Genomic DNA, 57,671 nt, shown 5'->3' on the forward strand with positions numbered 1-57,671 from the left:
GTCCTCGGCGGCCCCCCGCTTGCGGACGCGCACCCCGCGTACGCGTTCCGCGTCCCCCACGAGCCCGGCCGCCTCGGTCCCCGCGAGCAACTCCACGCCGCCTTCCGCGAGCACCCGTTCCCGTACGACCGTATCGAGCAACCCCCTTGTGCAGGAAAGAAATCGCGTGCTCGCGGCGAAGCGTTCGTACCAGCGCCCCGACTGGTGCTGGACGAGGTCGTACGGCATCCCGACGGGCAGCGCGCCGTGCGCGGACAGTTCACCGAGGATGCCGGGCAGCAGCGACTCCATCGCCAACTGGCCGCCCTCGACGAAGACATGCGTGTGCCGCGCCTGCGGAATGCCGGGGCGTGGCCCGCCTTTGGAGGCGTCGTCGAGCCGGTCGCGTTCCACGATGGTCACGCGCGCGTGCGCGCTCAGCACCAGTGCCGTGAGCACCCCCGCGAGACTGCCGCCGACGACGACGGCATGGCGTTCACCGGTACCGGTCATGAGGTTCCTCCGTGGTGCGTGGGTCTCGTCCCCGAAGCTCGCGACGAGTTTAACTGTCAGTCCTGGGGCCGGAGTTGACTTCCAGCAGGCGCCGCAGCGAGGCGTCGGGGTGCGGTACGCCGGCGGGGACGCCGTACTCGGGATCGACGGCCGGCACCTGCGGCAGCCGGTTCACGAGGCTCTCCAGCGCGGCGGGCAGGGAGGGCGTACGGCGCGCGTGGCACTGCGCGAGGAGTCGGTGCCGTACGGCGGCCGTCAGCGGCGGCGGGCCACCCCCGGATTCTCCGCCCGTCGACGGCACATCCTCGGGTCCAATGCCCGTCGGCGGCTTCGGCGTCCGCCGCCCCCGCGCCCGCCACCGCTCCGCGTCCCTGAACTCCCCGCGCGCGCTGTGCAGCAGGTACAGCAGGAACGCCGCGGTCCGGTTCCCGCCCTCAGCCGCGTGCCGCCACCACCACCCGGCCGCCTCCTCGGCGCGCGTCAGGTGCAGCAACGCCCCGAAGACCAGGGCCCCGTGGGGATCGCCCCCGCCCTCGTCGACGGGTTCGGCGACGAGCCGCGCGAGACTCGCGGCGGCGGGCGGCGCGTCCACGACGAGCGCCACGGCCAGGTCGAGGTCCCGCGCGGCCTGCTCGTGCGGCGCGGGCGCGAGCGGCGCCGCTACGGGCCTCATTCGCCCGCCGTCCGCCGCTACGGGCCTCACTCGCCCGCCGTCTCCCGGTACGGGCCTCACTCGCCCACCCCCGAAAGCCCCTTCACCCGTCCTCGCGCGTAGCGCGCCTGCGCGCCCACCGCCGCCTGCTCGATCCCCAGGTAGTCCGCGATCTCCGCGTCCCCCACCCCCAGCTCGTACCGCAGCACCACCAAGTCGTACAGCCGCTCGGGGAGTTCGGCCAGCGCGGCCCCGGACACCTCGCCCCCGGGCCGTACGCCCCGCTCCGTCGCGCACGCGTGCACCTCCGCCTTCAACACCCGCCACGCGTACCGCGCCACCGAGTCCGAGCCCAGCACCCGCCGCCAGTTCCCGCGCAGCCACCCGCACGCGCGTGCCACGACCTCGTCGCTGTGCGCCGCGCCCACCTGCGTCTCGGCGTACCGCGTCCACAGCCTCATGTGCGAGTCCGCGAAGGCGTCGAAGGTCAGATCCGGTCGCCGGGGCGCGATCAACGCCGGATCGAGCACCGCCCGCCCGCTCCCGACCGCACGCGCACCCCCGACCGCACCCGCACCCGCACTCGTCCCCGAATCCGGTCCCGGTCCCGGTCCCGCTCCCGTACCCACACCCGCGTCCGCCGTATCCGCCCCGCTCCTCGCACCCCGACCCCCCTCGTCCCCCACCCCTCGATCGCACCGCACAGGCGCCGCTCCTTAGCCCTGATCAGCCCGCACCACCAGGAGCCACCGCGCGCGTCCCCGCGCAACCCCCGGCAACCCAGCAACCCTGGCCCCCCTTTGTCTCGCGTCCACCTGCTCCTCCATAACCCCTTTGTCTGCGAACGGACGACACCTCGGATTTCTGTTCGCACATCCGATCCAGGACGTGTAGGCCCCTGGGCGCCGGGGGCAGAAGACCCCACGACGAAGGGGCTGATGGACGATGGACGAGTACGCGGTGGACCTCGAACTGGATCGCGCGCACTCGGCCCGCGTGTACGACTGGTTCCTCGGCGGTACGACGAACTTCCCCGCCGACCGCGAAGCCGCCGCGGCCGCCCTCGCGGCCTATCCCGTCATCCTCACGACGGCCCGCGTCAACCGCGCCTTCATGCACCGCTCCGTCCGTCTCCTGGCGGGCGCGGGACTCGACCAGTTCCTGGACGTCGGTACGGGCATCCCGACGAGCCCCAACCTCCACGAGGTCGCCCAGTCCGTCCGCCCCGCCGCCCGCGTCGTCTACGCCGACCACGACCCGATCGTCCTCGCCCACGCCCGCGCGCTCTTGCACAGCAGCCCGCAGGGCCGTACGGCGTACGTGCAGGCCGAGGCCCGCGACCCCGCCGCCCTCCTCACCGCCCCCGAGCTCCTCGCGACGCTCGACCTCTCCCGCCCGGTCGCCCTCTCCCTCAACGCCCTCCTCCACTTCGTCCCGGACGACGACGAGGCGTACCCGCTCGTCGAAGCCCTCAAGTCCGCGCTGGCGCCCGGCAGTACGCTCGCGATCAGCCATGTCACGCCGGAGTTCGACCCGGCGGGCATAGCACGCCTCACCCAGGCGTACGAGTCCTCGGGCACCCCAGGAAAGGCCCGTACCCGCGAGGCGATCGCCCGCTTCTTCGAGGGCTGGGACCTCCTGGACCCCGGCCTCGTCCCGAGCCACGCGTGGCGCCCCGAAGCCCCGGACCCCACGACCCCGGCGGAGTCCGCCTGCTACGCGGCGGTGGCCCGCAAACCCGCGAGCTGAACCCTGAAGCCCCTCCTCCCGATCCCCGACGTGGTGGCGGGGCGGGTAAGGTCACGCCATTCTGATCATGTGAACGAGTGATGAGGGTGGGGTGGTTGGCGTGTGGGAGCCGACGGAGGCGGAGGGCGGCCGGCTCGCGGTGCGGTGGTGGAAGTGGGCGTGGTCGGCGCCCGCGGACCGCGACCCGGTGACGGACGAGACGGGGGAGCACGCGGACTGGAACCAGCCGGACGACGTGTGGTTCCTGGCGGGCACGTACGGGGGCACGGTCGTGCGCAAGTGCGAGATCCCGGCGGGGCGCCGGGTGTTCCTGCCGGTCGTGAACACGGTGGGCCCGGGCAACCTGCTGGCCCCCGTCCCCGTGGAGATGGGCATGACACGGGCGGAAGCGACCCTGAACGGCAAGAGCCTCCCCCTGCGCGAGTACACGTCGAAGCCCTTCCGCGCCAAGGGCCTGACCCGCCACGTCGCCTGGGGCCTGTGGTCCGCGCTCGACCCGCTCCCCCCGGGCCCGTACGTCCTCGAGATCAGGGCCCGCTCGACCGGCGGCTTCGAGGTCGACACGACGTACCACCTGACAGCGGTGGCGTGACCTTCTCGCGCCGCAAAGCGAGCCCGCCGCTCTCGCCGGGCTCACGCCGGGAACCGGGCCCGCCGCTCTCCCCGGGCGCACGCCGGGGGAGAATGCGCGGGGCGAGGCCTCGGGCGGGCCGGACGCGCCCGCGGGGACGGGCGAGCGAAGGGACTTCGTGTGAGCGGCTTCGTGGTGCGCAGGGGAGCGCCGTGGTCGCGGTGGAGGGTCGCGGCGATCAAGCCCCAGGTCTGGGCCTGGTGCGAGACACCACTCGGTGAGGCGACCCTGGTCAGGGAGCGCGGCCCCAGGGAGACCCCGGAGGACCACGCCAACGGCGGCGAGACCTGGACGGTGTCCCTGCGGGGCGGGGCGGCGACACTGAGCGTGGAACGACTCCTGCCGGAGCCCGTGCACTCGCTGCCTCGTATGGGCAAGGGCCTGGAGGGCACGGTGGACGGCGAACCCTTCCGCCTCACCGGCAGGCCGGCGCTCCGCCCCGCGCGCCGCACGGTCGCGTTCGAGGGCCCGACGATCGACGTCCGTATGACCCGCCGACGTCTCCGCAACCGCCTCGTGGAGCACGGCAACGAGATCGGCTTCCGCGCGGCCGATGAGCGGTGGCACCTCCCTGACCCCACGGACCGCGCGGTTCTGGCCCTCTGCCTCTTCGAATGGGCCCGCCTCGAAGATGCCCTCGCCAACCCCCTGCTCAGCAACCTGTGACGGCGGTCGGCCGCGACGCCGAGAGCGGCTGAGCCGAAGGAGACGCTAGGTTGACCTGAGTCGGATCGGTTCCGCGTGTCAGTGGTCCGGGAGGTGCGTCATGACTGCCGAGCAGGCGGCCCGAGCACGGAGGCACGGGCAGATCACGGCGGAGCGGTACGACTCCTGGACCGAGGAGCAGTGCCGGGGGGTCGAGATCGTGGACGGATCGGTCGCCGCGCGTCCCCGTGCCTCCAAGCGGCACAACCGTCTCGCCCGCCTCCTGGCGAACGCGCTGGAGGCAGCGGCCGGTCCGGAGTGGAACGCCGACACGGACTTCGACGTCCGGCTCCAGGACGTCCCCCTCACCAACCGGCGCCCGGATGTCGTGGTCTACCGCGCGGACACGATCGACGTCACCCCGACCCGCCCGGAACACGTCCTCCTCGTGGCGGAGGTCGTCTCCCCCGGCTCGGAGACCACTGACCGGATCGTGAAGACGAACCAGTACGCCATGGCGGGCATCGCCTTCTACTGGCGGGTCGAGCAGGCGGCGACCGGCCTCCCGCTCGTCCACACGTATGTCCTCGACCCCGCGACCAGGACCTACCGCGAAGCCGGCCTCTTCACCGGCACCATCGAGACCACGACACCCTTCCCGGTCGAGATCGACCTCAGCCGCGTCTGACCGCGCGGCGAAGGGCCGGGGCGGGTCGGTTGGGGCGTTCGGGCTCTCGACGCGAGTAGGCCCCACCGGTCGCGGCCGGTGGGGCCTACTCGCGTATGCAGCGGTTGCGTGGGCCGTTCAGTCAGGCTCCGGTGCCGTCCCGCTGCCCCGGGACGCCCGCCGTGGCGCGTTCCCCCGCCAGCGCGTTCACCCTGTCCCGTACCAGGTACCAGCCTCCCCACAACCCCAGCGCGATCAACGGTGTGCAGGCGACCGTCCAACTGCCTATATCTCCGTCGCAGGCCATCAGGACGACCACCAGGAGGAGGAAGGCCAGGGTCAGGTAGGAGGTGAAGGGGGCGCCGGGGAGGTGGAAGCCGGGGTCGGCGGCGCGGCCGGTGCGGACGCGGCGGCGGAGGGCGAGTTGGCAGAGGATGATCATGGCCCAGGTGCCGATCATCGTGATCGCCGAGAAGTTGAGGACGATCGAGAAGGCGCGGTCCGGGACCAGGTAGTTGAGGACGATTCCGGCCAGGTAGCAGGAGGCCGTGAGGAGGATGCCGCCGAAGGGGACGTGGCGGCGGTTCATCTTCGTCGTGAAGCGCGGGGCCGAGCCCGCGAGGCCCATCGAGCGCAGGGTGCGGCCCGTCGAGTACAGGCCCGAGTTGCACGAGGAGAGCGCGGCCGTCAGGACCACGAAGTTCATGATGCCGTCCGCGCCCGGGATGCCGACCTTGCTCATCAGCGTCACGAACGGCGACTCCGCGCCGCTGTACGACGTCCACGGCAGGAGGAGGACCAGGAGGAGTACCGAGCACACGTAGAAGACCACGATCCGCCAGGAGACGGAGTTGATCGCCTTCGGGATGACCTTGCGCGGGTCGTGCGTCTCGCCCGCCGTGATGCCGACCATCTCGATCGCCGCGTACGAGAAGACCACGCCCTGGGTGATGACGATCGCCGCGACGAAGCCGTGCGGCAGCATCCCGCCGTGGTCCGTGATGAGCTGCGGGCCCCCGGCCTCGCCCTGGATCGGGTGGCGGCTCGCGAGCAGCCAGCAGCCGATCGCGAGGAACGCGATGATCGCCGCGACCTTGATCACCGAGAACCAGAACTCGAACTCCCCGAACCACCGCACCGAGATCATGTTGGCGCCCAGCACGACGAGCAGCGCGACCAGTGCGAGCGTCCACTGCGGTATGTCGCGGAAGGCGCTCCAGTAGTGGAGGTAGACGGCCACCGCCGTGATCTCCGCGATCCCCGAGCAGATCCAGTGCAGGAAGTAGATCCAGCCCGCCAGGTACGCCGCCTTCTCCCCGCCGAGCAGCTCGCGCGAGTACGAGACGAACGAGCCCGAGCTCGGGCGGTGCATGACCAGCTCGCCCATCGCCCGCGCGATGAAGAACGCGAACAGCCCCGTCACCGCGAAGACGACGACGAGGGACGGGCCGGCCTTGTGCAGGCGTTCGCCCGCGCCGAGGAAGAGCCCCGTACCGATCGCGCCGCCCACGGCGATCATCTGCACCTGGCGGCGGCGCAGGCCCGGCGCGTAGCCGTCCTCGGCGACGACAGGGGACGGGGCGGGCGGGGTGGTGCCAAGGGACGCGGTCGCTCGGGTGCTTCCTTGTTGCATGGGGGTTTCGCTCCGTACTGCCAAGAGGCACTGCCGCGCGCCCGCCCGCACCGCGCGACGCCGTGGGGGACGGCGGCGCACGGGTGACGGGGGGCTGGGGACGGCGGCGGGGTGCCGGTCGTTCTCCGGGTGGGGGGCGGGTCAGGGACGCACGGGGGTGCGCACCGGACCCGCAGCACCCTACCGATTGGTAGGTGCGGAATACACTTGTGGGGGATCGGTGCAGGTCAGCGCCGTAGGCGGGGCTGAGTTAAGCACCGTGCGCGCGTCTCGTTCAGCGCCGTACGCGCGTCTCGTTCAGCGCCGTACGCGCGTCTCGCTCAGCGTCGTACGCGCGTCTCGCTCAGCGTCGTACCAGCGCCGGTTCGCCCGCCCCCTTCAGCGCCCCCGACTCCGCCGCGCCGCTCTCCGCCAGCAGCTCCGCCAGGGACTGGGCCCGGCGGATCGGCGCGAAGCGCGTGCGGCCGTCGTCGTCCGTCCAGAAGCCGTGGACCGCCGGGCGCGGGAGGCTGTTGTAGGCGAAGTGCGTCGAGAAGTAGTACGCGCCCGTGTCCCACAGCGCGATCAGGTCGCCGGGGGACAGCTCCGGGAGCGTACGGCCGCGCGCCACGAGGTCGCCCGCGAAGCAGCAGGGGCCCGCGACGTCCTGGACCAGGTCGGGGGACTCCTTCAGCGTGCCGTCGGGGGCGAAGGCCGCGACGCGCAGCGGCCAGGAGTCGGGGACGAAGACCGTACGGGTCGCGACCTGCGCGCCCGCGTGCGTCACCGCGATGCGGCGGCCTCCCGAGGTCTTCGTGTACTCGACGAGCGCCGCGACGAAGCCCTGCTTCGCGAGCAGCGAGCGGCCGAACTCCGTGACGATCGTGTAGCGCCCGTCGAAGAGTCCGGGGACCTTCTCGCGCAGCAGGTTCGCGTAGTCGGCGAAGCGCGGGGTGATCTCCTCGCCCTCGAAGTTGACGGGGAGGCCGCCGCCGATGTCGATCGTGTCGACCTGCCGCCGCCCCGCCTCGCGGTTGACGCGCTCGGCCAGCTCGTACACGATCCGTACCGACTCCGCCATCAGCTCCAGGGCGACGCCCTGCGAGCCCGTGTGCGTGTGCAGGCGCGTGAGCCAGGGGCGTTCGGCGTACTGCCGGACGAGCCAGTCCTCGGCGCCCGCGTCGCGCAGCGCGACGCCGAACTTCGACGTCGCCGTGGCCGTCGACATGGCCCCGATCGAGCCCGTACCGACCTGCGGGTTGACGCGCACGCCGAGCGGCGATCCGGTCGGGCCCTCGGCGACGAGCGCGTCGATACGGGCCAGCTCCTGCGGGTTGTCCGCGTTCACCGCGATGCCGTGGGCGAGCGCGTCGCGCAGCTCGGCGACCGTCTTGGCGGGCGAGTCGAAGACGATACGGGAGGCGGGAACACCGGCCGCGCGGGCGAGTTCCAGCTCGCCGGGGCTCGCCACCTCGCAGCCCACGCCCTCCTCGTTCAGCACCTCCAGGACCGGGACCAGCGAGGCCGCCTTCACGGCGAACGTGTGCAGGACGGGCGCGGGCCCCGCGAAGGCGGCGCGCAGCTCACGTACCGCCTCGCGCACCCCCGTCACGTCGACGAAGCCCGCGACCGGGGCCTCGGGGCCGACCAGTCCGGCGCGCGCGGCCTCGCGCAGCGCCGCGTGCCTGCGGGCCAGGGAGTCGTGTTCCATCGTCGGGTCTCCTCGCCGGATTCCGGTGGGTGCGGTCGTACGGGCACCACTCTCCGGCACCGGCGCGCGCCCCGTCTGCGGCGAATCGGCCCACGTCGCGCCTGTCGTCCTCGTACGGACGGACAAGGGCGGCGGGGGAGGGGGCGGGGGGTTGTGCGGAAGTGAGAAGGGGCGTGGGTGGTTTCGTACGGGAGGACAAGGCGCCCCGCGAGGGCGGGTCCTCAGTCCCGTACCCGCGTCGCGATGTACGCCAGCGTCGTGTCGAGCGCCGTTTCCAGGGGGAGGGTCGCGCGCTGGATCTGGGTGAGGAGGAGGCCGCCCTGGAGTGCGGAGAGGAGGGCGAGCGCGAGGGCGTCCGGGTCGGTGTCCGGCGTGAACTCGCCGCGCGCGTGCATCGCGCGCAGGCCCGCCCTGATCTCGTCCTCCCACTGGTCGAAGGCCTCCGCGACGAGACCGCGCGCGAACGCGTCGTGCTCGGCGACCTCCGCGCCGAGCGCCCCGAGCGGGCAGCCGCCCCGGCAGCCCAGCGAGCGCTGGTGCGCCACGATCCCGTCGCGCCAGGCGCGCAGGCCCGCGAGCGAGTCGAGGTGCGAGAGGAGGGGCTGCTGCATCTCCAGGACGTCGCCGCGTGTGTACGCGACGACGGCGCGCACGAGGTCCTGCTTGCCGGCGAAGTAGTGGTACACCTGCGAACCGCTCACCTCGGCCGCCTCGCGCACCTGCTCCAGCGTCGTCGCCCCGACGCCCTGCCGCGTCATGAGCCGGGCCGCCGCGGCGACGATCCGCTCCCGCGTGGCGCGGCCCTTCGGGGTCAGCCGGGGGGACTTGGGGCCGCGGGCGTTCGTCGGCATCACAGGCTCGCTCTCGTGGTTCCGGCCGGGCGAAGTTGGCTTTCCCCTTCTCCGGCCGGGCGAATTTTCTGGTATGGACAACCCATTTTTCGCGACGAACGATGGCAGCACAAGGGCCGGTCGTCCGAGACCGTCCGCCCGATCCGTATGCCGGAGGTTCGTCGTGCCCGAATCCATCACCGCTCAAGTAGCCCGCCTCCAGGAGCAGATGACCGGCCACATGCCCGCCGAGGCGCTACGCGCCTTCGCCGGGGAACAGGCCGCGCTCGCCGGTGCGCCGGTCCCCGACGCCGTCCCCGCGCCCGGGACCCCGCTCCCGGACGCCGACCTGCTCGACGGCCACGGCGAGCCGACGACACTCGCCGCCGCGCGCGGCGGAGCGCCCGCCGTCCTCGTCTTCTACCGGGGCGCCTGGTGCCCGTACTGCAACCTCACGCTGCGGACGTACGAGGAGCGGGTGCGGCCCGCGCTCGACGCGCGCGGCGTGCGGCTGATCGCGGTGAGCCCGCAGCGCCCGGACGGCTCGCTCACGACGGCCGAGACCAATGCGCTCACGTTCACCGTGCTCTCCGACCCCGGCAACAAGCTCGCGGCGGCGCTCGGCATCCTCACTCAGGCCACGCCGGAGGCGAGCGAGGCGCAGCGCGCGCTCGGTCTCGACGTCGCGGCGGCGAACGCGGACGGCACGGCGGCGATCCCGATGCCGACGACCGTCGTCCTCGACGCCGAAGGGGTCGTGCGGTGGATCGACGTGCACCCCGACTACACGACGCGCACGGAGCCGGAGGCGCTGGTGGGAGCGGTGGACCGGTACCTCGGCGGCGTGTCGGGGTGACTCGGCGGGGCGGCGCTCACGGGTGACTCGGCGCTGCGTCCTCGCGGGGTGACTCAGCGGGGCGCCGACCACGGAAGCAGCCCCGCCGCGCGCAGTCCCAGTTCCGCGACGAGGCGCGTGTCGGGGTCCGTGAGGTCCATGCCGAAGAGGTCCTGGAGGCGGCGGAGGCGGTAGCGCAGGGTGTTGGGGTGGACGGCGAGGAGCTTCGCCGTCGCCGGCACGTCGCCGAAGCGGTCGAGGTACGCGGCGAGGGTGCGGGCGAGGTCCGCGCGGTGCTCCTCGTCGTGCGCGAGGAGCGCGCGGACGGTGGCGTCGGGCGGCGGAGTCAGCGCGGCGACCGCGTCAGTGACACGGAGGGCGTCGAGCGCGGCCCGTACGTCGTCCTCCGCCGCGACCTCGGGCAGGCCCTCGCGCGCCCCCAGGACCCGCAGCACGAGGTGCGCGGCGCGGCGGGACTCGACGGCGCGGGCCAAGTCCTCCCGTACGGCACCGACCGCGACGAGGGGCCGCGCGCCCGCGCCCCGTACCGCCGCCGCCAGCTCCCTGCCGAGGCGCCTCGCGGTCCGTACGGGGTCCTGGGCCGGCTCCTGGGGACGCGCCGACTCCGGCGCGGGCGCGGCGGCGAGCGGGAGCAGTACGTCGAGGCGGTGGCGGTCCTCCTCGCGCACCGTGAGCCCGGCGGGGTGGTGCGCGGTGGCCTGGAGGGCGGCGAGGTGGAGGGCGCGGGCCGGGTCGGCCTGACCGGTCTGCCCGGCTCCGGGCTGCCCGGTTGCGGGCAGGGCGAGGACGCTGAGGACCACGCAGGGGGTGTGCGGGCTGAGGCCGAGGGTCGCGGCGGCGGAGGGGACGTCGGCGGTGCCGTCGATGAGGGCCCGTACCGCCTGGGCGCGGCGCGTCGACCCCGTACGGGTGCGCAGCCGGTGGTGGAGCAGGTGCGGGGCCGCCGTGCGCGCCGCCTCGCGCAGCGCCCGGCGCGCGCCGGGGCCGAGCGGCGTGCCGTCCGCCGCGACCCACAGCGAGCCGAGCACCTCCTCGCCCGCCCGCACCGCGATCGCGAGCCGCTCCGGGAAGCGTTCCTCGGCGGGGCGGTGCACGACGTCGTCGCTCGTCCACAGGGTGCGCAGGAAGCCGCTCGCGCCCAGCTCCGCGAGCCGCCAGCGCGGGACCCGCTGGCCGAGGATCGTGAGGCGGCGCAGCGGGTCGGCGCCGTTCTCAGTGCGGGAGTAGGCGAGGACGCGGGACTCGGGATCCTCGATCGTGACGGCGCCGCCGACGAGCGTGGCGAAGGCGTTCGCGAGCGCGGGGAGGTCGCCGAGCGGCACCTCCGCGTGCGCCCCTTCGGCGCCCCCGCTCTGCGCGAGCCCCGCCCGCAGCAGGGCTATCAGCTCCGTCCACTCGACCCACGGGGCGCGGGTGAGGAGCGCGGTGGGCACGGTGCGGGCCACGTCGAGGAGCCGGGGCGCCGGACCGGTCGCGCCGCGCCGCAGGACGAGCGCGGCGGCCTTCGCGCGGGCGGCGGCCCGGAGCACGTCGGCGGCGGCGGGCGAGGAGGCGTCGACGCCGGTCGCGACGAGGACGTGATCGCGCGCCGAGAAGGTCTCGCCGGGATCGTAGACGCCGACGCCGCGTACGGGAACGGCGTGCCCGCCCGGCACGGTCACGACCTCGACGGCCTCCCCGGCCCCGGCGGCGAGGACGGTGGCGAGGGTGGGGGCGTCGTCGGGCCCGGGGGCGGCGTCGGGCTGGTGGGCGTCCTCGGGCTCGCGTGCGTGGTCGGGGGTGGGCGGCATCCGTCCATGGTGGCGCACGCGGGCGCCGGGCGGAGGCGGATGTGGGGGGCGGCACAGCGGGGCGCGGCCCGGCTCAAGCGGCGTGGAACTCCCGTACGACCTCGATCGGGCCGACGAGGTGCGCGTTGAACTCCGGCAGGTCCTCCGCCGGGACCCGCAGTTCGAGGAACGTGTCCTCCCGCGCACGCGCGGGAGGACAACATGAGCGAGATAATTTCGACCAGTCAGTCAGACTCAGCTGGCTTACGGAAGCCCTTCACCCATACCGCGACACCATAGGTATGTGGGTCGGCCTCTCCGGCATTGAATCCCGCCGAGGACAGAATACCAAGGAGAGCGCTCCGCATACAGGCAACCACGGTTTCATGATGCCGGATTGCGTGAGGGACCTTCGAAGGGTCGACCCCTTGCTCGAATAGCGCCAGGGAACGGTCTGCCAACTCCGACTCCGTTTCCCATTCCACCAAAACATTTCCGGGAGCGATTGGATCCACGTGAACCCCTGCTCCTGAACGGTGGGCCGCAACATTCATCTCGGCTCGGTGAGCTGGAATTCCCGCATCCGACAACGCGTCACAGGTCTGGTCTGCTAGAGCATTAAGTCGAGCCAACTCCTCAGGCGTTACTTTTGGTGGTAGCTCCGAACTGAAGTCAACCATGCGCCCGACTACTCCTTTTCCTCTCGCTGTGTACCCCCGGTCAGCTTCATCTGGAACCCCCCCGCCTGCCGGATGTATTTCGTCAGCAATTGCTTGGCGCCCGATTCCATCCCCGGCAGCCACGGAACCGACCACGTCACAGGGACTCCAACCTCCAGTGCCTCGTCCAGCTCGCCAGCGCAGTCAGCACACGGCTGCCTTTCAGTGTAAAGGGCCTTAATGTCTTTGGTGTCGAACCCTTCTGCTCTCACTTTGTCCATGAGGGCGGTCTCCGCATGCCCGGAGTCGCCACTGCTCGCTACAACCAGATCCCCGGTTTTGGGGTCATTCCAGCCCGGCAGCTTGGCAACCGCTACATTGTGTCTGGCATCATAGAATCCCGATTCCACTCTGAATTGGTGCGCCATACGCCCCAGTTCGTCCCCATTGTAGCGCACAAGGCCGCCACAGCCTTCGCTTACCGCCCCTGTGGCTACTCCTTGCTGTACCAGCCGGCTGACCGGTTTCCGTGTACAGAAATCAACCATCGCGTCCAGTGCGCGGTATCCGATGTTAGCGATGACGTCATCAGCAAGGCCGAGGTTACGCAATGCCTTAAATGCGTCAGAGAATCCGATCCCGGTCCTGGCCGCTGCATCCAGCGCGCGAATTCCGTCTACAAGCGGCCTGATCAACTTGCCGGCGAACAAGGTCGCAACGTCCACTGCGGCCCAGGCGTAGCCTCCCCAGCTTCCGTTATCGCCGCCAGGGGTGATTTTTTTAGCGCATTTGATCCAGCTGCCGAAGAGGATGTCGATAGGGTTGATGCCTTCTTGGTATTCGGCGATTGTGATGGTGTGAGTGACCGTGCTGGAGAGTGTTCCGGTGGAGATGTCTTCCAGATAGATCGTGGCGTCGGCGGCGCACATGTTGGCCCAGATATCGGCGGTGCACATGTACACGCTGAGGTCGGCGCGATAGTTGAACTTCGTGGTGATCGTGCAGTCGCCCTGGTAGACGAGGTGGTTCAGCCAGCCGTCGCAGCCGTCGGTCTTCTTTACGGTCTGCGGGGCGCCGACCTGCTCGATCTTGTTGATGACGTAAAAGACGCCACCGATCGGGTCGCCGACGTTATCGACGACGGTTCCGGTTTCGAGTTGCTTGGCGTTCGCGGCAGCTTCGGCTTCCTCGGCGGCTTGCTGGGCTGAGTCTGCGTATTTTTGTGCGTCTTTGGCTGCTTCTTCTGCTGCGGTGGCGTCGCGGTCGGCCTGTTCCGCTGCCTGGCGAGCGTCGCTTGCGGCGGCTTCGGCTGCGTCTGCTGCCGCGTGGGCTGCTTCGGCGTCGAGTGCTGCTTGGTCGGCGGAGGCGCGGGCGTCCGCGGCGTAGCCTTCCGCGCGTCCTGCGGCTTGGTCTGCGGCGAGGGCGTCGGCTGTTGCTTGTTTGTCGTAGTCGACGGTCCGGGCCAGTGATGCGGTGGCCTTGGCGGCGGCTTCTGCTGCTTGGGCGCTGTAGCCGAGTGCTTCGGCGGCGTAGCCGCGGGCTTCGGCTGCGGAGGCGGCTGCGTTGGCTGCGCTTTGGTAGGCGGCTTTGGTGTCGGCTGCGGCCTGGTCGGCCAGCTTCTGGGCGAGGGCTGCTTCCTGTTTGGCGTTCTTCGCGTGGGTGTCGGCGACTGCGGCCTGTTGCTGGGCGATGGTTTTGGATGCTTGGCCGGTCAGGACGACCAGGGGTGCGGCGTAGTCGGTGGTGATGTAGGGGGAGCCGAGTTCGATGGCGTCGTTGGCCGGCTGGGCGACCTGTGCCGCGGCGTGCTGGGCGTCGGCTGCGGCCTGTGCGGTGGTGTAGGCGTAGCCGGTTGCTTTTGCCGCGGCGGCCTGGGCGATGTTCGCCTGCTTTTTTGCCTCGTCGGCGTCGTTCTTGGCTTCCTTGGCGTGCTGTTCGGCGTCGTCGGCGTCCTTGACCGCTGCCTTGGCTTCGGATGCGGCGTCTTTGGCGGCGTTGATGGCGTCGGCGGCGGCGCTGGTGGCGGTGGTGACGGCGGCGTCGGCTTTGAGCTTGGCGGCCTGGGCGGCGTCGGCGTCCGAGCGTGCCCGTGTCGCGGCTGCCTCGGCTCGTGTGGCAGCGGCATCGGCGTCCGCCGCTGCCTTGGATGCCGCGTCGGCCTCGCCGCGGGCAGCACTGGCCGCGGCCTCGGCTTCGTCAGCCGCCTGATCGGCCTCGTCAGCCGCGGCTCGTGCGGCTGACGCATCCTCTTCGGAGTCCTCGGTATCGGCGTAGGCATCCTTGGCATCGGCCTTGGCGCGTGCGGCGTCCGCTTCCTGTTCGGCGTCCCAGGCGTCGTCGCGCTTCGCCTTGGCGTCGTCCCGGGCTTGCTCTGCGGTGGCACGTTTGTCCGAGGCGGTCTTCGCCGCGCTCTGCGCCCGGGTCTCGGCGGCTTCCGCGGAGTCCTTGTAGCCCTCGGCGTTCTTCTTGTGCTCGGCTGCCTCGGCCTGCTTGGCGGCGGCCGTCTCCTTCTCGGCCTTGGCCGTCTTCTCTTCTGCCTCGGCGGCAAGGCGCTTGGCGTGCGCGTCGGCCGCTGCCGCCTTGGCGACGCCTTCCGCCTTGAGCGCGTCGGCGAGCTTGCTCTCGGCGGTTTCCTTGTCCTTCTTCGCGTTGTCGCGGTGCGTCTTCGCCGAGGACGCGGCTGCGGCGGCCTGCTGTTCGGCCAGCTTCGCGGACTCCTTGCGGAACTCGGCCTGCGTCTGGGCCGTCTGGGCAACTGCGCGCTCGGCGATGGTCTTGCTGTCAGCAGCCGAAGCGTGCGTGGCCGCCTCAGCCGTCTGGGCGGCGACCACCACGGCGTCCAGCGCGGCTGCCGCACCGTGGGTGACCTGGGCCTTCTGCTGCCCCACGAGGAGACCGCGGCCGCGCGGCGCGCCGTTGTCGTCAGCGATCTTGTTCGCGACCGCGATGGCCGTGTCGGTGACGGTCACCGCGCGCTTGGCGGCGGCGGCCTGCTGCTTGAGCTGGATGAGTTGCGCCTTGGTCACCGACTGCGCGTTGGCGAGGCTTTGTTTGGCCAGCGTGAACTGCGAGGCCGGGGGCTGGGTGGTCTCGTTCTTGCCCCGCCTCCTGGTGACCAGTACGCCTGCCAGCGCACCGTGTGGTCGGCGACCCACGCGTAGCCGAGCATGTTGCCCAGCACCTTCGCACCCGACGTCAGTGCCTTGGTCGCGGTGGTGTTGGCATCGACGATCTGGTTGCGCTGTGTGGCCTGCGAGGTGATCTCGGCCTGCCACTCGCCGGCGGCGGTCTCAACCTCTGGACGCAGGACACGGTCAGGGTCTATCGGGTCGCGCCAGGCACACGCGGCGAAACGCGTCTTCAGGTTCTCGACAGCGATGCGGTACTCGGCGCTGTCGACGGTCGGCGCGGAGCTGGGAAAGCCTCCTGATTCCAGGAAGATACGAGCGTCGTCGGCCCCCATTGGCTCCATCGACCACTTGGCGAGCTGGTTGTACGCGGAATTCCTGGTGTAGGCGCGCTCCCACTCGTCCGAGGGCAGACCGGGATCGAGAGTGCCGTCACCGTAGAGAGGTTCGCCCTGGGCCTTGACCGCCTGCCGCGTGTCCGTGTTGGCGAGAGGGGTCGGGTCGTCGTAGAACTCGTCCTCGTCCCGCATGACCTGCTGGAAGTACCACTCGTTCAGCCCGGTCTGTTCGAAGAAGTCCTTCTGCCCACTCTGCCAGTTGGGCGGCTCGTAGAAGTCGGCTCGGCTCTCGAAACCGCCCGGCTCATCGAGGCCGCTGAGGGCTGCCTTCCACTTGGCGGTCAGGCCGTCCTGGGACTCGGTTGCCGACTCAGCCGCCTCGTGGTCGCTTTCGTAAGCGGCAGCCAGAGGCGTGTCTTCCGAGTAGTCCCGGTTCGCGAGGCTGTGGAGTTTCGCCGGGTCCTGGCTGAGTCCGTCCTGGGCTATCGCACTCATGCCGGGTCCGCCCAGGCGCAGCACCCCGCTCATCAGGCACTGGTCCTGCCGCAGTTGCTCGGCGGCAGTATCGACATCCCAGTCGTCCTCGTCGCTGTCGCTGACCTGAACCATGCGGTTCGGTCGGGGAAGGCCACCGGGCTGGACAGCGAAACCGCTGATCAGCGCCAGCGCCGTAACGGGGACGAGGCCGGTGGCGAGGCCGCGGAACCGGCGTCTGAGGCGCCGTCCGAAACGCGGCGGTTTATCACGCATGACTCTAGGAATGGACATGACAGATGGCCGCACAGCCCGGCGCCGGAGCGGGTCGGGCTGCACGGCATGGGTCAGGCGCTACTGACACCCTGTCGTATCAATCCACAGGGTCGTCATATGTTGATCACACTAGCCATACAGATCATGCATATGGCGAGGTTTTCGCGGTAACCATGTGCGGCACAAGAGCCAACTGTGCTGATGGCTAACGGCTCTGATCTGACGGCAGTCTCACCCAGGGGCTTCTTGGGGGCTCCTCGCCGCGGTATCCGCGTTCACAGCGTCCTGACGACGGCGCGGGCGAGCGATCACCACCGGTCGTCCTTACTCACGGAGAAGACGCTTGTGTCATCCACCGCCAACCACCGCTGGCGCTGCGCACTCCGAATCAGTGCTGCGAGCACCGCATTGGCCCTCACAGTGCTTTCCGCATCCACGACTGCCGCCTCGGCGTCCGAGGACACCGCCGGGCAGCGGGCCGCGCGCATCACCGCTGCGGCCCAGGGCGCCGCACCGGGGCACTCCTTCACCACACGCGCGGCGACTGAGCCGGTCCCCTCCTTCGGCCTCTTCGGCATCCGGCCGAACGGAGAACTGAACTACCACCCACCCCGTGGCGACGGGGTCTTCGGCCCACGTGAGCTTCTGGCCACGGACTACACGGACGTCAAGACCGCCAGTAACGCGGACGACGATGGTGACGGCATCGCCGACGACACCTGGCTATGGACTACCGACGGACGCCTTTCCAGCAGTTACGGCTATGTCGGGGACGGCTGGAACAAGTACGACATCGTCTTCTCTCCCGGCAATCTCGGTGGCGCGGCCGGGTACGACATTCTCGCCCGTGATGCGGCAGGGACTTTGTGGATCTACCTCGGTTACGGCGACGGCACCCTCTCCCGTCACGAATTGGACAGCGGCTGGAATCAGTACACCCTTATGGTCGGCAAGGGCGACCTGACAGGTGACGGGAAAGCTGATGTGGTCGCCCGCGACTCGTCCGGTGTCCTCTGGCTCCTCACCGGGACGGGGGATTGGCGCGCCCCCTTTGAGGCACGCACCAGAATCGGCGGAGGCTGGAACGTCTACGACTCCCTCGTCGGTGTCGGGGACAACGACTATGACGGCAAAGCCGACCTCGTTGCCCGCGAACCGGCCGGAGACCTCTACTTCTACAAAGGCACCGGCAAGGCCACCGCGCCCTTCGAGGCCAAACGGAAGATCGGCACCGGGTACAACATCTACCGCGTGATGTTCTCCTGACCAGCGGCCCCGCGCCTCCGGCACTCACCGAGGGGGCGGCACGGAACGTCCCACGAGCCGGACGGCTTCCGCCCCCGTGTCCCCCCTACGCCGGGTCCATCCCCACCAGGTCCGCCTCTCGCGCGAGGCGCCTCAGCTCCTCGACCTCCCAGCCGGTGAGGCGGGCGATGTCGGTCTCGGTCTGGATGGTGAGCGCGGGGTCCTCGCGGACGGCGCGGAGCGCGGCGACGATCTCGACGACGAGGTCGTCGCGCGCGGCGGTGAGGGCCTGGGCCGCCTCCGCGTGGCGGTGGGCGGCGAGTTCGAGGCGAGCCATCGGGTCCGTGGTCATGGGCGGGCGTCTGCCCCGTCCACGGGCGCTCACGCACGCGGCGCCGGGAAGAGGGGGAGCGGGGCACGGAAGCGCGCCGCCCTCCGCGCGCGAGCCGAGGCTGACGCGGAACGCCCCCGGCCCTTCCGCCGGAACCCGGCCGGCGGTCGCGAAGGCGGGCCCTGGGCGGACCGGCTCCGGGAGGCGTGTAGGGGGAGCCGGTCATTCCCCGTGTACGCGGCGCGCGTGCGGGGGACCATGGGCCGGGGGAACCGCAACGGGCGGACCCCCGTGTCCGCTTGGGGGGCTCGTATGCGCAGGCGTCAGGAAAGACGTTGGTCCGTGGCGACGGCGGGGGCGGCGCTCGCCCTCCTCGTACCGCTCGCGCTCGTCGCGCAGCCCGCGCAGGCCGCGAGCAGGCCCGCGCCGCCGCGTGTGCTGCCGGGGCTTGACCCCGTACGGCTCCCGGCCGGGACGACCCCCAATACGCTCGAATCCGGTAACGCCGTACGGGACTTCGGGGCCGGGGGCCTCGCCGTGGGGGCCTCGCTCGGGGTGCCCGCGTACTGGACGGGGACCGGGGGCGCGCGGCCGGTGGTGCACGCGGTGCCGCTGCCGGCGGGGTGGACCGGGGGCGTGGTCAACGCGGTGAACGCGGACGGGCTCATGGTCGGCGACCTCACGGGGTCGGGCACGTACGCGGCCTTCGCCTACCAGAAGGGCGCGAAGAAGCTCACGCTGCTCCCGGAGGGCCAGAGCGCCGAGGACGTCAACGACGCGGGCACCGTGGTCGGTTCGGACCGTCCGTACGAGGGCGGGACGACGGGACTCGTGTGGCGCGCGGGCGCGCTCGTACGGCGGCTGCCGCTGCCCGGCGACGGTGCGACGTTCTACCACGTGGCCGCGATCAACGAGGCGGGCACGATCGCCGGGCAGGCGGAGCGGGTCGTCCCGGGCGACGGGAGCGCGTACGAGCGCTGGGAGAACTTTCCCGTCGTGTGGCCGGCCGAGGGCTCGGCGCCGCCCCTCGAACTGTCGCGCAGCGGCCAGGCGGGGCTGTACGACTACTCGCAGGTGACGGACATTGACGCGGCGGGGAACGTCGTCGGCTACGACTGGACGGGGCCGTGGCAGGAGCACACGCCGTGGACGTGGAGCGCCCCGTACGCCACGGCCGGCGAGGCCGCGAGCCTCCCGGCCGGTACGACCGGCGCCACGCTGGAGGCGGTCGCCCCGACGAGCGGCGTCGCGGTCGGTACGGCGCTGGCGCCGGGGGCCGTCGAGTGGCCGTACGACACCCACCAGGCCCTCTACCGCGACGCCCACGGCACCTCGCGCCTCCTTCCGCCCCTGGCGGAGGGCCGCACGGCGGAGGCGTACGCGGTGACGGACGCGAGTCGCGCGGGCGGAACCGCGCGGGACGGGGAGGGGGTGGCGCACGCGGTGGTGTGGCGCCACGCGGAGCGACAGGCGAGGTGAGGGCGGCCCCCGGGCGGGAGACGAAGGCCGTCACGCTTCGCGCGTGAGCGACCGGAACGTCGCCCGGTACGGGGGCTCCTCCAAGAGCTGCCGGATGAAGGCCTGGGACGCGGCCGGGGGAAGGGCCTGGTCGCGGACGGCGTCGTAACGCCGCTGGAGGCTCTCGATCCGGGCCGGGCTCTCGATGACGTGCCCGCTGACGCTGTTCTCGGTGTACGCCACGGTGGAGCCGTCGGGTTGCCTCAGAAAGGTGAGGTTGGTACTGGCCAGGCCGTGCATCCCCGCCGCGAAGGGCAGCACGTGAACGGTGATGTGGCGTGCGTTCGTCGCCCCAAGAAGGTCCTCCAACTGAGCTCGCCACTGTGCCCGGTCGGTGAGGGGCGTGCGCAGCGCGGCTTCCGAGAAGATCGCCCGGAAGGCGGGCGCCTGCGCGCCGTAAAGCCGGGCCCGGCGGCGCATCCGGGCCGACACCTGCTGGTCGAGCGTCGTGCCGGTCATCCCGCCCCCGAGGCCCATCCGTTCCCGCGCGTAGTCGGGCGTCTGGAGCAGGCCGTGGAGGAGGTCGATGCCGAGCTCGGGGCGTACGGGGCGGGAGCGGCCACCGGGCCCGCCCAGCGCGCCGTCGACGACGCCCTCGCGTGCCGGCTCGGCACGACCACCCGCGCGGACATGGAGCACCACACGCGGCTCCTGCGGGTCCGGGCCGAGGCGTTGCTCGGGGCCGGGATCGCCGGGGAGACCGCCGAGCTGGTGCGCGCGTTGCTCGACGGGGCGCCCTCGCGCGAGGACCCCGCTCATGCCGCGTACGCCCACATGCAGGCGCTCGCCCGGTTGCTCCGCCACCACGGCGGTGAAGCCCCTGTCCCCGTGGCCCCCTGACCGCGACCCCGGTCGCGCCGTATTGGACGCCCCCACGGGTCCTCCGGGGGTCGGGGGATGACGGCCTCGTCCGGAGTGGCCCGTGCGGGGCGCGAGGGAAGTCCACCAGGGGCGGAGGCGGGGCGCGAGGGCCGTTCGGCCCCTCACCCGGGGCCGGACGGCGGGCCGGGGCGTTGCGATACTGGGGCGTGCCGCTGGAGGGCGCGCGCCCCCGGGGTGCGCTGCCCGGGGTGGCCGTCCCGTCCCGTACCGGAGTCCCGTCATGATGCCTGCACCCGCCCCCCGGACCTTCTCGTGAGCCCCGTGCCGCCGCCCGGCGCCGCGCCCGCCGCTCCCGTCCGCGTCTTCCTGCTCGACGACCACGAGGTCGTACGGCGGGGGCTGCGCGATCTGCTGGAGGCGGAGCCGGACATCGTCGTGGTCGGTGAGGCCGCCAACGCGCGGGAGGCGCTCGCGCGCGTGCCCGCGACGCGGCCCGACGTCGCCGTGCTCGACGTACGGCTCGGCAGTGCGACCGGCGGGGACCACGAAGGCGTCGAGGTGTGCCGGGAGCTGCGGGCCGAACTGCCGGACCTCGCCTGCCTCATGCTCACGTCCTTCGACGACGACGAGGCGCTCTTCGACGCGATCATGGCGGGCGCGGCCGGCTACGTGCTCAAGCAGATCAACGGCTCCGACCTCCTCAACGCGGTACGGACCGTCGCCACCGGCACCTCGCTCCTCGACCCCCGCATGACGAGCCGCGTCATGGCCCGCATCCGCGAGCCCGAGCCGGAGAAGCCCGAGCCGAGCCGCGCCCTGCCCGGCGAACTCGACCGGCTCTCGCCGCGCGAGCTGGAGATCCTCGACCTCATCGGGCTCGGCCTCACCAACCGGCAGATCGCCGCACGCCTCTACCTCGCCGAGAAGACGGTCAAGAACCGCGTCTCGTCGATCCTCGGGAAGCTCGGCGTCGGACGGCGGATACAGGCGGCGATGATCGCGGAGCGGCTGCGGGGGACGGACGCGGGGCGGCCGACGGCGTGACCGTCCGTTCCCGGGACGGCTGACGTTCCCGGGCGGGCCGCCGGTCACCCCCCGCCCCTCAGCGGCTGCCGCCCGAGGCCAGTACCAGCGCCCCCGTGATCCACCGCGCGTCCTGTGAGGCGAGGAAGGCCACGAGCGGGCCGTAGTCGCCGGGCGTGCCGCTGCGGCCCAGGGGCGTCGCGGCGATCGCGCGGGCCTCCAGTTCCGAGCCGACGTACCCGGCGGCGCGGGTGCCCTCGGTGTCGGAGGCGCCGGGCTGGACCGCGTTGACGCGGATGCCGCGCGGGCCGAGCTCCTTCGCCGCGATGATCGTGTACGCCTCCAGGGCGCTCTTCGTGGCGACGTACAGGGAGGCGTACGCGGGGTGGCCGAGGGTGCCGCCCGTCGAGATGTTGACGACCGAGGCCTCAGTGACGTCCTCCTGCGCGGCCAGCGTCTTCGTGGTCAGCATCGGGGCCAGCATGTTGGTCGTCGTCTCGCGGTGGAACTCCTCCTCGGTCAGCTCCGTCAGCGGCCCGAAGGCGACGACCCCCGCGTTGTTGACGAGGATGTCGACCGGGCCGTACGCCGCGCGGGCCCGCGCGAACAGCTCCCGCACCTCGTCCTCGCCCTTCGCCACGTCCGCCCGTACGGCGAGGGCCCGGCCGCCCTTCGCGGTGATCTCCGCGACGACCCGTTCCGCTCCCTCCGCGTCCGTCCGGTAGTTGACCACGACGGCCGCGCCGCTCGCGGCGAGCGCTTTCGCGATCCCCGCGCCGATCCCCTTGGACGCGCCCGTCACGACTGCCGTACGTCCGGTGTTGTCGCTGCTCACGGTGGCTCCTCCTGCTCGGCCCCGGAGGTCGGGGCCCGTGAAGAGCACCGTAGGGAAGGTGCTTACTCGAAGGAAGCAGGTACTTTTTTGTAAGCTCCTACCGTGACGGAAACCCTGACGGAGAACACGACAGAGGAAGCGGCCGACGAGGGAGGGCGCGGCACGGGCGCAGGAGCGGTGCCGGGTGCCATGACGGAGGCGGCGCGACTCGCGACCGCCGGCAGGCTCCTCGCCCACGACACCTTCGACCAGAAGTGCGCCTTCCGGCCGATCATGGACCAGACGACGAGCCGTTGGGCCACGCTGCTCATCTCGGCGCTCGTCTCCGGCCCGCACCGCTTCGCCCAACTGCACGCGCGCGTCGGCGGAATCAGCCAGAAGATGCTCTCGCAGAACCTCAAGGCACTCGCCAGGGCGGGACTCGTCCACCGCGAGGTCGCGCCGACCAACCCGCCCCAAGTCACCTACAACCTGACCGAGTTGGGTCTCAGCCTGGCCGGGCCGCTCACGGACCTCATCGGGTGGTACGGGGCACACGGGGCCGAACTCCTGGCGGCCCAGGAGCGGTACGACGCGGAGCACGCGGAGGGGTGACCGGGAGAGGGCCGGTCCGGATCGGCCCGGCTCGCGGGGTCCTGCTCACGCCCCCGCCAGCGGCGCCGTCCACGTGATCCGCGTGCCACGCCCCTCCGGGCCCGCCTCGGTGCGGAAGCTTCCCCCGCACTGCTTCGCGCGCGAGGCCATGTTGCGCAGGCCCCCGGTCGGGCGGGCCGGGCCGAGGCCCACGCCGTCGTCCGTCACCGTGAGGACCACGCGTCCGGCGCCGTCCGGGACGGCCAGCTCGATGTCCGCGTGGTGCGCGCGGGCGTGCCGCGCCGTGTTGCTCAACGCCTCCGCGGTGACCGCGAGCACGTGCTCGCGCAACTCCTCGGGCACTGTGCTGTCCACGGGGCCCAGTATGCGCAACGACGGCTGGAAACCGAGGTGTTGGGCGGCGATCCGGACCGTCTCGGCGAGGCGGCGGCGCAGCGCGGGGCCGCCCCGGTCGTCGTCGCTCGTACGGAGCTGGTGGATCGTCGAGCGGATGATCTGGATCGTCGCGTCCAGGTCGTCGACCGCGCGCCCGACCCGCTCGGAGGCCGTCGGGTCCGCGATCGAACGCGTCGCGCTCTGGAGCGTCATGCCGGTCGCGAAGAGGCGCTGGATCGCGACGTCGTGCAGGTCGCGCGCGATGCGGTCGCGGTCCTGGAGCATCGCCAGCTCCTCCGACTCCTCGCGCCTGCGCGCGAGTTCGAGCGCGATCGCCGCCTGGTCCGCGAAGCCGTCGATGAGCGCCGTCTCGGCCGAGGTGAAGCCCTGCCTGCCGGTGCGACGGCTCAGCCGCAGCGCCCCGCACACCGCCGCGTCCACCCGCAGCGGCACCGCGACGACCGGCCCGTGCTCCGTACCGCCGAGCGGCCGGGCGCGCGCGTCCACCCGCACGTCCGTCGTCACGACCGGAGCCCGCTTTGCCGCCGCGAGCCCCGACAGCGAGCCCGCGACCGGGAGCACCGCCTCCCGTACGGCCTCCGCGCCCTCGCCGTGCGCGACCCGCACCACGAGATCACCGGGGCCGGTGGGGAGCAGCACGGCCGCGAGGTCGGCGTCGGCCACCTCCATCGCGCGGCGGGCGATGATGCGCAGCACCTCGTCCGTGCCGGTGCCCGCGAGGAGCGCGCGGGTGATCTCGCCGAGGGCTTCGAGCCGGTGTTCGCGGCGGCGGCTCTCCTCGTACAGGCGGGCGTTGTCGATCGCGACGCCCGCCGCGATCGAGAGCGTCGTGAGGACGGCCTCGTCGTCGGCGTCGAAGGAGCCGCCGCCGCGCTTCTCGGTGAGGTAGATGTTCCCGAAGACCTCGTCGCGGATGCGGACGGGGGCGCCGAGGAAGGTCCGCATCGGCGGGTGGTGGGCGGGGAAGCCGTAACTGTTCGGGTGCGCGGTGAGGTTGTCGAGGCGCAGTGGCGCGGGGTGGGTGATCAGCTCGCCGAGGATGCCCTGCCCGCACGGCGCCGGGCCGATCCGCGCCTCCACCTCCGCGTCCATGCCGACCGTCACGAACTGCGAGAGCCCCGCGCCGTCGTCGCCGATGACGCCGAGCGCGCCGTACCGCGCCTCGGTGAGCGTCACGGCCGCCTCCACGATGCTCCGCAGCACTTGCGGGAGGTCGAGGTCCCGGCCGAGGTCCATCACGGCGGTGAGGAGCGCGTGCATCCGGTCGGGGACGTCGAGGGTGGGGGTGGTGTGGCGGGGCGGGGCGGGAGTGCGGGCGAGGGCGGGGGTACGGGGCGGGGCGGGGTTTCCGGCGGTACGGGACCGCTCCGCTTCGTCGCCGGTACGGGGCCGCTCGCCGTGCGGGAACGGGCAGCGGGCGATCGGCTCGGCCTCCCGGGTGCCCCCGGCGGTGGCCGGGCCCGTCCCCCCGGCTGTGGCGGGGCTGGTCTCGCGCGGGTCGCTCATGCTCGTACCGTACGCGGCACCCCCGGGCCCGCGGCCAGAGGCCGAGCGGCCCCCGCCGACCGGCCACCGGGCCCCCGCCGACCGGCCCACGACCGCCCGCCGACCGGCCCGGAACCACTCGCCGCGCGGGGTCCGCTCGGCCCTGCCGCCGGGGTCGCGCCGCCGCCGATCATGTGGGGCGGCCGGAGGAGCACCGCACTCTCTCCCTGCGTGTGAGCCCTCCGGCCGTACCAGTTTCGCGGAAGGAAGGTCGCCGTCCGGTGGACGAGGCACATGACATGCGGCAGCGGGACGCGCGGGGAAACTCGCGGCCCCCGGCCGAGGAACGGCGGGAGCCGCCCGCCGGGCACACGGGCACGGCAGGGCCGCCGCCCCCGCCGGGGGAGGGGGCCGGTGGCGCGAAGGCCGTCGCTTCGGGGCCGGCCCGCCCCGGCTGGGTGACCTGGCTCACCACGACCGATCACAAGCAGATCGGCACGCTCTACCTGGTCTCCGCGTTCGTCTTCTTCGTCGTCGGCGGGGTGCTCGCCCTCGTGATGCGCGCCGAACTCGCCCGCCCCGGGACGCAGATCCTGTCGAACGAGCAGTTCAACCAGGCGTTCACGATGCACGGTTCGATCATGCTGCTGCTCTTCGCGATGCCGCTCTTCACCGGTTTCGCGAACTGGATCATGCCGCTCCAGATCGGCGCTCCCGATGTCGCCTTCCCGCGACTGAACATGCTCGCCTTCTGGCTCTTCCTGTGCGGCTCGCTGATCGCGGCGGGTGGCTTTCTGACGCCCGGTGGCGCCGCCGACTTCGGCTGGTTCCTCTACGCGCCGCTCTCCGACGCCGTGCACTCGCCCGGTCTCGGCGCGGACCTGTGGATCATGGGCGTGGCGCTCTCGGGCTTCGGGTCGATCGCGGGCGCGGTCAACTTCATCACCACCATCGTCTGCATGCGCGCGCCCGGACTGACGATGTTCCGGCTGCCGATCTTCACGTGGAACGTGCTGCTCACGGCGGTGCTCGTGCTCATCGTGTTCCCGGTGCTCGCCGCCGCGCTCTTCGCGCTCGAATGCGACCGCGAGTTCGGCTCGCACGTCTTCGACGCGGCGAACGGCGGGGCGTTGCTGTGGCAGCACCTGTTCTGGTTCTTCGGCCATCCCGAGGTGTACATCCTCGCGCTGCCGTTCTTCGGGATCATTTCCGAGGTGATTCCGGTCTTCTCCCGTAAGCCGATGTTCGGTTACGTGGGCCTGATCGGTGCCACGATCGCCATCGCCGGTCTCTCGGTGACCGTGTGGGCGCACCACATGTACGTGACGGGCGGGGTCCTGTTGCCTTTCTTCTCCTTCATGACCTTCCTCATCGCCGTGCCGACAGGCGTCAAGTTCTTCAACTGGATAGGCACGATGTGGAAGGGATCGCTCTCCTTCGAAATGCCGATGCTGTGGGCGGCCGGCTTCCTCGTCACCTTCGTCTTCGGCGGCCTGACCGGCGTGATCCTGGCCGCGCCGCCGCTCGACTTCCACGTCTCGGACTCGTACTTCGTCGTCGCGCACTTCCACTACACCCTGTTCGGCACGGTGGTGTACGCGATGTTCGCCGGATTCCACTTCTGGTGGCCGAAGTTCACGGGGAAGATGCTCGACGAACGGCTCGGGAAACTGACCTTCTGGACGCTGACCGTCGGCTTCCACGCGACCTTCCTCGTCCAGCACTGGCTGGGCGCGGAGGGCATGCCGAGGCGGTACGCGGACTACCTCGCGGCGGACGGCTTCACGGCCCTCAACACCGTGTCCACGATCGGCTCGTTCCTGCTCGGTCTCTCCTTCCTTCCGTTCTTCTACAACGTCTGGAAGACGGCGAAGTACGGGAAGAGGGTCGAGACCGACGACCCGTGGGGCTTCGGGCGCTCGCTGGAGTGGGCGACGTCCTGCCCGCCGCCGCGCCACAACTTCGTCAAGCTGCCCCGTATCCGCAGCGAGTCCCCGGCCTTCGACCTGCACCACCCGGACATCGCGGTCATGGACCAGCGCGAGAACGGGCCGCAGGGGAACGCCCTGGCGGGGGCGGAAGCGGGGTCCGCGCGGTGAGCGCCGTCGTGCCCGGGCTGGCGCTGGCCGTCCTCACGGCGTCGGGCTGCGTCTGGTACGTACCCGCCCTCGCCGAGCTGCGGGCCGGCGCGAACCGCCCGGTCTCCCGGCGCCTCGCCGCGCTGGCCTGCCTGAGCGGCTGGGGCACGACGGGGCTCGCGGCGGTACTGCTCCTGACGGGAGCGCCGCTCGCGCTCGCGGGCCCCGGAGTGCTCGCGGGCGGCGCGCTGCGGCTCGCGGCGTGGGTACGGGCCAGGCGGGAGGCGCGCGAGGACGCGGCGTGCTGGGCGGCGCTCGACGCACCGCCGCCGGACGTACGGCGCGCCCCGCACCGCGCCGTGGACGCGATCCTCGCCTGCGGACTGACGCTGGCGGTGACGGCGGCGACCGCGCTGACCTGGGCCCACGAGCGGGGAGCGACCGGCACCGCGCCCCTCCTGGCGACCCCCTCGGCCCTCACGGCGTGCACCCTCGCGGCGGCCCTCCTGACTCCGTCGCGGCGGGGGCGCGCGGAGCGGGTGGGGGCGGGGCGTCCGGCCCGTGTCCTCCCGGCGGCGCCGGAGCGTCCGGCCCGTCCCGCCCCGGTGGGCCCCGGTACCCGGCACACGGGACCGCACCGGCGGGGCCCCGGGCGCGGAGCCGCGCCCTACCCCGGAAGCTAGCGTTCCGTGCCGAGGACGGGACGGGAACCCGGAGGCCGGCGGGAGGGGTCGCCGCACCCCGCCCCCCGGTCCCCGCTCCGGTGGCGCGCCCCTCGTGCCCGTCCCACAGTTGGGGCATGAGCCATGCCGAGCAGCCCTCGTATCCCGGTGCCATGCCGCCGCCCCGGCCGGGGCCCGGTCGGGACGAGTTGCCCGATCCCCTGCGCAGGCTCGCGCGGGCCGCCTGGTGGGTGGTGCTGCTCGCGGGGCTCGCCTCGGTCGTGCTGGGGGTGCTGGTCCTGGTGTGGCCGGGGTCCTCCTTGCGCGTCGCGGGGGTGCTCTTCGGGGTGTACCTGGTGGTCAGCGGGGTGGTGCAACTGGTGGCGGCGACGGGAACGCACACCGACGCCGGAATGCGTGTGCTCGGCTTCGTGAGCGGGGCGCTCTCCGTACTGCTCGGGCTCTTCTGCTTCCGGGGCGCCACGCAGTCCGTGCTGCTGCTCGCGCTGTGGATCGGCATCGGGTGGCTCTTCCGGGGGCTCACCCAGGTGGTCGCCGCGCTCGCCGAACCCGCGAGCCCGGCGCGCGGCTGGCAACTCCTGCTCGGTGTGCTCGCCGCCCTCGCCGGGGTCGTCCTCGTCGTCTCGCCCTTCGCCTCCGCGTGGGCGCTCATCCTCGTGGCGGGGATCTGGCTGCTCGCGGTCGGCCTCACCGAGATCGCCACCGCGCTGCGCCTGCGCCACCGCCTCCACCTCGACTGACCACCCCGACCGGGCGGCGGTCTCACACCGGTTCGACGCCGAAGTGCGCGCTCGTGCCGGTCAGCCCGAGGAGTCGCCGCAGCGAGTCCGGCGGTCTCTCCAGGGTGAGCCGCACCCCCGCCCTGTCGGTGTGTCTGCGCACCTGGAGGAGGACGGCGAGGCCCATCGAGTCGCAGCCCTCCAGACCGGCGCAGTCGAGCGCGAGCGCGGTGAGACCGGGCGTGTCCAGAGCCGTGACGACTTCATTCCCGAGCTGCTCGGCGGTGTCGTAGTCGAGGTCGCCGACGAGCGCGATGACGAGGCGGCCGGGGGCGGCGGCCCGGTGTTCGAGGCGGAGGCCGCCGGGCGGGGGAGGAGCGGTCATCGGGGGTCCTCGCCGTCGGTACGGGACGACTCGGCACCGGCCGCGTCGTCACCCCGCACCGCCTCCGCGCCCGCGCCGCGCACCGCCCCCGCGCCCGCGCCGCGTACCGTCTCCGTGGCCGCGCCCCGTACCGCCTCCGTGCCCGCCGCGAGCAGGCCGAGCGCGCGGGGGAAGTCGTGCAGGCGCTCCGCGAGGACGGCGAGGGCGGGGAGCAGCGAGGCGGCGGGGACGCCGCGTGCCGCGAGGATCGAGGCGGTCCAGGTCAAAAAGCCCGTGAAGAGGTCCGCGTCGTCCACGTACAACGCCGTCGCGAGATGCACCACGACGTGGTCGAGGTCCTCGGCCGTGTGCTCGCGCTGGAGCGCGGTGTACGCGCGCATCGGCGGGTAGCGGTCGAGCAGCCCGTCGAAGACGGCCCGGACCAGCTCCTGACGCGAGCGCGTCACGAAGGTGTACTCCTGGTCCGCGAGGTGCGGCAGGTCGGCGCTCGTGACGTGGTCGCGCGGCGGGGGCGGCAGCGGGCCGCGCGCGAGGCGGTCGGCGGCGGCGCGCGCGTCGGGTGCCCAGGCGTCCGCGCCGAGGAGGCGCGCGTAGCGGCCGTCGTGGCCGAAGGCGGCGCCGCCGACGAGTACGGGCACGCCGACCGCCTGGCACGCGGTCAGCGTCGCGTGCGCGACGGGCAGGCGGGGCGCGAGCGAGCCCGAGAGCGCGACGGCGTCGGCGCCCGTACGGTGCAGGTGGCCGATGAGGTGCGGCGCCGGGACCTGCGCGCCGAGATGGTCCACGTGCCAGCCGCGCAGCCGCAGCACCTCCGCGAGCAGCCGCGCGGGCAGCCCGTGCCACTCGCCGTCCACGCACGCCACGACGATCCGCCCCGCGCCCGGCGCGGGCACGGCGGGCGGCGTCGAGTGCCGCAGCACCCCGACGCACTGCTCGTTGACGGCCGTCGCCGCGTGCTCGCGCGCGACGCTCAGCCGGTTCGCCGCCCACTCGGCGCCGACGCGCCGCTGCACCGCGGCGATGACGTCGAGCAGCACGCTCTCCGCGTCGAGCCCGGCCCCGTACGCCTCGCGCACCACCGCGGCGGCAGCGTCCTCGTCGCCCGCGGCGACCGGGACCCACAGCCGCTCGGCCCACGTCTCGGTCCGCGGCGGCGGTGCCGTCACCGTGCTCGTCATCAACCTCTCCCAGGAACCGGCCGCGCTCGGTGCGCGGTACATCCATCCATCGGCGCGGGCCCGCGTTCGGGCCCGCACCGTGCGGCTACCCGCTCAGTACACGCGGCTTCCCGCCCGGCCGCGCGCTACGCGGGCCAAGCGGGGCGCCCGCCGGAGGGGAGCGGGCCCAGCGGACTTTCCGCGGCCCAGGGCCGAAGGCGGGTCTACGCCGCTCCACCGCCGCCCGACCCCGCCTTCGGCCCCCGCTTCGGCGCCGTGATCGCCACCACCGCCATGTCGTCGTGGCGGCCCGCGCCGACCCACTCCTCCGCGAGCATCCGCACCCGCTCCACGATCGCGCCCGCGGGCATCCCCGCGCACTCGCCCGCCGCCCTGCGCAGCCGGTCCTCGCCGAACATCGTCTCGCCGAGCGGCCCGCCCTTCGCCTCCGTGATGCCGTCCGTGTACAGCAGGCACGTCTCGCCCGGCGCGAGCCGCACCGTGTCCGTCGTGGCGTGCACCTCGGGGAGCACGCCGACGAGGGTGCCGTGCGTCCCGGCCTGCTCGACCGTGCCGTCCGCGCGCACGAGGAGCGGCTGCGGGTGCCCCGCGCTCGTCACGCGCAGGCACACGCCGCCGCCCGCCTCCGCGCGCGCCGAGGCGAGCACGAGCGTCGCGAACCGCGTGTGATGGGACGTCAGGAGCGCGGCGTTGAGGAGCGTGAGGACGCGCTGGTGGTCGGCGGCGAGCGGGAGCAGCGCGTGCAGCGTGTTGCGGATCTTGCCGGTGAGGATCGCCGCTTCGAGTCCCTTGCCGCACACGTCGCCGAGGACGACGAAGCACTCGCCGTCCGTCCCCTCGGCGGCCGGGTGGACGTCGTAGAAGTCGCCGCCGACGCGCTCGCGGTCGGCGGAGGCCCGGTAGCCGCCCGCGAGGTCGATGCCGTCCACTCGGTGCAGCGGGGGCGGGAGGAGTTCGCGGGTCAGGGTCTTGGTGAGCGCGGCCTGCTCCGCGTACAGGAGCGCGGCGGAGACCGCGGTCCCGGCGCGCAGCGCGAAGAGCCGCGCGAGGGACTCCTCCTCCTCACCGAAGGTCTGCCCGCCCGCTTTGCGCAGCAGCACGAGCGCGCCCGCCGGGACGCCGTGTCCCGGCATCGGCGTCACGAGCACGGACGCCGGGGTGCCGAAGCCCTCCGGCAGCGCCCAGGCGGGGAACTGCGCGGGATCGAGCCAGCGCGAGGGCACGGGCGGGAAGCCCTGCAAGGCCTCGACGAGGCCCGGGACCTCGGCCGGATCGGCGCGTACGGAACGCGTCCGCGGCTCGCCGCCCGCGACCCCGAGGACGAGTTCGACGCGACGGCCGCGCCACGGTGAGACGACGACGGCGGCGTCGGCGAGGTGCCGTGCCGCGAGGCGCGCGGTGATGGCGAGGGCGCGGTCGGCGTTGAGCGAGGAGAGGAGCTGGGTCGACGCCTCGTCGAGCAGGGCGGTACGGGCCCGCTCGGCGTGGAGCGCGGCACGCAGCCGCTCCTCCTCGCCCGCGTCGCGCAGCCACCACGTGAACTCGCCGCCCTCGTGCCGTACCGGGCTCGCCTCGTACGTGCGTCCGCCGAGCGCCCCGCGCGCGATGCCCGGCAGGTTCTCGCGGACGGCCCGCGCGTGGGCGCCGGCGAACCAGTCGGGCGCCGTGCCGGCGAGCGGGCCGCCGGGGGCGGTGCGGGGCAGCAGCAGCGCCGCCGCGCCGTTGATCTCGCGCACGAGCCCGTCGGAGCCCGCGCGGAGGGCGGGGGGCGGGACGTGGTCGAGGGGGGTACGGGGGGTGGTCGGGGCGTGCTCGGGAGCCCGCGCGTCGGCGGGGCCTCGCGGGGTGGGGGGTGCTTGCGTGGGGACGGACTTCCTCGCGGTGTGGGGGTGCGCGGTGGGCGCGTGGGCTTCGGTGCGTTCGGCTGGTCGTGTCATGTGGGCGGGGCTCGCTCCGCGGGCCCCTCACCTCCTCCCGGCCTGCCGCCGCCGCGCCCCTTCGGGAGGCGCGTCGGCTTCACCACCGTACGCACAACCCCCCACCCCGGCGAAACCCCGCCACAAACCCTCGCGGAAACCGCACGTCTACGTGCCCGGGACCGGGGTACACGAGGCTGCGGAACAGGGCGCGGCCCGGGGTCTGGGGAGGCCCCGGGCCGCAGGGGCACGTGTGCCCGGCGCTGCCGGTGGCCGCCCGGGTGGCCCGGGTGGCTCACAGGACGCGCGGGGCGCGGACGCGGCGGTGACGCTGCTTGGCATGACCCAAGAGCTGCCCCCGGCCCGGAACCGGCGCGGTGACGGTGCGTCGTGAAGCACTCCGGCACGCTCGTCCTCGTCCTCGCCGCCGCCGTCCTGGCCCCGCTGCTCGTGCACGCGACCCGGCGCGTCGCCCGCGTCCCGCTCGTCGTCTTCGAGATCGTCCTCGGCGTCCTCCTCGGCCCCCACGTCCTGGACTGGGCGCACCCCGACACGGTCGTGGACGCGCTCTCCGACCTCGGGCTGTCGATGCTGATCTTCCTGGCGGGGTACGAGATCGACTTCGGCGCCGTGCGCGGGGACACGCTGCGCCGCGCGCTGAGCGCGTGGCCCCTCTCGCTCGCCCTCGGCATCGGTCTCGGCTTCCTGGTGAGCGAGGGCGAGGTCTTCAAGGCGTTCGTCGTCGGGACGGCGCTGACGAGCACCGCGCTCGGCACGGTGCTGCCGATGCTGCGCGACAGCGGTCAACTGCGCGGCCGCTTCGGGACGGTCGTCTCGGGCTTCGGCGCGGTCGGTGAGTTCGGTCCCGTGGTCGCCATGGCGCTGCTGCTCAGCGGGCGGCGCCCCGCCGAGTCCGCCGCGCTCCTCGCCGCCTTCGGCGCGATCACCGCCGCGGCCGTCTTCTGGGCGCTGCGCCCGCGCCCGCCCTGGTTCGGCGAGCTGACCGAGCTGACCCTGCACAGCAGCGGCCAGTTCGCGGTCCGCTTCGTCATGCTGCTGCTCGCCTCCATGCTCGCCCTCGCCGGGGTCTTCGGGCTGGACGTGCTCCTCGGCGCCTTCGCCGCGGGCGTCCTGACCCGGCTCGTCCTGCGGCGGACGGTCCCGGGAAGCAGCGAGGAGATCGTCGGCAGGGTGGAGGCGCTGGGCTTCGGCTTCCTCGTGCCGCTCTTCTACATCGTCACCGGCATCGAGTTCGACCTGGACGCGCTCCTGCACGACACCGTCTCGCTGCTGCTCGTGCCCGCCTTCCTCGCCCTGTTCCTGCTGGTACGGGGCGGGCCCGTGTACCTCTTCGCGCCGCGTGACCTGGATCGCGCCGACCGGCTGGCGCTCGCGCTGTTCTCGGCGACGTGCCTGCCGCTCGTCGTCGCCATCACGACGATCGGCGTGGACCAGAAGCTGCTGGGCACGGACCGGGCCGCGTCCCTCGTGTGCGCGGCGATGCTCTCCGTACTCCTCCTGCCCGCGCTCGCGACGCGGGTGCGGGGACGGGCGGCGAAGGCCGTGGGAGCAGAAGGGCGTCCGGGGGAGGACGGGGAGGAGTCGGAGGCGTGGTGAGGGCGGCCGGGCGGCGCGGGACGCGGTGCCAGGTCAGGGGCAAGTGGCCCGGATCGCTGTAATGGCCGAGTAACGGCCCCTCCCTAGCGTGCGGACTCCCCCGTACCGTCTCCGGAGGAGCACCGCCGATGCCTCTGCCCCTACCACCGCTGCGCGCACGCGCCCTGTGGGCGGCGGCCGCCTTGTCCGCGACCGCCCTGCTGACCGCCTCCCTGCCCGCCGTCGCCGCCGGGCCCGCCGCGCCCGCCGCCGCGCTGGACCCCGCGCTCTCGCGCGCCTTCGCCAAGAGCGACGAGACGTCCTTCTTCGTCGTCCTCAAGGACCAGGCCGACCTGTCCGGCGCACGCGGCAAGTCCTCGCACGCGGCCCGCGCCCAGAACGCCTTCGAGAAGCTGCGCGCCAAGGCCGACGCGACGCAGGCACCGCTGCGCGCGTACCTCGACAAGAAGAAGGTCGGGCACCAGGACTACTGGATCGCCAACACCGTCCAGGTCACCGGTGACAAGGAACTCGCCGCCACGCTCGCGGCCCGCTCCGACGTCGCCCAGGTCGTCCCCGACCACCACTACGCGCTGGACGGCATCGAGACCTCCGACGCGCGCGTCACCGCCTCCCGCACCGACGCCGACGCGGACACCCCCGAGTGGGGCGTCGCGGACATCGAGGCCGACAAGGTCTGGAAGCAGTACGAGGACCGCGGCGAGGGCATCGTCATCGCCAACGTCGACTCCGGCGTCCAGTACGACCACCCGGACCTCGTGGGCTCCTACCGGGGCAACAACGGCGACGGCTCCTTCACGCACGACTACAACTGGTACGACGCGACCGGGCAGTGCGGCACGAGCGGCGTCCCCTGCGACAACAACGGCCACGGCACCCACACCATGGGCACCATGGTCGGCGCGCACGGCATCGGCGTGGCCCCCGGCGCCCGCTGGATCGCCGCCAAGGGCTGCGAGACCTCCTCGTGCTCCGACTCCTCGCTGCTGAAGGCCGGGCAGTGGATTCTCGCCCCGACCGACCACAACGGGCAGAACCCGCGCCCCGACCTCGCGCCGAACATCGTCAACAACTCCTGGGGCGGCGACGACACGACGTTCTACCAGGACATCGTCGAGGCGTGGAACGCCGCCGGCATCTTCGAGGCCTTCGCGGCGGGCAACGACGGCGACGGCACCACCTGCTCCACCGCCCACGCCCCCGGCTCGCAGGCCCCCGCCTACGGCATCGGCGCCTACGACTCCGGCGGCAAGATCGCCTCCTTCTCCGGCTTCGGCCCCTCCCTCGTCGACGGCTCCGCCAAGCCCGACCTCGCCGCGCCCGGCGTGGACGTCCGTTCCACGTGGCCCGGCTCCGCGTACAACACCGAGTCCGGTACGTCGATGGCGACGCCGCACGTCGCGGGCGCCGTGGCGCTCCTGTGGTCGGCCGCCCCCTCGCTCGTCGGCGACATCGACGCGACCCGCGCGCTCCTCGCCCAGGGCGCCAGGGACGTGGACGACACCCACTGCGGCGGCACCGCCGCCCGCAACAACGTCTGGGGCGAGGGCAAGCTCGACATCCTCGCCTCCGTCGACAAGGCCCCGCACACCGCCGCCACCGTGACCGGCACCGTGACGGACAAGGCCACCGGCGCTCCGCTCGGCGGCGTCACCGTCGAGGCCACGCAGGACGGCCACGCCGCCCGGTCCGTCACCACCGGCCCCGAGGGCACCTACCGCCTCTCGCTCGCCCCCGGCACGTACGACCTCACCGTCTCCGGTTACGGCTACGCGGACACCACCGCCTCCGGCCTCACGCTCGGCGAGAACCAGGACCTCGGCCGCGACTTCGCGCTCACCGCCGTCGCCGCGCACAAGGTCACGGGAACCGTCCGCGACGTCACGGGCAAGCCCCTCGCCGGCGCGCGCGTCTCCGTCGCCGGGACGCCCGTCCCCGCCGTCACCACCAACGCCAAGGGCACGTACAAGCTCCCGGCCGTCGCCGAGGGCACGTACACGCTGAGCGTGCGGCCCGCCGCACCCGTGCTCTGCGACGGCGAGTCCGCCGACACCGTCACCGTCGCCGCCGACCTGAAGCGGGACGTCCGCCTGCCCGCGCGCGCGGACGCCTTCGGCAACTCGTGCGCCCCGGCCGCGTACTCCTGGATCGACGGCACCAAGAAGGTGGCCCTGAGCGGGGACGAGGACGCCACGACGATCACGCTGCCCTTCCCCGTGAAGCTCTACGGCGTCTCGTACTCCACCACCTCCGTCACCACCAACGGGATGCTCGACTTCCTCGCCCCCCGCGTCGGTGACTACGCCAACACCGACCTCCCGACCGCCCACAACCCCAACGGCTTCGTCGCCGCGCTCTGGGACGACCTCGTCCTCGACAAGAAGTCCTCCGTGAAGACGGCCACGACCGGCAAGAAGGGGGCACGCACCTTCGCCGTCGTGTGGACCGACGCCGCCTACGCCACCGGCACCACCGGGCGCGCGACCTTCGAGGTCCTCTTCGACGAGGCGAGCGGCGCCGTCACGACGCAGTACCGCACCGTCCCCGACCACGGCGCGTCCGCCACGGTCGGCCTCCAGAACCAGACGGGCAGCGACGCGCTCGCCTACTCCTACGACCAGCCCGTGCTCACGGACGGTTCCGCCGTCCGCTTCTCCCAGGGAGCCCAGGGATGACCCCCCACCACACCCGGCGGGCCCTGCGGCTCGCCTCCGCCCTGGCGGTCACCGGGCTCTGCGTGAGCCTGGCCCCGCAGGCGCTCGCCGCCGACCCGGCGGGCAGCGGCGCCATGAAGCTCAGCAGTGCCCAGGCCGACAAGCTCGCCGCGCACGCCGCACTGGACCCGTACGGCGACGGCGGCAAGGCACAGGAGCCCACGAAGCCGAAGGGCACCACGGCCCCGAAGACCGCGGGCAAGGACGCGAGGACGGACGCCGACGACGCGCCCGTCACCTTCACCGCCGCCTCCACGCTCGAAGGCGTACGCGGCATGGGCGCCACCGTGCCGGTCGGCAAGAACGGCGACTACTTCCTCCTCACCAGCCTCGGCACCGTGCAGCGCCACGCCGCCGACGGCACCTCCGTCTGGGAGCGCACCAACTCCTCGCTCTACACGGACTGGAAGGTCACCCCGCAGCGCCCCTGGCAGACCGAGCCGTACCCGGCCCGCATCCTGATGGGCTACAACGCCGTCTCGCCCTTCACGCCCACCTCCGACAGCGGTTACGCGACGGGCGACCTGACCGGCGACGGCACCGACGACCTGGTCTTCACCGCGAGCGTCGGAGTGGTGCCCTACCGCCCCTTCACCTCGCCCGGATCGACCCTGCCGAACGGCACCTTCGTGACGGTGGTCGACGGGAAGACCGGCGCCACGGTGTGGTCGAAGCTGTACGACTACGCCACCCACGTGAAGATCGTCGACCGCACGCTGCTGATCGCCGACTCGCCCCGGCAGAACATGAACGCCCCCGCCACGGACACGGCGAAGCTCACCGGCACCCGCTTCACGTACAAGGCCGGCGCCCTCACCCCGGCCTCGACATGGACGTACGACACCGGCGAGAGCGGCCCCGTGAGCTGGGGCGACCTCCAGGACCTCGGCAAGGGCCGGGTCGCCGTGTCCTGGGACCGTGCCAAGACCGAGACCAGCGGGGGCATGGGGCGCACCCTTCTCCTCTCCGCCGCTGACGGCTCCGTCACCTGGTCCACGGACAGCCTCCTGTACAGCCGTCAACTGCGTCTGGACAGCGCACGCAAGCGGCTCGTCGCCGTCGAGCAGGCCGACGCGACCGACGGAGTGCGCTACGAGATCGCCGCGTACGACCTCGGGACCGGGCGCCGCGCGACGCTCGACAGCCGCGTCAACGTGCTGCCCACCGCCCTCGCGGTCGGTGACCTCACCTCCCGCGACGGCGACGAGTACGCGGTCGCCGAGTCCTCGCTCGACGACAACCTGTACGTCAACGCGAGCACCGTGCGCGCGCTCGACGGCACCGACCCGCACAAGGCGCTGTGGTCGTCCACCCTCAAGCGCGACCCCGGCAACACCACCGACGGCGCGAGCATCTGGCGCCTCCAGGTCGTGGACGGCAGGCTCGTCACGTCCGCCCAGGACGACGAGAAGAACGGCGACGCCGAGAACATGGGTGGCGCCCGGTACGCGCGCCTCACCGTGTTCTCGGGCAAGGGCGCCGTCAAGTGGCAGGAGAAGGGCCTCGGCGCCTCGCCGATGTACCAGGAGGTCTTCGAGGACGCCAAGGGCAGCCACGTCCGGGTCGTCGACCAGAGCGAGAACGTCCGCACCTACCGGCTCGCCAACGGCAAGCGCGAATCCCTGACGCCGCTGCGCGCCGACATCGCCTACGCCAAGGCGACCGACGTGAACAAGGACGGCGCGGACGACGTCGTCATGGGCGGCTCCTCGAACGGCGTCTGGGCCTACTCGGGCCCCTCGCTCGCCTCCGGGAAGCCCGAGAAGCTCTGGCAGGCCACCGTCCCCGGCGCCGTCCACGACATCGAGACCGGTGACGTCAACGGCGACGGCAAGCCCGAGATCGTCGTGGCCGCCGACAGCGCCGTCGTCGTCCTGAGCGCCCGCACGGGCAAGACGCTGACCACGATCGACGGCGACGGCCGCTTCCTGCGCTCCGTCCACCTCGCCGACCTCGACGGCGACGGGACGCTCGACCTCCTCGTCCCGAGCGGCACGCTCGACGCCTACTCCGGCGACGGGCACCAGCTCTGGTCCTACGCCGCGCCCGGCAAGCCCGACGACCAGGTCTTCTCCGACCCCACCACGAGCGACGGGCGGGTGTACGTCTCGTACTCCAAGCGCGGGTCGATCAACCTGCCCGACGCCGGAGCCCACGCGGTCGCCCTCAACGCCCGTACCGGGAAGGCGAAGTGGGACCTGGCGCCCAAGGCCCCGGCAGCCGCGACCGATGGCGTGATCCACGCCGCGCTCTCCTACCACGCGACCTACGCATCGCCGGACATCCCGTACGCCAAGGGTCACGCGGTCGTCTACCTCTGGGACATCCAGGCCCAAGCGGGAGTCGGCTCCACCGACGGCGTCAGCCCGCACCAGTACATGGAGATCCGCGACGGCCGCACCGGCGAGGTCGTCCACGCCACCACCCTGGGCGGCCTGTGGACGCACAACGACTTCTTCACCGACGACGGCGTCCTCTACGAGGCGGGGACGTCCTCCTTCCGCGCCTTCCACGGCGAGGGCACCGAGGACACCACCGTCTACACCGTCCCGCAGTCCTACGGCGGTGGCTTCGCCACCGGCCCCGGTGGCCGCAAACTCCTGATCGGCGGGGTCGAGGGCGGTCTCTACGCCTGGAGCCCGGAGATCTTCGGCACCCCGGACTCGTACGTCCCCAGCCTCGGCCGCGTGGCCCTGACCGGGGGCCGCAACCAGCTCGCCGCCGACCTCGACGGCGACGGCAGTGCGGAAGTTCTCTCGCTCAACGGCGACGACTACGGCATGGACCGGATCGCCGAGGACCTGGGCGGCCGGTACCTCGTCCAGGACAACGGCATCCACCAGGTCACTACGTACACTCTCTCCTGAGCCGATGCTCTGAGCCGCCGCTCCAGAGCCGAAGTCCTCTCCGCGGCCCCCCGGTTCCGACCGGGGGGCCGCGGTCGCGCGTACGGCTTCGCCCTGCCCCTCCCCGCGGCTTCTCGACGTCCCCGAGAACAGATCACCTCCGGCGGGAACCTCCGCCCCTGAGCCGGACACGTACAGAGCATGGAACTGAACGACGCTGATCCCGCCGCCCCGGTCGGGGAGATATCCGACCGTGAGCTGTGGACGTGGGCCGTCGACGGCGACCGCGAGGCGTTCGGCCGGATCTTCGACCGGCACGGCAAGGCCGTCTACAACTACGTCTTCCGGCGGACGGCCGACTGGTCCGAGGCCGAGGACCTCACCTCGACGGTCTTCCTGCACGCCTGGCGGCGCCGGGCAGAGACGGTGCTCGACCGCGACTCGGCTCTTCCCTGGCTGCTCGGGATCGCGGACCGCCTGCTGTCGAACACCAGACGGCGCCTGAGACGGGCCGACGCCCTGCTGCGCCGACTCGTCTCGCACGACGAACAGGTGGGCGACCACGCAGAGCGCGTCGCCCACCGGGTGGACGACGAGCGCCGCATGTCGGAGATCCACCGGGCGCTGGCCCGGCTGCCGCGCCACGAACGCGAGGTCATCGAGCTGTGCGTGTGGTCCGGCCTGGACCAGCGGGCAGCGGCGGAGGTGCTGCGGGTGGCGGTCGGAACGGTCAAGTCCCGCCTGCACCGGGCGCGGCGAAGACTCGGCGCGGATCTCATCAGCGTGGCCCGGGTCCCGGCGTCGGTCAGCTCCACGCACGCCGACAATTCGCAGGAGGACGCACGATGAATGACATGCAGGGCATTCCCCCGGCGCCTCCCGAGCGCGATCTGCCGAACCAACGGCGGATGCGGGAGGAGCTACTGATGAAGATCGCACCACGGGACGACACCGCCCCGTCGCACCGCAGATGGGCGGTACCGCTGGGTGTCGCCGCCGGAGTGTCGGCGGTGAGCGTCACCGCCGTGGCGCTCTTCGGCGCGATGGGCGACACCGAGGCGCACCGCACGGATCGCGCGGACGGCGCACTCAGCGGTACGAGCCCGACGGGCGCGGCCTCCCCTGACGGCGACACCACGCCCGGTGCGGGGCCGGCCTCTCCGTCGGTCTCCCCCTCGGGCTCCGCGTCGGGCGAGACCGGCCCCATCCGCTCCTCCAAGGGCACGACGCCCAGCCCGGACAGCGACGCGTTCAGGATCAACAAGGCGACGACCACCCCGATCAAGGCGGGGACCGTCGCCAAGATCCTCTCCTCCTGCCTGGGCCCGGACGCCTCCCGCTTCCACGCCGTACTCGCGGTCCGCACCCCCGCGGCCTCGCCCAGCACGGACGGCGTCGTCGTGGCCGTCGACTCCGCGGGCCAGTACGCGCAGTGCGCGTCGAAGGGCGCGAAGGGCAGCAGCCCGGACGTCCCGCCCACCTTCATCAACGACAGGCTGTGGGGCACCGGTCGCCTGATCGAGTACTTCGACACCACCCAGGAAGCGGTCGGCGACGGGCAGTACCTCGTCTCGGGCGCGGGGCACTACACGTCCGACGTCGACAGAATCACCGTCAGCTACGGCGACAAGCCCAAGGAGTACCCGGCCCTCATGGCGGGCGGCGCCTTCGCCTACGCGGCCACTCTCACGCCCGACACGCCCCCCGACCGGCACTACCCCGGTCCCCGCGTCTCCGTCCACGCCTACGACGCCTCGGGAAAGGAGATCTACGACCAGGCAAAGGACCCAAAATTCACGAGCGACTGAGCCTTGGTCCCGCACAGTCGCGGTGCGTGCTAACGCGGTGCGTCCGGCCGGGCCGCGCCGCCAGGGCACGAGAGGGGTCACGGCCCCGCCGGGGGGCGGGGTCGCGGCCGTACCGAGGGGACGGGGCGGGTCCGTACCGGGAGCCGGGAGGGCGGCCCCACCGCGGGCCGGGGGACGGGACAGGCCGCGGGCTCCCGGCGCCTCGCTGACCGAAAGCCTCGATTACAGTGCGCCTTCATGAAGGCGCCTGCACCGGACGGAAGCGGCATACCCGCAGCTCCGCTGCTGCGTGTGCGCCTCCTCGGCGGCTTCTCGGTCACCCGGGACGGCGGCGCGCCACCCGCTCAGCGGTGGGCGCGGGCGAGCGCCCGCACCCTGGTCAAACTCCTCGCGGTGGCTCCGGGCCACCGGCTCCACCGCGAGGAGGTCATGAGCGTCTGCTGGCCCGAGGCGGACACCCGCGCCGCCGCCGGAAGCCTGCGCGTCGCCCTGCACGCGGCCCGTCACGCCCTCGAACCCGAGCGCCCCCCGCGCGCCGCCTCCTCCTACCTCGTCTCCGACGGAGCGCTCCTCTCCCTCGCGCCCGGCCTGGTGTGGATCGACGCCGACGGGGCCGAGACCGCCGCCCGCACGGCGCTCCGCCTCGGCCGTACCCCCGAACTCGCCCGCGCGCTGCGCCTGTTCACCGGCGAACTGCTGCCCGAGGACCGCTACGCGAGCTGGGCGGGGCCCCGGCGCGGACAGCTCGCGCTCCTGCGCGAACGGCTGCTGCTCCGCCTCGCCGAGAGCCACCTCGACGACGCCCCCGAGCGGGCGGCCGCCTTCGCCCAGCAAGTCCTCGCGGCGAGCCCCGCCGAGGAACTGGCGCACCGTCTCCTCATCGAGTCCCTGCTCCGCCAGGGCCTGCGCCGACGTGCCGTGCACCAGTACCACGTGTGCCGCGAAGTGCTCGACACCGAACTCGGCGTGCGCCCCGCCCCCGAGACGGAGCGTCTGCACCGCGCGGCCTTCGCCGCCGCGCCCGCCCCGCTGCCCACCGCGCCGCCGCTGCCCGCCCCCGTACGAGCGGTGCGCGGCGCCCTCCCGCTGCGCGGGCGCACGGCCGAACTGGAGCGACTGCTCGCCCCGCAGGGCCCGCCCGTCCGGCTCCTCACCGGAGAGGCGGGCGTGGGCAAGACCCGGCTCGCGGGCGAGGCGGCCCGCCGGGCGAGCGAGGCGGGCACGGCGGTGCTGTGGGGGAGCGGCCACGACGCCGAGGGGCACACCCCCTACGGGGCCTTCGCGGAAGCACTCGACGGCTGGCTCGCCGAGCACACGGCGGCGGAACGGGCCAAGGTGGGCTCCGAGTACCCAGAACTCGCCTCCTTCCTGCCCTCCCTGGGCAGCGCCGGGGAAGCGCGGGAGCGCAGCCCGGAGGAGGAGCGCGACCGTCTCTTCCGGGCGAGCACGACGCTGCTCGCCGACCTCGCCACCCGGTGCCCCGTCCTCGTCGTCCTCGACGACCTGCACGCCGCCGACACCGGCTCCTTCCAGCTCCTGAGCCACCTGGCCCGGCGCGCCAGGGACCGGGGGATCGCGCTGCGCTTCCTCGTCACCTGCCGGGAGGAGGAGGTGCCCGAGGGCGACCCGCGGCGCGCGGCCGTGACCGCGCTGCTCCACCAGCGACTGGCCGTACGGGAGGAGGTGGCCCGCCTCGGCGAGCGGGACTGCCTGGCCGTGGCCAGGGACGCCGTCGCCGGCGCCCCCGAGGGCGACTGGGCCCGGCGCGCCTGGGAACTGTCCCTGGGCAACCCGCTGTTCGCCGCGGAACTCGCCCGCGGGCTCGCCGAGGACCCGGGCGGCGCCGACACCGCACGCGCCCCCGAAGGCGTCCGCGACCTCGTCGCCGGCCGACTGGCCCGCCTCGATCCCGACGCGCGCCGCGTCGTCGAGGCCCTGTCCGTCGCGGGCGGCGAGGCCGCGCTCTCCGAACTGCTCGACGTCGCCGCGCACGGCCTGCGTCCTCCCCTCGCGGGGCACTCGGCCGCCGACGCCCTGGAACGGGCCGTCGCCGCCTCGGTCGTCGAGGAACGCGAGGTCGTGGTGGCCGGCCGGCCGCAGGACGGCATCGCCTTCCGCCACCCGCTCGTCCGCCTGACCTGCTACGAACGGCTCAGCGCCGTGCGCCGCAGAGGACTGCACGCGGCCTTCGCGCGCGCCGTCGCGCGCCGCCGCCCCGACGCCGTCGACACCCTCGCCTCGCACTACACGCGCGCCGACGACCCGCGCGCCGCCGAGTACCTGCGCCGCGCGGCCGAGCGCGCGGCGGGCCTGTACGCGAACGACACCGCCGACCGCTACTACCGCGACCTCGTCGCCAGGCTCGACGTGGACGCCGCCCGCGCCCGCCTCGCGCACGCCCACGTCCTGCGCAGGATGGGCGACTTCGAGCGGGCCGCCGAGGTACTGCGCCTCGCGCTCGCCGAGTTCGAGCGGCGCGGCGAGCACGACGACACGGTGCTCACCGCCGCCCTCCTCGCCGAGACCCTCGGCAAGACCGGCGCGCCCGCCGCCGCCCGGCGCGTCCTGCGCGAGCACCCCGTCACGCCGGACACGGCCCCCGCCCCGGCGGCGGGCCACCACCTCGCCCTGTCCCTCGTCCTGTGCGTGCAGGGGCGGTACACGGCGGGGGACCGCGCGACGCGGCAGGCCCTCGCCGCCGCCCGGCGGGTGCCAGGGACGGCCGGGGAGGGCCTCACCGCGCGGGCCTACGCCCTGCGCGCGGCCAACCTCGGGCTGGCCGGCCGCTTCGACCGGGCCCGCGAGGCGGGGGACCGGGCGCTGCCGCCGGCGGAGGCATACGGGGACCCGACCCTGCTCGGCTCGGTGCTCTCCACGCTGCGCGAGAACGCGAGGCGCGCGGGACGGCTCCACGAGGCCCTGGAGACCGGCTCCCGCGCGCTCGCCCTCGCCGAGCGCTCCGGCGACCCGACCGCGGCCGCCTTCGAACGGGGCAACCTCGCCGAACTGCGCCTCCTGCTCGACGAACCCGAACCTGCCCGGGTCCTCGCCGAACAGGCCGTGACGGGCGCGGAACCCTACGACGCCTGGTGCTTCCCGTACGCCCTCACGACGCTGGCCCGCGTCCGCGCCCACCTCGGTGAGACGGCCGAGGCCACCGCCCTCCTGGACCGCGCGGAGAGGGTCGCCGCCGCGCACGGCGACCGGCAGGCCGAGCACGAGGGCCGCACGGCCCGCGCCGAACTCGCCCTCCACGCCCGCCGCCCCGAGGAGGCGCTCCGCGCGCTCGACGGCCATCGCGCCGACGCGCCGGTCCTGGCGGCCTGGGCGGAACTCCTGTGCGGCAGGGCGGCCGAGGGCGCGCGCCTCGCGCGCGCCGAGCTGGCCCGGGCCCGGCGCACCGGGGAACGGCTGGTCGAGATCGAGGCCCGCATCGCCCTCGGCACCTGCCTGTCCCGGCTCGGGCGCACTACCGAAGGGACCCGCGAGCTGGCCCGCGCGGAGGCGCAGGCCCGCACGCTCCCCTACCCGGCGGGAGCGCGGTGGGCGACCTGGGCCAGGGAACTGCTCACGGCGCGGGGCGAGGAGTAGCCACCCCCGGCCCGGTGACCGGCCTGACCGGCCGCTGTTCGCGTCGCCCGAGGTGCCGGTGCCCCGCCCGGACTTGCGACTTCGCCCGCCCGGTGCCGTACGGGCCCGCCTCGGTACGCGCGCGCCGCGGGCGTGCCGCGTCAGCCCGCCGGGCGGGGGCGTGCCGCACAGGGGCCGTCGGCCGGGGCGCGGGCGTGTCGCACACGGCCCGCTCACGGCTACCTTGGGCCGGTGATCACGCCCATAGAACTCGTCATCTTCGACTGCGACGGCGTCCTGGTCGACAGTGAACGCATCGCCGCCCGGGTCCATGCCTCGCTCGGCGCCGAACTGGGCTGGCCGCTCGGGGAGTCCGGCGTCGTGGAGCACTTCATCGGCCGCTCGCACGCCGACATCCGTACGACCATCGCCGGACGCCTCGGCGCGGAGACCGCCAGGCTCTGGGCCGAGCGCTTCGAGAAGCTGCACCACGACGCGGTCGAGGCGGAACTGACGCCGGTCGACGGCATCGTCGAAGCGCTCGACGCCTTGACGCTGCCGGTGTGCGTCGCCTCCAGCGGCACCCACGCCAAACTCCGCCACACCCTCGGCCGCACCGGCCTGTACGAGCGTTTCGCGGGCCGCGTCCACAGCGCGAGCGAGGTCGCCCGCGGCAAGCCCGCCCCCGACCTCTTCCTCCACGCGGCCCGCCGCATGGGCGCGTCCCCCGCCGCCTGCGCGGTCGTGGAGGACAGCGCGCCGGGGGTCCGCGCCGCCCGCGCGGCAGGCATGCGTGCCTTCGGCTACGCGGGCGGCCTCACCCCCGCCGCGCGCCTCACGGGACCGCGTACGACGGTCTTCACCGACATGCGCCGCCTCCCCGCGCTGCTGGGGCGGTAGAGCCGGTCGGTGCGCCGTTCCGGAGCCTGCTCCCCATCCGGCTGCCGGCCCGGGTGTCTCCCGCTCAGCTCTCGACGTCGACGCCGTACCCCCGGGCCAGGGCGTCGAGTCCGTGGTCGTAGCCCTGTCCGACGGCGCGGAAGCGCCATACGGGGCCCCGGCGGTAGAACTCGGCCAGGATGAGCGTGCGTTCGGTGGTGGCGGCGTCCAGCGTGGCGCGGGCCAGCGGGGCGCCACCGTGGCCGGGGCCGACACCGATCTGGACGGCGCCGACCTCGCCGAAGGTGGCGTCCCCGTCGATGGCTGCCGCGACGACGATCCGGCGCGAGGCGGGCGGCAGGGCGCCGAGAAGCAGGTCGAAGGACTGCTCCGCCGGGCCGTCGGTGAGCAGCCGTACGGTGCCCGCGGGATTCTCCGGGGCGCCGTAGAAGACGAAGTCCTCGTCGAAGGTCACCTGTTCGTCCTCGTCGAGCACGAAGGCGACGACATCGACCGCGCACCGTCCGCGAGACGCCCAGGTCGCGGTGGCACGCCAGGAGCACAACTCCTCCCCGGGTGCCGGCACCGGCAGATCGACGACGCCGCCGCGGGGCAGGACGAGGGGCGGCGTGGGGCGCGGAGCGTCGGTCCGCTGTCCCGCCTCGCTCCTCGGCGGCGCAGCCGGTGCCGCCGAGGCGAGCCACGCCCCCTCGTGGACGGGCAGTCCGAGAGCGGCGATCCTGGGCAGGCGGCGGTCTGTGTGCCCGTCGACGAGGCGGACGGCATCGGTGACGCTGCGGGAGAGGTTGACGGCGGCCGAGCCGCCCAGCTCCACGATCCTGGCGCGCGCGGCGGAGGCCGCTTCGTGCGGCCCGCCGAGCACGAGGACGCGCCGCCCCGCCAGCGGCCCGCCCGCCGCGGGAGGGGTGGGCACAGCGGACGGCGCCTCCCGGGGTGCCGGCACGACCGCGGCGGATCGGCCGCCCGCCGGGGCGGCCTGATGCGGAGTGCCCGCCCGCACCGAACCGAGCAATCGAAGGAAAGCGTGCTCGTCGATGACGGGCACCCCTTCGGCGGCGGCCCTGCGCGCCTTGGCCGAACCGGACGCGGACTCATTGGTGACGAGCGCACTGGTGTGCCCGCTGACCGAGGACATGACGTTCAGTCCGGCGGCCACCGAGCGGGCGACCAGTTCGGCCCGCGACGTCGCGGTCTGTCCCGTGAGAGCGATCTTCATCCCTTGCACGAGCCGGCCGCCCGGCTCCAGCCGCCCCGGATTCCGGTACGCGCACGGGGTTTTCGGCGGCTGCGGGGCGAACTTCGGGTCCTGGCGCGGTGGGCACGCCACGAAGGGCAGCGGGAGATCGAGCCGGGCGGCCTCGCGCAGGGTGGCGCGGAAGATCCCGGCCAGTACTCGCGTGTCGTCGAGGGCGTCGTGCGCCCGTGTCCGCGGTACGCCGTAGTGCGCGGCCAGGGAGCCGAGCTTCATGTCGCGCGCGGGCGGGTCCACCTGCCGATTGAGCGCCAAGGTGCACAGCCGGCGAGTGACCGGCAGGTGGAGCCGGGCGCGGGCGAACTCATGGGCGAGGAAGTCGTAGTCGAACTGCGCGTTGTGGGCCACGAGGACGCGGTCCTGGAGCAGCGCCCCGAGCCGCCCGGCGATCTGGCCGAAGGCCGGCGCCCCGCGCAGCCGCTCCTCGGTCAGCCCGTGCACCTCCACCGGCCCCGGATCACACCCGGGATCGACCAGCGTCGAGTACTCCCCGGTCTGCTCCCCGTCGGGCCCCATCGTCAGGACCGCGACCGACAGGACCCGGTCCCGCCGGGGGACCAGTCCCGAGGTCTCGACATCGACCAACGCCCAGTCGTGGGCGTAGTCACCCATGGCGGACATGTCGGGGGAGGGTGTGACGAGACTCATGAGGCCAAGGATGCGGCGGTATACGGCGCTCCTACAAGCCGTATGCCCGTATGCCCGTATACGCCCATGGCCGTTGGCTCGTTGGCTCGTTCGCCGGGATTCCAGCGGCCGGATCGCGTTCGCGGTGGCGGGGAGCCCCCGCCCGACGAAAGCGCCCTCCCGGGGGAGGGCGCACCGCGGCAGTACCCGTGGTGCCCCAGGCAGGACTCGAACCTGCGGCCAAGCGCTTAGAAGGCGCCTGCTCTATCCACTGAGCTACTGGGGCCGGTCGTGTGCGGCCGGTGGCCGGGAGCCCTGGTGCGGGCAGGGCGGTGACCTGGCCGGGGACAAGGATAGGGCTCCGGGGTCCGTGTCCCTGCTGCTTCGCCTGCGCGCCACGTTGTGTAGGTTCAGTGAAGCGGTCCCGATAATCGCAGGCAGGTGCGAATCACGCATCGTTTTGAGGCCCACCGGTGCCAGGGTGTTGTGCACTCGTTATCCCTCGGCGCCCCCGCTCCCTTCCACCGCCCGGGTTCCCTTGCCACGCAGAAGCAGCCAAACGCTTCAATATGTCGCCAAAACCGGGCATTCTGCGCATGTGGTGACCTTGGATGCACGGCCTCAGCTTCTCGACGCCCTTACCGACCTGCGCGACCGCGTCGCCGCCGTGCGCTGCCCCCTGCCACTGCCGGGCGGCCCACGCGCCCGCGCCAACAGGGACGAACTGCTCGCCCAGCTCGACGACTACCTCCTCCCCCGCCTGCGTACGCCCGAGGCCCCGCTCCTCGCCGTCGTCGGCGGCTCGACCGGCGCGGGCAAGTCGACCCTCGTCAACTCGCTCGTCGGCCGCCGGGTCAGCGAGGCGGGAGTCCTGCGCCCCACGACCCGCAACCCGGTGCTCGTCTGCCACCCCGACGACCACCACTGGTTCGCCGACTTGCGTGTCCTTCCCGAACTGACCCGCGTCTGGGTCCCCCGCCAGGACGCCCCCCGCCTCGCGGACCACTCGGGCTACAGCGGCTACGAGGAAGCCGAAGCCCCCTACGAGGACGAGTACGGCGCCTACGACGACGGCTTCGAGACAGGGGAGGAGCACCGCGGCCGGGTCCTCCGCATCGAGACCGCCGAAGCCCTGCCTCCCGGGCTCGCCCTGCTCGACGCCCCCGACATCGACTCCCTCGTCGTCCGCAACCGCCTCCTCGCCGCCGAGCTGATCTGCGCCGCCGACATCTGGATCATGGTGACCACCGCGAGCCGGTACGCCGACGCCGTCCCCTGGCACCTCCTGCGCACCGCGAAGGAACAGCAGGCCACGCTCCTCACCGTGCTCGACCGCGTGCCCCACCAGGTACTCGGCGAGGTCTCGCAGCGGTACGGCGCGCTCCTCACCAAGGCCGGGCTCGGCCACGTCCCCCGCTTCACCGTCCCCGAACTGCCCGAGTCCACCGGCGGGGGAGGGCTCCTGCCCGCCACCGCCGTCGCGCCGCTGCGCGCCTGGCTCGCGCACCGCGCCGCCGACCCGTACGCACGGGCCCGCGCGGTGGGCCGCACCGCACGCGGCGCGCTCGGTTCCCTGCGCCGCCGTATGCCCGAACTCGCCGCGGCCGTCGCAGCCCAGTACGCCGCCGCCGTCCGGCTCAGCACCGCTGTGGACGAGGCCCACGCCCTCGAACACGCGCGGCTCCACGAACGGCTCCAGGACGGCGCCGTCCTCGCCGGGGACGCCCTCAAGCGCTGGCAGGCCCACCCGGTCGACTGCACCCCCGCCGAACTCCTCGACGCCCTCGTCGACAGCCTCGCCGCCCTTCTGCTCTGCGCCGTCACCGCCGCGGACGAGCACATCGACGCCCGCTGGCGCCGCGAGCCCGCCGCCCGCGCGCCCGAACTGAACCCCTCCTCCCCGGCCGAGACGGAACCCCTCGCCCACCGCATCGGCGTCGCGGTGCGGCGCTGGCGGCGTGTCGTCGAGGAGTACGCGGAGGAGGAGATGCGCGCCCTCGACCACACCACGGCCCCCGACCCGGAGTCCGTCACGGCCCTGCTCGTCACAGCACTGCTCGGCGGCCGGCGCGGCGGAGTCGCCGGCGAGTCGCTCGCCGAACGGATCGGCGCGGAGGCCGCGGTGCGCCTGCGCGACCGGGGCGGCGAACTCCTCGGCGAGTGCCTCGACCGAGTACTCGGCACCGAGCGGGAGCGCCGCCTCGCCCCGCTCGACGCCCTCGGCATCGGCCACGAACCGCAGTCCGCGCTGATCGCCGCGCTCTCCGTCGTGGAGAAGGTGCGCGAGGCACGGGCCGCTGTCATCCCCCGGCCCGAGTCCGTAGCCGTACCGGCGCCCGTCACCGTGCCGGGCCCCCTCGCCACGGTCGCCGCCTCCGACTCGCCGGGCGCCGACGACGCGGTCACCCGCGGCAGGGCGGCCGTCGCCGTCGCGAGCCACGCGGAAGACAACGCCCGAGCCGCCGAGACAGAAGGAGGGGCGAGCGCGTGAGCACCGCCGCCACCGAGCACCAGGACCAACCCGGCAGCGCCCCCGTCGCCCCGGAGGGGATGGGCGGCTACGTCCCCGCTCCGGAGCGTCCGGTTTCCGAAAGCCCAGCGACCCACCCCAGCCACGAGGCGCCCGGCACCCACGCCGCGTCCGGCACCCACGCCGCGTCCGGCGCGCCAGGCGGCTCGGGCCGTACGTCGGACGGCTCGGGCCGTCCGCCGGGCGGTTCGGGCCGTCCGCCGGGCGGTTCGGGCCGTACGCCGGGCACCCCCGGCGGCACGTCGGCCCCCCTCCTGGAGGAGTCCGCCACGCCCGGCGCCGCGCGCGTTCCCGCCCCGGCCGACGGGACCACTCCCAGGACGGGCCCGCTCCCGGACCGAACGGACCACCCTCCGCAGGCGGCCACCACGAGCCCTGTCGCGGAGGACGCCCGTGCCCCCGAGACCGGTATCGGGACAGACGCCGGGGCCGGTTCCACCGAGACGGAGACGGACCCCCGCACGCCCGCCGAGGACACCGCGCCCGCTCAGCGCACAGCCGGTACCGAGGCCGGGGCGGACGCCCGTCGTCCGGCGTTCGACGACGGGCTCATCGCGCGCCGCGCCGGGCCGGGCGGTACGTGCCCGGACCTCACGACGCGCGAGGCCACCGGCAGCCGCGACGGCGATGCCGAAGTCCGGGCCTTCCGCGAGGGCCCGCTGCGGGAACGGCTCGACGCGCTGCGCGAACTCGTCGGCCTCTCCCGGGCCCGTCTCGACGAGGACACCCTCGCCGAGGCGGTGCGCGTGCTCGACGAGGCCGCCGCGCGCGGCCGGCTCTCCGGCCGCCACACCGTCGTCGCGCTCGCCGGGGCCACGGGGAGCGGCAAGTCGATGCTCTTCAACACCCTCGCGGGCGCCAACATCTCCGACACCGGCGTCCGCCGGCCCACCACCTCCGCACCCCTGGCGTGCAGCTGGACGGACGGCGCCGCGGGGCTGCTCGACCGGATCGGCGTCCCCGGACGACTGCGCCGCCGGCCCGTGCTGCCGTCCGAGGGGGACGGGGAACTCAGCGGGCTCGTCCTCGTCGACCTGCCCGACCACGACTCGGCGGCGGTGGAGCACCGCGTGCAGGTCGACCGCGTGCTGGGCCTCGTCGATGCCGTGATCTGGGTCGTCGACCCGGAGAAGTACGCCGACGCCGTCCTCCACGAGCGCTACCTGCGCCCCCTCGCGGGGCACGCCGAGGTCACCTTCGTCGTCCTCAACCAGGTCGACCGGCTCCCCGCCGAGGCTGCCGACCTCGTCCTCGACGACCTGCGCCGCCTGCTCGACGAGGACGGCATGCCGCTCGGTGAACACGGCGAACCCGGTGCCACGGTGCTCGCCCTCTCCGCCCTCACGGGCGAAGGGGTCGGCGACCTGCGGGAGATGCTCGGTGAGTTCGTCGGCGAACGCCGCGCCGCCGCACGCCGCCTCGCCGCCGACATCGACCTCGTCGCTGAACGCCTGCGCCCCCTCTACGCGGCCGGGCGCAGCCCCGGGCTCAGTCCCGGGCTCACCGAGGACGCCCGCGTCGCCTTCGCCGACCGGCTCGCCGAAGCGGTCGGCGCTACGGCGGCCGGGGAGGCGGCCGAACGCGCCTGGCGCCGCAACGCCAACCGCGCCTGCGGCACTCCGTGGCTGCGGCTGTGGCGCCGGTACGAGGAACGCCGCACCGCCGAGCAGACGCGTCCCGCCCCCGAGCCGCAGCGCGAACCCGAGCCGGTCGCGCGCCAACGCGTCGAACAGGCCGTACGCACCGTGGGCGAAGAGGCCGCGCGCGGCCTTCCCGAACCGTGGGGCATCGCGGTCCGTGAGACGGCGGTACGCGGCACGAAGGGCCTTCCGCGCGCGCTCGACACCCTCGCAGAGCGCGCCGCGCGCCCCGCCGCCCGTCCCCCGCGACCGGGCTGGTGGCCGGTCGCCGTCGCCGCGCAGGTGCTCATGACGGCGCTCCAGGTCGTCGGCACGCTGTGGCTGTTCGCCCAGGTGACGGGCGTGCTGCCACCCGAGGTGACGATCGCGGCGCTGCTGGCGGGCACCGGGATCGTGGGCGGCCCGGCGGTCGAGTGGTCCTGCCGAATGGCAGCCAGGGGACCCGCCCGCCGCTACGGGGCCGAGGCGGAGCGCGCCCTGCGCGAGGCGGCGGCGGGTTGCGGCCGGGCCCGCGTACTCGACCCGGTGGCAGCGGAGCTGCTGCGGTACGAGGAGGTGCGCGAGCAGTACGTACGGATGGCGGGGCCCGGGCCCGCCGTTGGCACGGGTTCGCGCGCCGTGCCGGAGAGCGTGCTGCACGGCGTGGCGACGGTGTAGGAGGCGGTACCGGGTGTTCATCCGGTACCGCCCGGAGGACCGGCCGCGGCGGGAGCGCGGTAGGCGGCGGTGGCGAGGGCGACGAACGAGCGCACCAGTGGGTCGGTGCTCCCTTCGTTCCAGGCCACGAGGACCCGGCTCGGAGACTTCCCGGTGAGCGGCACGACTGTCAGGCCCGGCGGCAGGTCGTGGCCGAAGAGGCGTCGGCCGCCCGGAGCGGGCCGGCCGGGAGCGGGAGTTGACCTGTCAGGAGCGGGAGTTGACTTGTCAGGAGCGGAGGCGGGCCTGCTGGGGGCGGGCGTGGACCTGCTGGCGGCGGGAGTCGACCTGCCGGGAGCGGACCGGTCGGAGTGTTCGCCGGCCAGCGGCATGAGCCCTACCGTCCCGCTCCACAACACCGCGTGCAGGCACTCCCGCACGACCCGGACAACGGGTCCCTCTCCGGCCCCGCCGCTCCAGTAGTCCCGCCACAGCGAATCCGTTCCCGGCGGGAACCGGAACCAGGTGCGCTCGGCCAGATCGGCCCGCGTGAGGGACCCGGCAGCGGCCAGCGGGTCGTCCGAGCGGAGCACGACACCCACCGGGTCACGGCGCAACTCACGTACAGAAATGCCCGTTTCGTCGAACGGGCCCCGCGTCAGCGCGACCTGCACGCGGCCCGACCGCAGCCCGCAGGTCGGATCGGTGAGATCCGTGTCCCGCACCCGTAGCCCGATACCGGGGTGACGCGCGCGAAAAGCCTCCGCGAGGCGGCTCGCTCCCGGGTCGGCGCTGTCTCCCAGAATGCCCACGTCGAGCCGAGCCGTCCCGGCCGCCGCGACCCGCTCCCGCACCCGGTCGGCGTGGTCGAGCAGCCCCCTTGCCTCCTCCAGGAGCACCTTCCCGACCGGCGTGAGCGAGACCCCCGCGGGCGAGCGCAGGAGAAGTGGGGCACCCACCCCGGCCTCCAGCTTCTTGATCGCACGGCTCAGCGGTGGCTGGCTCATGTGCAGCCGCGCGGCGGCCCTGCCGAAGTGCGCCTCCTCGGCGACGGTCACGAAATACCGCAAGGTGCGTAGCTCCATCCTGGGACGATACCGATCGGGTATGGGGTGTGCGGAAGAGGTCTTGGACGGGGGCGGGCCCCGCGTCGTGCAATCGGAGGCGGACGGCGGAGGGCCGGCGTGTGCGAGCGAGGGCTCCGGGCACGCGGGTTCGCTCCGCGCCGGACCGACCTCAGCGGACAGGGATCATGAACATCGCGTACTGGACAGTCGCCGGCCTCCTGGCTCTCTTCTACGTCTACGGGGGCGCCCTCAAGGCCGCGCGCTCCCGCGATCGGCTGCGGCCGATGATGGCGTGGGTGGACCGGGTGCCCTTGCCGGTGCTCAGGGGGCTGGGCGCGGTCGAGGTGCTCGGAGCGGCCGGGCTGGTCCTGCCGCCGCTCACCGGCGTCGCGCCGTGGCTCGCGCTCGTGGCGGCGGTGGGCTTCGTGGTGCTCCAGGCCGGCGCGATCCCGGTGCACCTGACCGGCGGGGACAGACGGATCGAACTCAATGCGGGGCTCCTTGTGGCTGCGGGTGTCGCGGTGTGGCTGGCGACGGTGTGGCTGTGAGGCGGGTCGACCGGAGGGGCGCACCGGGAGCACGCGGGTGCTCGGGGCGGGCCCTCGCGGACACGGTCGAAGAGGGCGCGGACACGGAGGCACGACGCTGGGTGGCTGCCTCCGTGGCGGCCTTGTCGTGACAGTACGTGAGAATTCTTCGAAGTGTCGAAGTCCGAAAAATTCACTCATCCTTTCGGGTGAGAGGTGTTCGCGTTTTCCGAAGTGACCTGCGGAAACGCCCCCTTGGGTCGCCATTTCACCATCGGATCACCGCTCGACGGATGCGAGCTGTCAGTTCCCTATGTCACCGTGTGTGCATGCCCGGCGCCGACGCGACCGGAGCGCAAACGACAGGTGTGGTGTGCCCGAGCGCGCCGCGCGCAGACGATCCGAGGGGGACGAGATGAACGACACGATGGTGACGGTGGTCGGGAACGTGGCGACCGATCTGATGTTCCGCGAGACGCAGGGCGGGGCCGTGGCCCGCTTCCGGCTCGCGGTGACGGCCCGCCGCTGGCACAGGGAGGAGCAGCGCTGGGTCGACGGGCACACCAACTTCTTCTCGGTGGCGACCTGGCGCTACCTCGCGCACAACGTCTCCTCGTCGGTGGCGATCGGTGACCCGGTCGTCGTGCACGGGAGACTGCGGTTGCGGGACGAGGTCTACGAAGGGCAACGGCGGCTGACGGCCGAGATCGAAGCCGTCTCGGTCGGGCACGACTTGGCCCGGGGCACCACGGCCTTCCGCCGCCCCCCGCGCGACGACGCGCGTTCGAGCGCGGCGGCCACGGTGGTCGCGCGGGAGCGGAGGTACGGGCCCGCGTCGTGGGGGCCGGCTGCGGACGCGGCGGGCGCGATGGGCGCGGCGGACACGGGCACGGACCTCGGCGGAGCCGCGACGCGGGGACCGGCACGGGTGGGGGACGTGGTGGACGAGCTGTTCCTGCGGCAGGGGGCCACCTCCGGCGGCGAGGGGGCGGTCGCGGCTCCTGGCGGGGCGTCGAGCGCGGCGTCGGGCGGGGCGCACGACGGGGAGAACGGGCAGGAGGCTCGGTCTCCGGCCGCCCGGCAATTGACTCTGACCGCCCCGACGCACACCCCGGCCCCGGCCTCTACCTCTGCCCCTGCTGCGGTCGCCTCGGCTCCGGCCGAGCATCCGGCCCCGGTCCCGCCTCCGACCTCGCCTCCGCCTCCGCCTCCGCCTCCGCCTCCGGCGACGAAGCAGGCTGTCCCGTGGGTCACCACACCTCCCGCTCCGGACGGCGAGCCGGGCGTCAAGGCCGCCTCTCGGCGCAAGTCCACGAAGGTGACGGGGCCCGCGCCGTCCGGGCCGGGGACCGCGCCGTCCGTGCCGGGGGAGCCTGAGCCCACAGCCGCCACCGCCGCCCGCCCCGCCCGACGCACGGTGGCCAAGCGGCGGGTGCGCGGAACGGAGGGGAAGCCCGCGCCTGGTCCGGAGGCCGGTACGGGAACGGGCAGGGGAGCGGAAGCAATGGCGGAGGTGCGTGAGGCCGTGCCCGTTGGCGCCTCGCTGGGTGACCCCGACGCGGTACCGCCTTTCTGAGGACGGGGCTTGGGAGGGGCGGAGTTCGCGACGGCCGCCATCGACTGACAGCCCCTCATGTTCCGCGTAATCCCGACTACTTCGGTCAGCCGTGGAGGAACGGCACGGTCTGCGATAACGATTGAGACGCAATGGGATTGTCGGATGGTGCGAGGGGGAAGGGCAGTGCCTCCCCTCCCTAGGATTTCCGGCAGGCCACGCGGGATTCTGACCCGCGGGTCCACGGGGCACTTGGCACCGAATTTCTGTCGGCAGGACCCCACCCCACGCGCGGCGCGAGGCCGCACGGGTCCTGCCCGGAGGGGAACCACATGTTTTTCGTACGCAGGCGGGGTGCCGCCCGCCTCGCCGCAGCGGCATTCGTCTCGGGACTCGTCGCCACCGGCGCGATCACGGGCGCGGGTGTGGCGGCGGCGCACGAGGCTTCCGGACACCAGGGAGGTGCGACCGCCACTCTCGGCGGGCTGAGCAAGAGCAGTGACGCGGCGGTGATCCACGAGAACGGCAAGGACCAGCGCGTCCAGGCCGGACTCTTCACGATGGCCGCGGACCAGGGTGGTGCGCTGCAGACTTACTGCATCGACATCCACCACCCGACCCAGGACGGCGCGAAGTACCAGGAGACGCCCTGGAGCGGCACCTCGCTCTCGGCCAACCCGGATGCCGGCAAGATCCGCTGGATTCTGGAGAACTCCTACCCGCAGGTCAATGACCTCGCGGGGCTCGCGGCCAAGGCAGGCAGTGGTCCGCTCACCGAACGGACGGCCGCGGCCGGGACGCAGGTGGCGATCTGGCGGTACTCGGACGGTGCGGACGTCGACGCGGTCAACCCCGCGGCGGAGAAGCTCGCCGACTACCTGGAGAAGGCCGCGCAGAACGTCGCCGAGCCGAAGGCGTCGCTGGGCCTTGAGCCCGCGGCAGTCTCCGGCAAGGCGGGCGAGAAGCTCGGGCCCGTCACGGTCCACACCAACGCCGGCACGGCGCAGGTGGAGGTTGGCGGGGACGCGGGGACGGCCGGGGTGCGACTCGTCGACAAGGACGGCAAGCCCATCGAGTCGGTCGGGGACGGCGCTCAGCTGTGGTTCGACGTTCCCGCGGGGGCGCAGCCTGGCTCGGCGTCTGTGAACCTCCAGGCGACGACGAACGTCCCGGTGGGGCGTGCCTTCGCCTCCGAGACGCGCAGCCAGACGCAGATCCTCGCCGGTTCCAGCGACTCGACGGTCTCCGCGACCGCGAGCGCCACGTGGGGCGAGAGCGGCCCGATACCAGCCGTCTCGGCGGAGAAGAATTGCGCCAAGGGCGGCGTGGACGTGACCGCGAGCAACCAGGGTGACAAGCCGTTCACCTTCGAGCTTGCCGGTAAGCAGCACACGGTGGAGGCGGGCAAGGCCGCCACGATCACCGTGCCGGTGAAGGAGGACGAGTCCTACGACCTCACGGTCAAGGGCCCGAACGGCTTCGTCAAGGAGTTCAAGGGCGTCCTCGACTGCAAGGTCGCGTCCAACGGCGGCGCGAGCCCGGCCGGCGGACAGTCCCCGCTGCCGAGCGCCTCGCCCACGACCGCCGCACAGGGCTCCGGCTCGGACTCGGGCTCCGGTGGCGACCTCGCCGCCACCGGTGGCTCCAGCGCGACTCCGGTGATCGCCGGTGTGGCCGTGGTCCTGGTGGTCCTCGGCGCGGGCACGGTCTTCTTCATCAAGCGCCGCAAGCCGGCCGGACAGTGAGCGACCCGTCCGTGACGGACTAGCCGTCCGCCACCGGGCTCCGGGGGCGCCATCCCCGGAGCCCGGGCGGAGGCGCGGGGCGGAGGCGTGGTCGCTGTCGCGGGAGCCATCGGGGGCGAGGGGTCAGGAAGGCCGCAACTCCGCTCGGCCGCGGTCGACGCCCTGCCGCGGTCGACGCCCTGCCGCTCTAAGGTCGTCAACTCTTGATGGTCCTCAACTCGCCCCGACGCCCTTCGCTCCGCCTCGCGCATCGCGCGGCAGCCCTCGGCCCAGCGCGGGGCAGCCCTCGGCCACCGGTCCGCTGAGTTGGCCTGCCCAAGTGCTGGCCGACTCTCCCGTTCTGGCCGGTCGACTCGATGACAAAGTCGATGCCCAGCTCGCCCGGCCCCGCCGCCCTGGCTGGTCCCATAGGCCCGGCCCGCTCCGGCCCCGACCCCGGCCGCCAGTTCCGCGCCGAATCGGGGGCGCCCCCAATCCGTACCGCCCGACACTCTCAGCCCGCCAATGCGTCCGAGGCGCCACGTCCGAGGCGCTCGGCCCGCCCGCGCCAGGCTCTGCCCCCCCCGTGGCCGCGCACCATGCAAGCCCCCCGCCCGGGCCTTGCCGCCCCCGACCGCCGTTTCCGCGTCGGACTGGCGGCTGCCCCTGATCCACTCAGCTCGCCACCGCGTCCGCAGCGGTCCCACCAACGGCGGCCCCACCCCGGCGCCCTCCCCACCGGCGCCCACCCCGCGCCCCCGGCAGACTCCGCCCACCCCCGTGGCCGCCCATGGCCGCACCGTCCGCGCCGTCCGCGCGGCCCGCCAGCACCCCGTTTCAGCAGTCGGGCCCCGCTGTCCGCGCCGTCTCCGCCGTCCGCGCGTCCCCCCGTCTCCGCAGTCGCGCCCCGCCGTCCGCGCCCCCCCCGCCGTCCGCGCGCCTCCTCCGCCCCCTCCGTCCC

General features: G+C 73.5%; 41 protein-coding genes, 1 tRNA gene and 1 pseudogene (1 of these 43 only partly in view). 25 read left to right on the forward strand and 18 right to left on the reverse strand.

The window, feature by feature from the left end:
- The 3 genes in view from ACIP4O_RS06830 to ACIP4O_RS06840 are tightly spaced (at most 56 nt apart) and all read right to left on the reverse strand, a layout consistent with a single transcriptional unit that may run on beyond the window.
- Positions 1 to 492, reverse strand: the 5' end (the start) of a protein-coding gene (locus tag ACIP4O_RS06830; RefSeq protein ID WP_401572385.1) for an FAD-dependent oxidoreductase. It extends 1,005 nt beyond the left edge of the window; only the first 492 of its 1,497 coding nucleotides appear in the window; its start codon is at positions 490 to 492; the stop codon falls past the left edge of the window.
- Between the two features lie 49 nt (positions 493 to 541).
- Positions 542 to 1,165: a hypothetical protein gene (locus tag ACIP4O_RS06835; RefSeq protein ID WP_401572388.1), complete on the reverse strand. Its 624-nt coding sequence runs from the start codon at positions 1,163 to 1,165 to the stop codon at positions 542 to 544.
- Between the two features lie 56 nt (positions 1,166 to 1,221).
- A complete protein-coding gene (locus ACIP4O_RS06840) occupies positions 1,222 to 1,674 on the reverse strand; it encodes a hypothetical protein (RefSeq protein WP_401572391.1) in 453 nt (150 codons plus the stop codon).
- A gap of 415 nt (positions 1,675 to 2,089) precedes the next feature.
- Here ACIP4O_RS06840 and ACIP4O_RS06845 point away from each other — a divergent pair, with 415 nt between their 5' ends.
- The 4 genes from ACIP4O_RS06845 to ACIP4O_RS06860 all read left to right on the forward strand — a co-directional run bounded on the left by ACIP4O_RS06845 (position 2,090) and on the right by ACIP4O_RS06860 (position 4,857).
- Positions 2,090 to 2,893, forward strand: coding sequence for an SAM-dependent methyltransferase (locus ACIP4O_RS06845; protein WP_401572394.1), 804 nt, complete (start codon positions 2,090 to 2,092; stop codon positions 2,891 to 2,893).
- Between the two features lie 100 nt (positions 2,894 to 2,993).
- Positions 2,994 to 3,485, forward strand: coding sequence for a hypothetical protein (locus tag ACIP4O_RS06850; protein WP_401572397.1), 492 nt, complete (start codon positions 2,994 to 2,996; stop codon positions 3,483 to 3,485).
- A 159-nt stretch (positions 3,486 to 3,644) separates the two neighbouring features.
- Complete coding sequence (locus tag ACIP4O_RS06855; RefSeq protein WP_401572400.1) at positions 3,645 to 4,190, forward strand: hypothetical protein; 546 nt, start codon at positions 3,645 to 3,647, stop codon at positions 4,188 to 4,190.
- 100 nt (positions 4,191 to 4,290) lie between these two features.
- Positions 4,291 to 4,857, forward strand: a complete 567-nt coding sequence (locus ACIP4O_RS06860) for a Uma2 family endonuclease (RefSeq protein WP_401572403.1) — start codon at positions 4,291 to 4,293, stop codon at positions 4,855 to 4,857.
- Between the two features lie 121 nt (positions 4,858 to 4,978).
- Here ACIP4O_RS06860 and ACIP4O_RS06865 read toward each other — a convergent pair whose 3' ends face one another.
- The 3 genes from ACIP4O_RS06865 to ACIP4O_RS06875 form a co-directional block, all read right to left on the reverse strand.
- Positions 4,979 to 6,469 (reverse strand): amino acid permease, encoded by a 1,491-nt coding sequence (locus ACIP4O_RS06865; protein ID WP_401572406.1) that lies wholly within the window; start codon positions 6,467 to 6,469, stop codon positions 4,979 to 4,981.
- Positions 6,470 to 6,812: 343 nt separating this feature from the next.
- Positions 6,813 to 8,159: a diaminopimelate decarboxylase gene (locus tag ACIP4O_RS06870; RefSeq protein WP_401572409.1), complete on the reverse strand. Its 1,347-nt coding sequence runs from the start codon at positions 8,157 to 8,159 to the stop codon at positions 6,813 to 6,815.
- 221 nt (positions 8,160 to 8,380) lie between these two features.
- Positions 8,381 to 9,010, reverse strand: a complete 630-nt coding sequence (locus tag ACIP4O_RS06875; protein WP_401572412.1) for a TetR/AcrR family transcriptional regulator — start codon at positions 9,008 to 9,010, stop codon at positions 8,381 to 8,383.
- Between the two features lie 163 nt (positions 9,011 to 9,173).
- Here ACIP4O_RS06875 and ACIP4O_RS06880 point away from each other — a divergent pair, with 163 nt between their 5' ends.
- The gene (locus ACIP4O_RS06880) at positions 9,174 to 9,845 is read left to right on the forward strand and encodes a peroxiredoxin-like family protein (RefSeq protein WP_401572414.1); all 672 of its coding nucleotides are present in this window, start codon (positions 9,174 to 9,176) and stop codon (positions 9,843 to 9,845) included.
- 53 nt (positions 9,846 to 9,898) lie between these two features.
- Here the strand turns inward: ACIP4O_RS06880 and ACIP4O_RS06885 are convergent, their stop codons facing one another.
- Both ACIP4O_RS06885 and ACIP4O_RS06890 read right to left on the reverse strand, forming a co-directional pair.
- Positions 9,899 to 11,635 (reverse strand): PucR family transcriptional regulator, encoded by a 1,737-nt coding sequence (locus ACIP4O_RS06885; protein WP_401572417.1) that lies wholly within the window; start codon positions 11,633 to 11,635, stop codon positions 9,899 to 9,901.
- A gap of 667 nt (positions 11,636 to 12,302) precedes the next feature.
- A pseudogene (locus ACIP4O_RS06890) lies at positions 12,303 to 15,730 on the reverse strand (nucleic acid/nucleotide deaminase domain-containing protein); the annotation flags it as partial.
- Positions 15,731 to 16,834: 1,104 nt separating this feature from the next.
- Here ACIP4O_RS06890 and ACIP4O_RS06895 point away from each other — a divergent pair.
- Positions 16,835 to 17,755, forward strand: coding sequence for an FG-GAP-like repeat-containing protein (locus ACIP4O_RS06895; protein ID WP_401572420.1), 921 nt, complete (start codon positions 16,835 to 16,837; stop codon positions 17,753 to 17,755).
- 85 nt (positions 17,756 to 17,840) lie between these two features.
- Here the strand turns inward: ACIP4O_RS06895 and ACIP4O_RS06900 are convergent, their stop codons facing one another.
- The gene (locus ACIP4O_RS06900; RefSeq protein WP_401572423.1) at positions 17,841 to 18,086 is read right to left on the reverse strand and encodes a hypothetical protein; all 246 of its coding nucleotides are present in this window, start codon (positions 18,084 to 18,086) and stop codon (positions 17,841 to 17,843) included.
- A 321-nt stretch (positions 18,087 to 18,407) separates the two neighbouring features.
- On the opposite strand from ACIP4O_RS06900, the gene ACIP4O_RS06905 reads away from it, so the two are divergent.
- Complete coding sequence (locus ACIP4O_RS06905; protein WP_401572426.1) at positions 18,408 to 19,544, forward strand: hypothetical protein; 1,137 nt, start codon at positions 18,408 to 18,410, stop codon at positions 19,542 to 19,544.
- Between the two features lie 30 nt (positions 19,545 to 19,574).
- Here ACIP4O_RS06905 and ACIP4O_RS06910 read toward each other — a convergent pair whose 3' ends face one another.
- On the reverse strand, positions 19,575 to 20,225 hold the full coding sequence (locus ACIP4O_RS06910) for a DUF5753 domain-containing protein (protein ID WP_401572428.1): 651 nt from the start codon (positions 20,223 to 20,225) through the stop codon (positions 19,575 to 19,577).
- On the opposite strand from ACIP4O_RS06910, the gene ACIP4O_RS06915 reads away from it, so the two are divergent.
- On the forward strand, positions 20,214 to 20,423 hold the full coding sequence (locus tag ACIP4O_RS06915; protein WP_401572431.1) for a hypothetical protein: 210 nt from the start codon (positions 20,214 to 20,216) through the stop codon (positions 20,421 to 20,423). The two genes, ACIP4O_RS06910 and ACIP4O_RS06915, sit on opposite strands and share 12 nt — an antisense overlap.
- A gap of 303 nt (positions 20,424 to 20,726) precedes the next feature.
- Positions 20,727 to 21,449 (forward strand): response regulator, encoded by a 723-nt coding sequence (locus ACIP4O_RS06920; protein WP_401573863.1) that lies wholly within the window; start codon positions 20,727 to 20,729, stop codon positions 21,447 to 21,449.
- A gap of 58 nt (positions 21,450 to 21,507) precedes the next feature.
- Here ACIP4O_RS06920 and ACIP4O_RS06925 read toward each other — a convergent pair whose 3' ends face one another.
- The gene (locus tag ACIP4O_RS06925; protein WP_401572433.1) at positions 21,508 to 22,263 is read right to left on the reverse strand and encodes an SDR family NAD(P)-dependent oxidoreductase; all 756 of its coding nucleotides are present in this window, start codon (positions 22,261 to 22,263) and stop codon (positions 21,508 to 21,510) included.
- Positions 22,264 to 22,365: 102 nt separating this feature from the next.
- On the opposite strand from ACIP4O_RS06925, the gene ACIP4O_RS06930 reads away from it, so the two are divergent.
- Positions 22,366 to 22,857 carry a winged helix-turn-helix transcriptional regulator gene (locus ACIP4O_RS06930; protein ID WP_401572435.1) on the forward strand — a complete coding sequence of 164 codons (492 nt, stop codon included), beginning with the start codon at positions 22,366 to 22,368 and terminating at the stop codon, positions 22,855 to 22,857.
- Between the two features lie 45 nt (positions 22,858 to 22,902).
- Here ACIP4O_RS06930 and ACIP4O_RS06935 read toward each other — a convergent pair whose 3' ends face one another.
- The gene (locus tag ACIP4O_RS06935; RefSeq protein ID WP_401573865.1) at positions 22,903 to 24,513 is read right to left on the reverse strand and encodes a GAF domain-containing protein; all 1,611 of its coding nucleotides are present in this window, start codon (positions 24,511 to 24,513) and stop codon (positions 22,903 to 22,905) included.
- A 683-nt stretch (positions 24,514 to 25,196) separates the two neighbouring features.
- Here ACIP4O_RS06935 and ctaD point away from each other — a divergent pair.
- The 3 genes from ctaD to ACIP4O_RS06950 all read left to right on the forward strand — a co-directional run bounded on the left by ctaD (position 25,197) and on the right by ACIP4O_RS06950 (position 28,239).
- Positions 25,197 to 26,837 carry a cytochrome c oxidase subunit I gene (ctaD, locus tag ACIP4O_RS06940; protein WP_401573867.1) on the forward strand — a complete coding sequence of 547 codons (1,641 nt, stop codon included), beginning with the start codon at positions 25,197 to 25,199 and terminating at the stop codon, positions 26,835 to 26,837.
- A complete protein-coding gene (locus ACIP4O_RS06945) occupies positions 26,834 to 27,499 on the forward strand; it encodes a hypothetical protein (RefSeq protein ID WP_401572437.1) in 666 nt (221 codons plus the stop codon). Before ctaD ends, ACIP4O_RS06945 begins: the two co-directional genes overlap by 4 nt.
- Positions 27,500 to 27,615: 116 nt before the next feature.
- A complete protein-coding gene (locus tag ACIP4O_RS06950; protein WP_401572440.1) occupies positions 27,616 to 28,239 on the forward strand; it encodes an HdeD family acid-resistance protein in 624 nt (207 codons plus the stop codon).
- 22 nt (positions 28,240 to 28,261) lie between these two features.
- On the opposite strand, the gene ACIP4O_RS06955 is transcribed toward ACIP4O_RS06950, so the two are convergent.
- From ACIP4O_RS06955 to ACIP4O_RS06965, 3 genes are all read right to left on the reverse strand, one after another.
- The gene (locus tag ACIP4O_RS06955) at positions 28,262 to 28,603 is read right to left on the reverse strand and encodes an STAS domain-containing protein (RefSeq protein WP_401572443.1); all 342 of its coding nucleotides are present in this window, start codon (positions 28,601 to 28,603) and stop codon (positions 28,262 to 28,264) included.
- On the reverse strand, positions 28,600 to 29,781 hold the full coding sequence (locus ACIP4O_RS06960; RefSeq protein ID WP_401572446.1) for a B12-binding domain-containing protein: 1,182 nt from the start codon (positions 29,779 to 29,781) through the stop codon (positions 28,600 to 28,602). The genes ACIP4O_RS06955 and ACIP4O_RS06960 overlap by 4 nt, the downstream gene beginning before the upstream one ends.
- Before the next feature lie 203 nt (positions 29,782 to 29,984).
- Positions 29,985 to 31,718, reverse strand: coding sequence for a SpoIIE family protein phosphatase (locus tag ACIP4O_RS06965; RefSeq protein ID WP_401572449.1), 1,734 nt, complete (start codon positions 31,716 to 31,718; stop codon positions 29,985 to 29,987).
- Between the two features lie 369 nt (positions 31,719 to 32,087).
- Here ACIP4O_RS06965 and ACIP4O_RS06970 point away from each other — a divergent pair, with 369 nt between their 5' ends.
- From ACIP4O_RS06970 to ACIP4O_RS07000, 7 genes are all read left to right on the forward strand, one after another.
- Positions 32,088 to 33,314: a cation:proton antiporter gene (locus tag ACIP4O_RS06970; RefSeq protein WP_401572452.1), complete on the forward strand. Its 1,227-nt coding sequence runs from the start codon at positions 32,088 to 32,090 to the stop codon at positions 33,312 to 33,314.
- Between the two features lie 128 nt (positions 33,315 to 33,442).
- The gene (locus tag ACIP4O_RS06975) at positions 33,443 to 35,989 is read left to right on the forward strand and encodes a S8 family serine peptidase (protein ID WP_401572455.1); all 2,547 of its coding nucleotides are present in this window, start codon (positions 33,443 to 33,445) and stop codon (positions 35,987 to 35,989) included.
- A complete protein-coding gene (locus ACIP4O_RS06980; RefSeq protein ID WP_401572458.1) occupies positions 35,986 to 38,895 on the forward strand; it encodes an FG-GAP repeat domain-containing protein in 2,910 nt (969 codons plus the stop codon). Before ACIP4O_RS06975 ends, ACIP4O_RS06980 begins: the two co-directional genes overlap by 4 nt.
- A gap of 180 nt (positions 38,896 to 39,075) precedes the next feature.
- Positions 39,076 to 39,723: an RNA polymerase sigma factor gene (locus ACIP4O_RS06985; protein WP_401572461.1), complete on the forward strand. Its 648-nt coding sequence runs from the start codon at positions 39,076 to 39,078 to the stop codon at positions 39,721 to 39,723.
- A 77-nt stretch (positions 39,724 to 39,800) separates the two neighbouring features.
- Positions 39,801 to 40,682 (forward strand): hypothetical protein, encoded by an 882-nt coding sequence (locus tag ACIP4O_RS06990; RefSeq protein WP_401572463.1) that lies wholly within the window; start codon positions 39,801 to 39,803, stop codon positions 40,680 to 40,682.
- 237 nt (positions 40,683 to 40,919) lie between these two features.
- Positions 40,920 to 44,273 (forward strand): ATP-binding protein, encoded by a 3,354-nt coding sequence (locus ACIP4O_RS06995; RefSeq protein ID WP_401572466.1) that lies wholly within the window; start codon positions 40,920 to 40,922, stop codon positions 44,271 to 44,273.
- 231 nt (positions 44,274 to 44,504) lie between these two features.
- On the forward strand, positions 44,505 to 45,152 hold the full coding sequence (locus ACIP4O_RS07000) for an HAD family hydrolase (protein WP_401572469.1): 648 nt from the start codon (positions 44,505 to 44,507) through the stop codon (positions 45,150 to 45,152).
- Positions 45,153 to 45,216: 64 nt separating this feature from the next.
- Here ACIP4O_RS07000 and ACIP4O_RS07005 read toward each other — a convergent pair whose 3' ends face one another.
- Together ACIP4O_RS07005 and ACIP4O_RS07010 are read right to left on the reverse strand one after the other, a co-directional pair.
- Entirely contained in the window at positions 45,217 to 47,052 is a 1,836-nt protein-coding gene (locus ACIP4O_RS07005) for a TerD family protein (protein WP_401572472.1), read from the reverse strand.
- A 189-nt stretch (positions 47,053 to 47,241) separates the two neighbouring features.
- Positions 47,242 to 47,317 (reverse strand) — tRNA-Arg (locus ACIP4O_RS07010).
- A gap of 312 nt (positions 47,318 to 47,629) precedes the next feature.
- On the opposite strand from ACIP4O_RS07010, the gene ACIP4O_RS07015 reads away from it, so the two are divergent.
- Together ACIP4O_RS07015 and ACIP4O_RS07020 are read left to right on the forward strand one after the other, a co-directional pair.
- Positions 47,630 to 49,522, forward strand: a complete 1,893-nt coding sequence (locus ACIP4O_RS07015; RefSeq protein ID WP_401572475.1) for a dynamin family protein — start codon at positions 47,630 to 47,632, stop codon at positions 49,520 to 49,522.
- The gene (locus ACIP4O_RS07020; protein WP_401572478.1) at positions 49,519 to 51,858 is read left to right on the forward strand and encodes a GTPase; all 2,340 of its coding nucleotides are present in this window, start codon (positions 49,519 to 49,521) and stop codon (positions 51,856 to 51,858) included. The genes ACIP4O_RS07015 and ACIP4O_RS07020 overlap by 4 nt, the downstream gene beginning before the upstream one ends.
- A 17-nt stretch (positions 51,859 to 51,875) precedes the next feature.
- Here ACIP4O_RS07020 and ACIP4O_RS07025 read toward each other — a convergent pair whose 3' ends face one another.
- Positions 51,876 to 52,907, reverse strand: a complete 1,032-nt coding sequence (locus tag ACIP4O_RS07025) for a LysR substrate-binding domain-containing protein (RefSeq protein WP_401573869.1) — start codon at positions 52,905 to 52,907, stop codon at positions 51,876 to 51,878.
- 182 nt (positions 52,908 to 53,089) lie between these two features.
- On the opposite strand from ACIP4O_RS07025, the gene ACIP4O_RS07030 reads away from it, so the two are divergent.
- The 3 genes from ACIP4O_RS07030 (at position 53,090) to ACIP4O_RS07040 (ending at position 56,731) form a co-directional block, all read left to right on the forward strand.
- Positions 53,090 to 53,452, forward strand: coding sequence for a DoxX family protein (locus ACIP4O_RS07030; protein ID WP_401572481.1), 363 nt, complete (start codon positions 53,090 to 53,092; stop codon positions 53,450 to 53,452).
- 394 nt (positions 53,453 to 53,846) lie between these two features.
- Positions 53,847 to 55,007: a single-stranded DNA-binding protein gene (locus ACIP4O_RS07035; RefSeq protein WP_401572484.1), complete on the forward strand. Its 1,161-nt coding sequence runs from the start codon at positions 53,847 to 53,849 to the stop codon at positions 55,005 to 55,007.
- A gap of 311 nt (positions 55,008 to 55,318) precedes the next feature.
- A complete protein-coding gene (locus ACIP4O_RS07040) occupies positions 55,319 to 56,731 on the forward strand; it encodes a Cys-Gln thioester bond-forming surface protein (RefSeq protein ID WP_401572486.1) in 1,413 nt (470 codons plus the stop codon).
- Positions 56,732 to 57,671 lie beyond the last annotated feature (940 nt).

The sequence above is a fragment of the Streptomyces sp. NPDC088923 genome (genome assembly GCF_044749745.1).
GTDB lineage: Bacteria > Actinomycetota > Actinomycetes > Streptomycetales > Streptomycetaceae > Streptomyces.

What these genes read in the sequence shown, in the direction of transcription:
- ACIP4O_RS06835 (WP_401572388.1), bottom strand. Translation starts at nt 1,165, where the DNA reads ATGAGGCCCGTAGCGGCGCCGCTCGCGCCCGCGCCGCACGAGCAGGCC.
- ACIP4O_RS06845 (WP_401572394.1), top strand. Translation starts at nt 2,090, where the DNA reads ATGGACGAGTACGCGGTGGACCTCGAACTGGATCGCGCGCACTCGGCC.
- ACIP4O_RS06860 (WP_401572403.1), top strand. Translation starts at nt 4,291, where the DNA reads ATGACTGCCGAGCAGGCGGCCCGAGCACGGAGGCACGGGCAGATCACG.
- ACIP4O_RS06865 (WP_401572406.1), bottom strand. Translation starts at nt 6,469, where the DNA reads ATGCAACAAGGAAGCACCCGAGCGACCGCGTCCCTTGGCACCACCCCG.
- ACIP4O_RS06870 (WP_401572409.1), bottom strand. Translation starts at nt 8,159, where the DNA reads ATGGAACACGACTCCCTGGCCCGCAGGCACGCGGCGCTGCGCGAGGCC.
- ACIP4O_RS06875 (WP_401572412.1), bottom strand. Translation starts at nt 9,010, where the DNA reads ATGCCGACGAACGCCCGCGGCCCCAAGTCCCCCCGGCTGACCCCGAAG.
- ACIP4O_RS06885 (WP_401572417.1), bottom strand. Translation starts at nt 11,635, where the DNA reads ATGCCGCCCACCCCCGACCACGCACGCGAGCCCGAGGACGCCCACCAG.
- ACIP4O_RS06900 (WP_401572423.1), bottom strand. Translation starts at nt 18,086, where the DNA reads ATGACCACGGACCCGATGGCTCGCCTCGAACTCGCCGCCCACCGCCAC.
- ACIP4O_RS06915 (WP_401572431.1), top strand. Translation starts at nt 20,214, where the DNA reads ATGGAGCACCACACGCGGCTCCTGCGGGTCCGGGCCGAGGCGTTGCTC.
- ACIP4O_RS06935 (WP_401573865.1), bottom strand. Translation starts at nt 24,513, where the DNA reads ATGCACGCGCTCCTCACCGCCGTGATGGACCTCGGCCGGGACCTCGAC.
- ACIP4O_RS06950 (WP_401572440.1), top strand. Translation starts at nt 27,616, where the DNA reads ATGAGCCATGCCGAGCAGCCCTCGTATCCCGGTGCCATGCCGCCGCCC.
- ACIP4O_RS06955 (WP_401572443.1), bottom strand. Translation starts at nt 28,603, where the DNA reads ATGACCGCTCCTCCCCCGCCCGGCGGCCTCCGCCTCGAACACCGGGCC.
- ACIP4O_RS06960 (WP_401572446.1), bottom strand. Translation starts at nt 29,781, where the DNA reads ATGACGAGCACGGTGACGGCACCGCCGCCGCGGACCGAGACGTGGGCC.
- ACIP4O_RS06965 (WP_401572449.1), bottom strand. Translation starts at nt 31,718, where the DNA reads ATGACACGACCAGCCGAACGCACCGAAGCCCACGCGCCCACCGCGCAC.
- ACIP4O_RS06975 (WP_401572455.1), top strand. Translation starts at nt 33,443, where the DNA reads ATGCCTCTGCCCCTACCACCGCTGCGCGCACGCGCCCTGTGGGCGGCG.
- ACIP4O_RS06980 (WP_401572458.1), top strand. Translation starts at nt 35,986, where the DNA reads ATGACCCCCCACCACACCCGGCGGGCCCTGCGGCTCGCCTCCGCCCTG.
- ACIP4O_RS06985 (WP_401572461.1), top strand. Translation starts at nt 39,076, where the DNA reads ATGGAACTGAACGACGCTGATCCCGCCGCCCCGGTCGGGGAGATATCC.
- ACIP4O_RS06990 (WP_401572463.1), top strand. Translation starts at nt 39,801, where the DNA reads ATGAAGATCGCACCACGGGACGACACCGCCCCGTCGCACCGCAGATGG.
- ACIP4O_RS06995 (WP_401572466.1), top strand. Translation starts at nt 40,920, where the DNA reads ATGAAGGCGCCTGCACCGGACGGAAGCGGCATACCCGCAGCTCCGCTG.
- ACIP4O_RS07005 (WP_401572472.1), bottom strand. Translation starts at nt 47,052, where the DNA reads ATGAGTCTCGTCACACCCTCCCCCGACATGTCCGCCATGGGTGACTAC.
- ACIP4O_RS07030 (WP_401572481.1), top strand. Translation starts at nt 53,090, where the DNA reads ATGAACATCGCGTACTGGACAGTCGCCGGCCTCCTGGCTCTCTTCTAC.
- ACIP4O_RS07035 (WP_401572484.1), top strand. Translation starts at nt 53,847, where the DNA reads ATGAACGACACGATGGTGACGGTGGTCGGGAACGTGGCGACCGATCTG.
- ACIP4O_RS07040 (WP_401572486.1), top strand. Translation starts at nt 55,319, where the DNA reads ATGTTTTTCGTACGCAGGCGGGGTGCCGCCCGCCTCGCCGCAGCGGCA.